The 57,671-nt window shown below is 58.7% G+C and carries 51 protein-coding genes, 1 tRNA gene, 2 rRNA genes and 1 pseudogene (1 of these 55 running past the window's edge); 35 read left to right on the forward strand and 20 right to left on the reverse strand.

Going from position 1 to position 57,671, the window contains the following annotated elements; genetic code table 11:
* Positions 1-81, forward strand: a 23S ribosomal RNA gene (locus tag TU81_RS04330); the annotation flags it as partial.
* 167 nt (positions 82-248) lie between these two features.
* Positions 249-364: ribosomal RNA gene (gene rrf, locus TU81_RS04335) — 5S ribosomal RNA — on the forward strand.
* A gap of 255 nt (positions 365-619) precedes the next feature.
* Here rrf and TU81_RS04340 read toward each other — a convergent pair.
* Complete coding sequence (locus TU81_RS04340) at positions 620-883, reverse strand: hypothetical protein (RefSeq protein ID WP_048393681.1); 264 nt, start codon at positions 881-883, stop codon at positions 620-622.
* On the reverse strand, positions 873-1,664 hold the full coding sequence (locus tag TU81_RS04345) for an MlaA family lipoprotein (RefSeq protein WP_038979073.1): 792 nt from the start codon (positions 1,662-1,664) through the stop codon (positions 873-875). Before TU81_RS04345 ends, TU81_RS04340 begins: the two co-directional genes overlap by 11 nt.
* A 166-nt stretch (positions 1,665-1,830) precedes the next feature.
* On the opposite strand from TU81_RS04345, the gene TU81_RS04350 reads away from it, so the two are divergent.
* Together TU81_RS04350 and TU81_RS04355 are read left to right on the forward strand one after the other, a co-directional pair.
* Positions 1,831-2,541 carry a response regulator gene (locus tag TU81_RS04350; RefSeq protein ID WP_038979074.1) on the forward strand — a complete coding sequence of 237 codons (711 nt, stop codon included), beginning with the start codon at positions 1,831-1,833 and terminating at the stop codon, positions 2,539-2,541.
* Positions 2,538-3,890 carry an ATP-binding protein gene (locus TU81_RS04355; RefSeq protein WP_038979075.1) on the forward strand — a complete coding sequence of 451 codons (1,353 nt, stop codon included), beginning with the start codon at positions 2,538-2,540 and terminating at the stop codon, positions 3,888-3,890. The genes TU81_RS04350 and TU81_RS04355 overlap by 4 nt, the downstream gene beginning before the upstream one ends.
* 175 nt (positions 3,891-4,065) lie before the next feature.
* Here the strand turns inward: TU81_RS04355 and TU81_RS04360 are convergent, their stop codons facing one another.
* The 6 genes from TU81_RS04360 to TU81_RS04385 all read right to left on the reverse strand — a co-directional run bounded on the left by TU81_RS04360 (position 4,066) and on the right by TU81_RS04385 (position 10,620).
* On the reverse strand, positions 4,066-4,287 hold the full coding sequence (locus TU81_RS04360) for a formate dehydrogenase subunit delta (RefSeq protein ID WP_038979076.1): 222 nt from the start codon (positions 4,285-4,287) through the stop codon (positions 4,066-4,068).
* Positions 4,284-7,166, reverse strand: a complete 2,883-nt coding sequence (gene fdhF / locus TU81_RS04365) for a formate dehydrogenase subunit alpha (protein ID WP_038979077.1) — start codon at positions 7,164-7,166, stop codon at positions 4,284-4,286. Before fdhF ends, TU81_RS04360 begins: the two co-directional genes overlap by 4 nt.
* Positions 7,163-8,725, reverse strand: a complete 1,563-nt coding sequence (locus TU81_RS04370) for a formate dehydrogenase beta subunit (RefSeq protein ID WP_390176079.1) — start codon at positions 8,723-8,725, stop codon at positions 7,163-7,165. The genes fdhF and TU81_RS04370 overlap by 4 nt, the downstream gene beginning before the upstream one ends.
* On the reverse strand, positions 8,722-9,198 hold the full coding sequence (locus TU81_RS04375) for a formate dehydrogenase subunit gamma (protein WP_048393683.1): 477 nt from the start codon (positions 9,196-9,198) through the stop codon (positions 8,722-8,724). Before TU81_RS04375 ends, TU81_RS04370 begins: the two co-directional genes overlap by 4 nt.
* Positions 9,199-9,663: 465 nt before the next feature.
* Entirely contained in the window at positions 9,664-10,029 is a 366-nt protein-coding gene (locus TU81_RS04380) for a hypothetical protein (RefSeq protein ID WP_038979079.1), read from the reverse strand.
* Between the two features lie 279 nt (positions 10,030-10,308).
* Positions 10,309-10,620 carry a DUF3077 domain-containing protein gene (locus TU81_RS04385; protein WP_048393684.1) on the reverse strand — a complete coding sequence of 104 codons (312 nt, stop codon included), beginning with the start codon at positions 10,618-10,620 and terminating at the stop codon, positions 10,309-10,311.
* Positions 10,621-11,366: 746 nt separating this feature from the next.
* On the opposite strand from TU81_RS04385, the gene TU81_RS04390 reads away from it, so the two are divergent.
* Positions 11,367-12,284, forward strand: coding sequence for an Abi family protein (locus TU81_RS04390; protein ID WP_038979081.1), 918 nt, complete (start codon positions 11,367-11,369; stop codon positions 12,282-12,284).
* 141 nt (positions 12,285-12,425) lie between these two features.
* Here TU81_RS04390 and TU81_RS04395 read toward each other — a convergent pair whose 3' ends face one another.
* Both TU81_RS04395 and TU81_RS04400 read right to left on the reverse strand, forming a co-directional pair.
* Positions 12,426-12,755 carry a hypothetical protein gene (locus TU81_RS04395; protein WP_048393686.1) on the reverse strand — a complete coding sequence of 110 codons (330 nt, stop codon included), beginning with the start codon at positions 12,753-12,755 and terminating at the stop codon, positions 12,426-12,428.
* A gap of 319 nt (positions 12,756-13,074) precedes the next feature.
* Positions 13,075-13,668 carry a hypothetical protein gene (locus tag TU81_RS04400; protein ID WP_048393688.1) on the reverse strand — a complete coding sequence of 198 codons (594 nt, stop codon included), beginning with the start codon at positions 13,666-13,668 and terminating at the stop codon, positions 13,075-13,077.
* A gap of 1,355 nt (positions 13,669-15,023) precedes the next feature.
* Between TU81_RS04400 and TU81_RS04410 the strand changes: the two genes are divergently transcribed.
* The 4 genes and pseudogenes from TU81_RS04410 to tnpC all read left to right on the forward strand — a co-directional run.
* A complete protein-coding gene (locus TU81_RS04410) occupies positions 15,024-15,212 on the forward strand; it encodes a hypothetical protein (RefSeq protein WP_048393692.1) in 189 nt (62 codons plus the stop codon).
* A gap of 4 nt (positions 15,213-15,216) precedes the next feature.
* Positions 15,217-16,176: a RimK-like protein gene (locus tag TU81_RS04415; RefSeq protein WP_048393694.1), complete on the forward strand. Its 960-nt coding sequence runs from the start codon at positions 15,217-15,219 to the stop codon at positions 16,174-16,176.
* The gene (locus TU81_RS30215; RefSeq protein WP_151152265.1) at positions 16,161-16,991 is read left to right on the forward strand and encodes a hypothetical protein; all 831 of its coding nucleotides are present in this window, start codon (positions 16,161-16,163) and stop codon (positions 16,989-16,991) included. The genes TU81_RS04415 and TU81_RS30215 overlap by 16 nt, the downstream gene beginning before the upstream one ends.
* 55 nt (positions 16,992-17,046) lie before the next feature.
* Positions 17,047-18,152, forward strand: a pseudogene (gene tnpC / locus TU81_RS04420) (IS66 family transposase); the annotation flags it as partial.
* A 60-nt stretch (positions 18,153-18,212) separates the two neighbouring features.
* Here tnpC and TU81_RS04425 read toward each other — a convergent pair.
* Both TU81_RS04425 and TU81_RS04430 read right to left on the reverse strand, forming a co-directional pair.
* Complete coding sequence (locus tag TU81_RS04425; RefSeq protein ID WP_048393696.1) at positions 18,213-18,542, reverse strand: hypothetical protein; 330 nt, start codon at positions 18,540-18,542, stop codon at positions 18,213-18,215.
* A 162-nt stretch (positions 18,543-18,704) separates the two neighbouring features.
* Positions 18,705-18,789: transfer RNA gene (locus TU81_RS04430), tRNA-Leu, on the reverse strand.
* Positions 18,790-18,896: 107 nt separating this feature from the next.
* On the opposite strand from TU81_RS04430, the gene queA reads away from it, so the two are divergent.
* The 12 genes from queA (at position 18,897) to TU81_RS04490 (ending at position 32,084) form a co-directional block, all read left to right on the forward strand.
* Positions 18,897-19,946 (forward strand): tRNA preQ1(34) S-adenosylmethionine ribosyltransferase-isomerase QueA, encoded by a 1,050-nt coding sequence (queA, locus tag TU81_RS04435; RefSeq protein WP_048393697.1) that lies wholly within the window; start codon positions 18,897-18,899, stop codon positions 19,944-19,946.
* 14 nt (positions 19,947-19,960) lie between these two features.
* Entirely contained in the window at positions 19,961-21,076 is a 1,116-nt protein-coding gene (gene tgt / locus TU81_RS04440; protein WP_162130630.1) for a tRNA guanosine(34) transglycosylase Tgt, read from the forward strand.
* Positions 21,077-21,119: 43 nt separating this feature from the next.
* Positions 21,120-21,455, forward strand: a complete 336-nt coding sequence (yajC, locus tag TU81_RS04445) for a preprotein translocase subunit YajC (RefSeq protein ID WP_007903559.1) — start codon at positions 21,120-21,122, stop codon at positions 21,453-21,455.
* A gap of 63 nt (positions 21,456-21,518) precedes the next feature.
* Positions 21,519-23,387, forward strand: coding sequence for a protein translocase subunit SecD (gene secD / locus TU81_RS04450; RefSeq protein WP_038979085.1), 1,869 nt, complete (start codon positions 21,519-21,521; stop codon positions 23,385-23,387).
* Positions 23,388-23,396: 9 nt separating this feature from the next.
* Entirely contained in the window at positions 23,397-24,311 is a 915-nt protein-coding gene (secF, locus tag TU81_RS04455; RefSeq protein ID WP_038979086.1) for a protein translocase subunit SecF, read from the forward strand.
* A gap of 121 nt (positions 24,312-24,432) precedes the next feature.
* Positions 24,433-24,987, forward strand: coding sequence for a glycine zipper 2TM domain-containing protein (locus TU81_RS04460; RefSeq protein WP_038979087.1), 555 nt, complete (start codon positions 24,433-24,435; stop codon positions 24,985-24,987).
* Positions 24,988-25,121: 134 nt separating this feature from the next.
* Positions 25,122-26,018 carry a site-specific tyrosine recombinase XerD gene (xerD, locus tag TU81_RS04465; protein ID WP_038979088.1) on the forward strand — a complete coding sequence of 299 codons (897 nt, stop codon included), beginning with the start codon at positions 25,122-25,124 and terminating at the stop codon, positions 26,016-26,018.
* A 267-nt stretch (positions 26,019-26,285) separates the two neighbouring features.
* Complete coding sequence (dsbC, locus tag TU81_RS04470) at positions 26,286-27,017, forward strand: bifunctional protein-disulfide isomerase/oxidoreductase DsbC (protein WP_038979089.1); 732 nt, start codon at positions 26,286-26,288, stop codon at positions 27,015-27,017.
* Positions 27,018-27,149: 132 nt separating this feature from the next.
* Positions 27,150-28,454: a homoserine dehydrogenase gene (locus TU81_RS04475; protein ID WP_038980216.1), complete on the forward strand. Its 1,305-nt coding sequence runs from the start codon at positions 27,150-27,152 to the stop codon at positions 28,452-28,454.
* A gap of 66 nt (positions 28,455-28,520) precedes the next feature.
* Entirely contained in the window at positions 28,521-29,930 is a 1,410-nt protein-coding gene (thrC, locus tag TU81_RS04480) for a threonine synthase (RefSeq protein WP_038979090.1), read from the forward strand.
* Positions 29,931-30,063: 133 nt separating this feature from the next.
* On the forward strand, positions 30,064-31,419 hold the full coding sequence (locus tag TU81_RS04485; RefSeq protein WP_048393703.1) for a transporter substrate-binding domain-containing protein: 1,356 nt from the start codon (positions 30,064-30,066) through the stop codon (positions 31,417-31,419).
* 377 nt (positions 31,420-31,796) lie between these two features.
* A complete protein-coding gene (locus tag TU81_RS04490; protein ID WP_008014014.1) occupies positions 31,797-32,084 on the forward strand; it encodes a DUF3509 domain-containing protein in 288 nt (95 codons plus the stop codon).
* 170 nt (positions 32,085-32,254) lie between these two features.
* On the opposite strand, the gene TU81_RS04495 is transcribed toward TU81_RS04490, so the two are convergent.
* Complete coding sequence (locus TU81_RS04495; protein WP_048393705.1) at positions 32,255-33,181, reverse strand: TIGR02285 family protein; 927 nt, start codon at positions 33,179-33,181, stop codon at positions 32,255-32,257.
* Positions 33,162-34,361 carry a CaiB/BaiF CoA transferase family protein gene (locus TU81_RS04500; RefSeq protein ID WP_048393708.1) on the reverse strand — a complete coding sequence of 400 codons (1,200 nt, stop codon included), beginning with the start codon at positions 34,359-34,361 and terminating at the stop codon, positions 33,162-33,164. The genes TU81_RS04495 and TU81_RS04500 overlap by 20 nt, the downstream gene beginning before the upstream one ends.
* A 147-nt stretch (positions 34,362-34,508) precedes the next feature.
* On the opposite strand from TU81_RS04500, the gene TU81_RS04505 reads away from it, so the two are divergent.
* The 3 genes from TU81_RS04505 (at position 34,509) to TU81_RS04515 (ending at position 38,202) form a co-directional block, all read left to right on the forward strand.
* A complete protein-coding gene (locus tag TU81_RS04505; protein ID WP_028623872.1) occupies positions 34,509-35,051 on the forward strand; it encodes a YaeQ family protein in 543 nt (180 codons plus the stop codon).
* A 66-nt stretch (positions 35,052-35,117) separates the two neighbouring features.
* Entirely contained in the window at positions 35,118-36,827 is a 1,710-nt protein-coding gene (gene recJ, locus TU81_RS04510; RefSeq protein ID WP_038979095.1) for a single-stranded-DNA-specific exonuclease RecJ, read from the forward strand.
* A gap of 268 nt (positions 36,828-37,095) precedes the next feature.
* Positions 37,096-38,202, forward strand: coding sequence for an NADH:flavin oxidoreductase/NADH oxidase (locus TU81_RS04515; protein ID WP_038979096.1), 1,107 nt, complete (start codon positions 37,096-37,098; stop codon positions 38,200-38,202).
* 202 nt (positions 38,203-38,404) lie between these two features.
* On the opposite strand, the gene TU81_RS04520 is transcribed toward TU81_RS04515, so the two are convergent.
* On the reverse strand, positions 38,405-40,030 hold the full coding sequence (locus TU81_RS04520; RefSeq protein WP_048393710.1) for a glucan biosynthesis protein D: 1,626 nt from the start codon (positions 40,028-40,030) through the stop codon (positions 38,405-38,407).
* A gap of 411 nt (positions 40,031-40,441) precedes the next feature.
* Between TU81_RS04520 and TU81_RS04525 the strand changes: the two genes are divergently transcribed.
* Positions 40,442-40,627, forward strand: a complete 186-nt coding sequence (locus TU81_RS04525; RefSeq protein WP_038979098.1) for a hypothetical protein — start codon at positions 40,442-40,444, stop codon at positions 40,625-40,627.
* A gap of 177 nt (positions 40,628-40,804) precedes the next feature.
* Here the strand turns inward: TU81_RS04525 and TU81_RS04530 are convergent, their stop codons facing one another.
* The 5 genes from TU81_RS04530 to ydcS form a co-directional block, all read right to left on the reverse strand.
* A complete protein-coding gene (locus TU81_RS04530) occupies positions 40,805-42,229 on the reverse strand; it encodes a gamma-aminobutyraldehyde dehydrogenase (protein WP_048393713.1) in 1,425 nt (474 codons plus the stop codon).
* A gap of 175 nt (positions 42,230-42,404) precedes the next feature.
* Positions 42,405-43,229 carry an ABC transporter permease gene (locus TU81_RS04535; RefSeq protein ID WP_048393715.1) on the reverse strand — a complete coding sequence of 275 codons (825 nt, stop codon included), beginning with the start codon at positions 43,227-43,229 and terminating at the stop codon, positions 42,405-42,407.
* On the reverse strand, positions 43,219-44,166 hold the full coding sequence (locus TU81_RS04540; RefSeq protein ID WP_048393718.1) for an ABC transporter permease: 948 nt from the start codon (positions 44,164-44,166) through the stop codon (positions 43,219-43,221). The genes TU81_RS04535 and TU81_RS04540 overlap by 11 nt, the downstream gene beginning before the upstream one ends.
* Before the next feature lies 1 nt (position 44,167).
* Positions 44,168-45,205 (reverse strand): ABC transporter ATP-binding protein, encoded by a 1,038-nt coding sequence (locus TU81_RS04545; RefSeq protein ID WP_048393720.1) that lies wholly within the window; start codon positions 45,203-45,205, stop codon positions 44,168-44,170.
* Positions 45,206-45,387: 182 nt separating this feature from the next.
* Positions 45,388-46,539, reverse strand: a complete 1,152-nt coding sequence (ydcS, locus tag TU81_RS04550) for a putative ABC transporter substrate-binding protein YdcS (RefSeq protein ID WP_038979106.1) — start codon at positions 46,537-46,539, stop codon at positions 45,388-45,390.
* Between the two features lie 326 nt (positions 46,540-46,865).
* On the opposite strand from ydcS, the gene TU81_RS04555 reads away from it, so the two are divergent.
* The 10 genes from TU81_RS04555 to lysS all read left to right on the forward strand — a co-directional run.
* Entirely contained in the window at positions 46,866-47,588 is a 723-nt protein-coding gene (locus tag TU81_RS04555; protein WP_038979107.1) for a tellurite resistance TerB family protein, read from the forward strand.
* A gap of 218 nt (positions 47,589-47,806) precedes the next feature.
* Complete coding sequence (locus tag TU81_RS04560) at positions 47,807-49,429, forward strand: methyl-accepting chemotaxis protein (RefSeq protein ID WP_048393723.1); 1,623 nt, start codon at positions 47,807-47,809, stop codon at positions 49,427-49,429.
* Positions 49,429-49,965, forward strand: a complete 537-nt coding sequence (locus tag TU81_RS04565; RefSeq protein WP_038979109.1) for a chemotaxis protein CheW — start codon at positions 49,429-49,431, stop codon at positions 49,963-49,965. Before TU81_RS04560 ends, TU81_RS04565 begins: the two co-directional genes overlap by 1 nt.
* Positions 49,962-51,245: a CheR family methyltransferase gene (locus tag TU81_RS04570; RefSeq protein ID WP_048393725.1), complete on the forward strand. Its 1,284-nt coding sequence runs from the start codon at positions 49,962-49,964 to the stop codon at positions 51,243-51,245. Before TU81_RS04565 ends, TU81_RS04570 begins: the two co-directional genes overlap by 4 nt.
* Complete coding sequence (locus TU81_RS04575) at positions 51,242-51,925, forward strand: chemotaxis protein CheW (RefSeq protein ID WP_048393726.1); 684 nt, start codon at positions 51,242-51,244, stop codon at positions 51,923-51,925. The genes TU81_RS04570 and TU81_RS04575 overlap by 4 nt, the downstream gene beginning before the upstream one ends.
* Positions 51,922-54,210, forward strand: coding sequence for a hybrid sensor histidine kinase/response regulator (locus TU81_RS04580; protein ID WP_048393728.1), 2,289 nt, complete (start codon positions 51,922-51,924; stop codon positions 54,208-54,210). Before TU81_RS04575 ends, TU81_RS04580 begins: the two co-directional genes overlap by 4 nt.
* Positions 54,207-55,217, forward strand: coding sequence for a chemotaxis response regulator protein-glutamate methylesterase (gene cheB / locus TU81_RS04585; protein ID WP_038979113.1), 1,011 nt, complete (start codon positions 54,207-54,209; stop codon positions 55,215-55,217). The genes TU81_RS04580 and cheB overlap by 4 nt, the downstream gene beginning before the upstream one ends.
* Before the next feature lie 48 nt (positions 55,218-55,265).
* On the forward strand, positions 55,266-56,267 hold the full coding sequence (locus tag TU81_RS04590) for a response regulator (protein WP_038979114.1): 1,002 nt from the start codon (positions 55,266-55,268) through the stop codon (positions 56,265-56,267).
* Between the two features lie 106 nt (positions 56,268-56,373).
* Positions 56,374-57,469 (forward strand): peptide chain release factor 2 gene (gene prfB / locus TU81_RS04595; protein ID WP_095920368.1). Its coding sequence is split into 2 segments (ribosomal slippage): positions 56,374-56,445 and positions 56,447-57,469, totalling 1,095 coding nucleotides; the frame shifts between segments, so codons are not numbered across the junction.
* A gap of 110 nt (positions 57,470-57,579) precedes the next feature.
* Positions 57,580-57,671, forward strand: the 5' end (the start) of a protein-coding gene (gene lysS / locus TU81_RS04600) for a lysine--tRNA ligase (protein WP_048393730.1). 1,411 nt of this gene lie beyond the right edge of the window; only the first 92 of its 1,503 coding nucleotides appear in the window; it begins with the start codon at positions 57,580-57,582; the stop codon falls past the right edge of the window.

Raw genomic sequence — 57,671 nt, forward strand, 5'->3', positions numbered from 1 at the left:
CTACGACGTTGATAGGTTGGGTGTGTAAGCGCTGTGAGGCGTTGAGCTAACCAATACTAATTGCCCGTGAGGCTTGACCATATAACACCCAAGCAATTTGCTGACCCTTCTTTATAAATAAAAAGGGACACCAGATTGCGGTGTGTGAAGACGAAACGAACCGAAAGTTCGAGTAAAAACACACAAACTATCACATACCCATTCGCTGGAGCGTAAGCCGCAAGGCAAACGACCTGGCTACCGAATTTCTTGACGACCATAGAGCATTGGAACCACCTGATCCCATCCCGAACTCAGCAGTGAAACGATGCATCGCCGATGGTAGTGTGGGGTTTCCCCATGTGAGAGTAGGTCATCGTCAAGATTAAATTCCGAAACCCCTATCTGCGTATGCAGGTAGGGGTTTTGTTTTGTCCGCAGGAAAGTTCGTACAGCAATATCGGACCGCTCCGGTCTGATTGCGATGTTGCCCCGTCAGTGTTTATCGATACTGATTGCCAAGGCGCGGCATACCGTGGAACCACCGATTGCGATGGAGGGGTTTGCGTTGCACTTGGCTTGGCATAAGTGGCGGGATGACGACCGGAAGACTTCCATCCTCCGTATCATCACCCTGAAATCAAGGCACCAACTGGCTGTCCGCTCTCAAGACCCCGGTCTCACCATTGGCCACGAGCCAACGAAACAGCTCGGCCACAGACACCGTATGGCTGCGCTCTATCCAGCGCACCAACGCCGGGCCGTAGTGTTCGGTGTAGCGGGTGAGTACCAGTTGGCGACAGTCCGCTGACAAACGCAGGGTAATTTCCCGACAGTGCAGATTGGCCGAGTCGTCCCGGATCACCCGTTGCTGCAAAATCAAGCTATTGCTTTCAGAACCCATCGGCCGGTGCTCCTGTGCATTGAGAGGTGGTGTTCTCTGGCGAGCCTTGTTTGCCATCGGCCACGTAAGCAGCACGATGCTCGGCCACCACATTGCGCAACGCACTGTAGTAGTCCGGCAGTTTTTGCAGGCTATCGGTCAGCGGTAAGGCTTCTGCCCGACCATCGACGATGCCACCGACAGTGCTGATAGTGGACAGCGTCTCCACGGTATCGCTATTGCTGCCGAATGGATCGACCACAAAGCCGAGCACGCGGCCGGCGGCGTCGCGACTGTTGGAGGTCCCGAGCAATGGCAGCTCGATGATCGGACCGTTGCCGATGCCCCACACGCCGAAGGTCTGGCCGAAGTCCGAGTCGTGGCGCGGGATACCGGCCATGCCGGAGACGTCGATCAAGCCCACCACACCTACCGTGGTGTTGAGCGCGAAACGTCCCAGGGTATTGACCGAGCGCATCGGGTTGCCTTGCAGCAGGTCATTAATAAAGACCTTGGGCTCACCGAAGTTCGCCACAAAGTTATGCACACCGGTCTGGAAAAAGTCCGGCGTGTAGCGGTAGCCGCGCGCGACCGGCGCCAATGCGTAATCATCAACCACCCGGTTAAACGCGAAGACTCCGCGATTGAACGGTTCCGCCGGGTCGTACACTGAATAAGTGATATCGGCGCAGGCCACGTCGGTGGTGGACGGCGGCTGGTTGCTGCAACCCGTAAGTCCAGCAGCCAACACAGCAATTGAGGTGTTGCGGGCCAGCCAGGGAGCACACTTGAAAGGCAACATGGACGCAAGTCTCAGGAGGAATTCGCCGTGATGCTGAGCTCCAAGCCTTGCGCAAAGATGTCTGGTTTATTGCGGCGCTGACGCTTTATTGCAGAGTTGAAATATATGACGCGCGGCTGTGAATGGTTTTAGATGGCGGTTCCATTCGCCCCTTAAGTGACCTTCGGTGAACAGCCTTTTAATTGTGGACGACGACCTTGAAGTCCTTGATCTACTGAAAAAATTCTTCGTGCAGCACGGCTACAGCGTCGAGGTCGCCACAGACGGCGCGTCGCTATGGACGGCCATAGAGCGCCAGGCGCCGGACCTGATCATTCTGGACGTGATGTTGCCCGGCGACAGCGGGCTGATCCTGTGTCAGCAACTGCGGATTCGACACGCAATACCGGTGATCATGCTGACCGCCATGGGCGAACTCAGTGATCGGGTGGTCGGCCTGGAACTCGGCGCCGATGATTATCTGACCAAACCCTTCGACGCCCGTGAACTGCTGGCCAGAGTGCGCGCCGTGCTGCGTCGCGTGGACGAGCGCCGTCCGGTATCGCAGGAACGGCCAAGGCCGCTGATCGACTTTGCCGACTGGCACCTGGACGTCACTCGCCGTGAGTTGCGCTCACCGGACAACGTGATGATCCCGCTGTCGGCCGGTGAGTTTGACTTGCTGCTGGTCTTCGTCGAACACCCCCAACGCATCCTCACCCGTGAGCAATTGCTGGACTTGGCGCGCGGGCATCGCCATGAGGCGTTCGACCGCAGCATCGATGTTCAGGTCAGCCGCCTGCGGCGCAAACTCGAGCCCGACACCAAGCGCCCGGAAATGATTCGCACCGTACGCAATGGTGGTTACCTGTTCACCCCCAGCGTGACGCGGCGATGAGCTGGCTGAAGCGGATTCGCGCCCGAGACTGGCCGCAAGATACGGTTGCGCGCTGGATCGCGTTGACGATCATCCTGGCCATGCTCATTTCACTGGCGCTTAACGGGTTGTTTATCCAACTGGCCGGCGTGTGGGCGCGCCCGCCGCTGACCGAGATCGGTCTGCTGGAAAAAGCCGCGGCCATCGCCCGCCTCATCGAGGCCGCCCCGGCGCCACTGCGCAACCCATTGGCGCAAGCAGCCAACGAGAACGGCTTCACTGTCACTTGGCACCCTGATCGGCACGATCTCAACCTGCCGAAAGTGGACGATCCGAAGTCTGACATCGGCTCAACCATCCTGCAGCCGATGCTCAGAGCCCCTGACCGGCGTATCGAAGCCTATGAACCGGCCGACTGGACGGAGCACACGGAAGACGCGCATTACGCGCTGCTGATCGAGCTATCGGATTCATCATGGCTGATGTTCTCCGCGTCCTCGCGCAGTTGGGGGCTCGACGAAGCGCCACGCTACCTGATCGTGATCCTGCTAGTGCTGATCTCCACCGCACTGGTCGCGCTGATCGCCACCCGACGTCTCGCCACCCCTTTGCAGCGCTTCGCCGAAGGTGCCCGCCGCTTTGGCGTGGACTTCCGCGCACCGCCGATCGAACCGCTCGGCCCCCACGAAATCCGCCAGGCCATTCTCGCGTTCAACGCCATGCAGGCTCAGTTACAGCACTTCATCCGCGACCGTACGCAAATGCTCGCCGCCATCTCCCACGACCTGCGCGCTCCTCTGACGCGGATGCGCTTACGTGGCGAATTCATCGAAGACAGCGAGCAACAGCAACGGCTGTTTCGTGACGTGGATGAAATGCAGGCAATGATCAACTCGGCGCTGGAGTTCTTTCGTGATGATGCGCGGCTTGAACCGGCGACCCAGTTTGATCTGGCGGAACTGCTGCAAACGTTGCTTGATGATTACCGGGATCAGGGAGTCGACATTACGTTCAGCGGGCCGCTGCGGTTGGTGTACTTCGGGCGTCCGTTGGGGCTTAAACGGGTGATGACCAACTTGCTCGACAACGCTATCAAGTACGGCAGTGAGCAGGGGATTGAACTGATCCCGAGCGCTGGCCAAGTGCGGATCAAAGTACTGGATCGTGGGCCGGGCATTCCAGATGCCTGCCTTGAGCAAGTGTTTGTGCCGTTCTTCCGGATGGAAGGCTCGCGCAACAAAAGCACTGGGGGTGTGGGTTTGGGGTTATCGGCGGCGCGGGCGATTGTGCTGGAGCACGGAGGCGAGCTGACACTGCGTAATCGGTCGATGGGCGGGTTGGAAGCGTTGGTGGTGTTGCCGGTGCATTAGTCCCGAAAGACTCGCCTCGAAATGATCAAAAAACTGTGGCGATGGAGCTTGCTCCCGCTGGGTCGCGAAGCGGCCCCAAAGAAAGGGCTACTGCGCAGTCCAACGGGAGCAAGCTCCCTCGCCACAGTTTCAGCCAACAGGCCAAGGGGCAATCCTCCCCAAGGATCGTGTAAACCTAAGCCTCCCAGCCCGCCCCACTGACCGCAGCCTGCGCCAGTGGGTGCATATCCGCCCCTTGATGCGCCGTCTGCCAGGCCAGCAACTCCTTGCGCATGCCGGGCGTCCAGTACATCTGCAGGTGATTACGCACGCCGAGCACGGCCTGTTGCTGATCCGGTTCGCTGGCGAAGTACTGGGCGATCTGGTTGGCCATTTTGATCAGATTTTCAGTACTCATCGGCGTACCTCGGCTTTAGAGCCACGCGCCTGGCGGCGTTCGTCGAGCAGACGTTGTTGTTCGTCGCTGAATGCCTGATAGCGTTTTTGCCACTCGGAAGGGTGGTAGACGCGGCTGACTTCCACGGCGGTAACCTTGTACTCCGGACAGTTGGTGGCCCAGTCGGAGTTGTCGGTGGTGATGACGTTGGCCCCCGATTCAGGGAAGTGGAAGGTGGTGTACACCACGCCTGGGGCTACCCGTTCGGTGATCCGCGCACGCAGTACGGTCTGTCCGGCGCGGCTGCCAATGCCGACCCAGTCATCTTCGTTGATGCCACGGCTCTCGGCGTCGGTCGGGTGGATTTCCAGGCGGTCTTCGTGGTGCCAGGCGACGTTGTCTGTCCGCCGAGTCTGGGCGCCGACGTTGTACTGGCTGAGGATGCGCCCGGTGGTCAGCAGAAGGGGATAACGACTGTTGACCTTTTCCTCGGTGGGCACGTAGCCGGTGAGCATGAAGCGCCCCTTGCCGCGCACGAACTCCTCGATGTGCATGGTCGGCGTGCCGTCCGGTGCCGCGGCGTTGCACGGCCATTGCAGGCTGCCGTGGCGATCCAGCTCTGTGTAGCTGACATTGGTGAAGGTCGGCGTCAGGCTGGCGATTTCATCCATGATTTCTGACGGGTGCTGGTAACTCATTGGGTAACCCAAGGCGTTGGCCAAGGCCACTGTACCTTCCCAGTCGGCCTTGCCACCCAGAGGTTCCATGACCTTGCGCACTCGGGAGATGCGCCGTTCGGCGTTGGTGAAGGTGCCGTCTTTTTCCAGGAACGAGGCGCCTGGCAGGAACACGTGGGCGAACTTCGCGGTTTCGTTGAGGAAAATGTCCTGCACCACCACGCATTCCATGGCCGACAGCGCCGCGGTGACGTGCTGGGTATTCGGATCGCTCTGGGCGATGTCTTCGCCCTGGCAATACAGGCCCTTGAAGCTACCGGCCAACGCAGACTCAAACATGTTGGGGATGCGCAGGCCCGGGTCGGGTTGCAGGGTGACGTTCCAGGCCTGTTCGAACTGCGCCCGTACCACTTCGTTGGAGATGTGCCGGTAGCCGGGCAGTTCGTGGGGGAAGGAGCCCATGTCGCAGGAACCCTGAACGTTGTTCTGCCCACGCAGCGGATTCACCCCAACGCCTTCGCGGCCGATGTTGCCAGTGGCCATGGCCAGGTTGGCAATGCCCATGACCGCGGTGCTGCCTTGGCTGTGCTCGGTGACGCCCAGGCCGTAGTAAATCGCTGCATTGCCGCCGGTGGCATACAGACGGGCGGCGGCACGGATGTCGGCAGCGGCGACGCCGCAGATGGGGCCAAGGATTTCCGGCGAGTTTTCCGCGCGGCTGACAAACTCGCTCCAGCGGGCGAAATCGCTGCCCTCGCAACGGGCGTCGATAAAGGCCTGGTTGAGCAAGCCTTCGGTGACGATGACGTGGGCCAAGGCGTTGAGCATGGCGACGTTGGTGCCCGGGCGCAGGGCCAGGTGCAGTTCGGCGCGGGCATGCACCGAGTCCACCAGATCAATGCGCCGTGGATCGATGACGATCAGTCGCGCGCCTTCACGCAAGCGGCGTTTGAGCTGGGAGGCGAACACAGGGTGGGCATCGCTCGGGTTGGCGCCCATCACTAGGATCACGTCGGCCTGCATCACCGAGTCGAAACTCTGGGTGCCGGCGGACTCGCCCAGGGTTTGTTTCAGGCCATAGCCGGTCGGTGAGTGGCAGACCCGCGCACAAGTGTCGACGTTGTTGTTGCCGAAGGCGGCGCGCACCAGTTTTTGCACCAGGTAGGTTTCTTCGTTGGTGCAGCGGCTGGAGGTGATGCCACCAATGGAGTCGCGGCCGTACTTTTGCTGCAGTCGGCGGAATTCGCTGGCGGCGTAGGTCACCGCTTCATCCCAGCTGACTTCCTGCCAAGGGTCGTTGATGTGCTTGCGGATCATCGGCTTGGTGATGCGATCCGGGTGGGTGGCGTAACCCCAGGCAAAGCGCCCTTTGACGCAGGAGTGGCCGTGGTTGGCCTGGCCGTTCTTGTCTGGAACCATGCGCACCAGTTGGTCGCCTTTCATCTCGGCGCGGAACGAGCAGCCCACGCCGCAATAGGCACACGTGGTGATCACGCTGCGTTCGGGCTGACCCAGTTCGACCACGCTTTTTTCCATCAGGGTCGCGGTAGGGCAGGCTTGCACACAGGCGCCGCAGGACACGCATTCGGAGTCGAGGAAGTTATCGCCACCGGCGGCCGCGACCCGGGATTCGAAACCGCGCCCGGTAATGGTCAGGGCGAAGGTGCCTTGGGTTTCTTCGCAGGCGCGCACGCAGCGGTTGCAGACGATGCACTTGCTCGGGTCGTAATCGAAGTAGGGGTTGGAGGTGTCCTTCTGGTCCGCCAGATGATTCTCACCTTCATAGCCATAACGCACTTCCCGCAGGCCAACCTGGCCGGCGACGGTTTGCAGCTCGCAGTTGCCGTTGGCCGAGCAGGTCAGGCAGTCCAGCGGGTGATCGGAGATGTACAGCTCCATGACGTTGCGGCGCAGGGTGGCGAGCTTCGGCGTCTGGGTGTGCACGCTCATGCCTTCGCTGACCGGCGTGGTGCAGGACGCGGGATAGCCGCGCATGCCATCGATCTCCACCAGGCACATGCGGCAGGAGCCGAAGGCTTCCAGGCTGTCGGTGGCACACAGTTTGGGAATAGTGGTGCCCAGCAGCGCGGCGGCGCGCATCACCGAGGTGCCTTCGGGCACGCTGATGCTGCGGCCGTCGATGTTCACGGTGACCTGCACCTGACTTTCGCGGGCCGGCGTGCCTAAATCGATATCTGTATTCGGGTCGAAAAGAGTGATCATTGGTCGGCCTCCGAGGACTGCAGACCGAAGTCGGCGGGGAAGTACTTGAGGGCGCTGACCACCGGATAGGAGGTCATGCCGCCCAAGGCGCACAGCGAACCGTATTGCAGGGTGTCGCACAGGTCCTTGAGGATGATCACCTGCTCATCGCGACTGTTCTGGTCCGGCGCAGCCAGCAGGCGGTCGATCACCTCCACACCCCGGGTCGAGCCGATGCGGCATGGGGTGCATTTTCCACAGGATTCCTCGGCACAGAACTGCATGGCGAAGCGCGCCATGTGGGCCATGTCCAGGGTGTCGTCAGCCACCACCACACCACCGTGACCGAGCATGGCGCCGATGGCGGCGAAGGCTTCGTAATCCAGCGGCGTGTCGAATTGCGACGGCGGAACCCAAGCGCCGAGCGGACCGCCGACTTGCGCAGCTTTCAGCGGTCGGCCACTCGCGGTGCCACCGCCGTAGTCTTCCACCAGTTCGCGCAGGGTCAGGCCAAAGGCCCGCTCCACCAGACCGCCGTGACGAATATTGCCCGCCAGTTGGAAGGGCATGGTTCCCAGGGAGCGGCCCATGCCGTAATCGCGATAGAACTGCGCGCCCTTGGCCAGAATCAGCGGCACCGAGGCTAGGGTCAGCACGTTGTGCACCAGGGTCGGCAAGCCGAACAGACCCTGCAAGGCGGGGATCGGCGGCTTGGCGCGAACGATCCCGCGCTTGCCTTCGAGAGAGTCCAGCAGCGCGGTTTCCTCACCGCAGATATAAGCGCCGGCACCGACTCGCACTTCCATGTCGAAGGCCAGACCGCTGCCGCCGACATCGGCGCCGAGGTAACCGGCGGCCCGGGCGATGTCCAGCGCCGCACGCAGTGTCGCCACGGCCGCCGGGTATTCCGAGCGCACATAGATGTAGCCGTAAGTCGCTCCAACGCACAGACCGGCAATCGCCATGCCTTCGATCAGCAGGAAGGGGTCACCTTCCATCAACATGCGATCGGCAAAAGTGCCGGAGTCGCCTTCGTCGGCGTTGCACACAATGTATTTCTGCGCAGCCTGGGTGGCGCGCACCGTGCGCCATTTGATCCCGGCCGGGAAGGCCGCGCCGCCACGGCCACGCAGGCCTGAATCGAATACTTCCGTTGCGGTCTGTTCGCCACCGATGGTGACGGCTCTTTTCAAACCCTCGAAACCGCCATGATCCAGGTAATCGTCGAGGTACAACGGCCGGGTGATGCCGGCGCGGGCAAACAGCAGGCGTTGTTGCGTCTTCAGATAGGGCAACTCTTCCACCAGGCCCAAGGCCAGTGGATGAGAATACGGGTCGCCTTTCAAGGCTTCGAGCACTGACGGTACATCGGTAGCGGTCAGCGGGCCGAAGCCGATACGGCCTTGCGGGCTGTCCACTTCCAGCAGCGGTTCCAGCCAGTAGAGACCACGCGAGCTGGTGCGGTTTATCTCCAGAGGCACAACGTGTCCGCGGGCATGGGTGATAAGGGCTACCACAACCTCTTCGGCACCCACGGCACGGGCTAGCGAATCACTGGACAGATAGAAAGCCGGCATCATGCGTCCTCCCGGCAAGCGTCAAGCAGGGCATCCAGACGCTCGGCGCTGAGCCGCGCATGCACCTGACCATCCAGTTCCAGAGCAGGCGAGCAGGCACAGGCGCCGAGGCAATACACCGGGCGCAGACTGATATTGCCGTCGGCGCTGCTACCGTGGTCGTCCAGTTGCAGACGTTCGCGCAATTGTGCCGCGAGCTGCTCGGCGCCGCGGCTCTGGCAGGACTCGGCCCGGCACAGACGCAGAATATGCCGGGCCGGGGGCGCGGTGCGGAAGTCATGGTAGAAGCTGATCACCCCGCGAACCTCGGCCTGACTCAGGTTGAGGGCATGGGCAATCTCGGGGATGGCGGCATCGGGGATGTAACCGATGCCCTCCTGAATCTCATGAAGGATGGGCAACAGTGCGCCGGGGGAGCGTTTGTGACGCTCCAGCAGGCTGTTGACCATAGGCAGGTGCAACATCTCATCAGGCATACAGCATTCCTCACGATCACGGACAAACCAGGCGGTTGTCAGTTGTCCGAAAGTGTCGGCTGCGGCAGTCACACCACGTCACGGTATCGTGGCATTTTCAGGCCGTTGGCCAGGGCGCCCTGAGCGGGCATCTTGTTTGGGCCCGGCGCGGTCTTTGCCGCACCTCTTAAAGGGCATTAAGGCAGCTTGCCACGCTGCTTTTGATTCAACTGCACCAAAGCGACGTGTTCGGTTCTTTCTGCGACCTCTTATTGAGTCTAGATGAGAGTGGCGCGGGGCATTTACCCACGGGCCTGTCGATGCCTGATGTATATCAGGCGAAAGGGTAGGAAACAGCATCAGATCGGGGGGTATTACTAAGGTGCAGATGCGTTGACGTAGTGCGCTGTGCTGCCAACGCACAACCCCTGTGGGAGCGAGCCTGCTCGCGAAAGCGCCAGACCAGCCAACACCCACCAAATGTACTTACCCGGAAACCAAATACGACCACGTCATACCAAGCGCAACCGAGCCGGTAAAGAAACTGACACCCCCGGCAAACAGATGACGCAGGAACAGGTTTTCCGGCTGTTCCAGCCTGGCGATAAGCCAGATCCACATACCGACGAACGTGCCCAGCCCAGCCATGATCGAGAACAACATGAATGGAGCATCGGGAGAGCCAGCCCCTTCAGCGGAGCGAGTCAGAATCTCCACAACCATCGCGCCAATAAGGCCGCCCACGAACCCCGCCAGATTCGCCAGCCACAAATTCATGCTGCCACGACTACGCACCACCCAAACCCATATCCCAATCCACGCACCGTAAATAACCAGCGAATCGAAGAGCATTATTTATCCATCCCTGAACTCACATTTCGAAACTAACGGCGCTACCAGCCAACCACCAAACCCGGTAGGAGCAAAGCTTGCTCGCGATAGCGCCAGCCCAACCACTATTAATGCTGAAGGTGCACCGCAATCACAACCCACTCAGGCCAAACAATGCCAGCCAGCCCACCACAACCCCTGTGGGAGCGAGCCTGCTCGCGATAGCGTCAGCCCAACCAACATAAATGCTGAATCAACTACCACCATCACAAGCCACCCACACCCCGCAGGCCTCAACCACTAACCCTCAGCCTTCGCCCCCGCCCCTTTAGAGGCCGGCGCACAAGTCCGATCCCGAGGCAGCACCTTTACCGCATTATCTACCAACGCCTTGCTCATCGAAGTCAGATAATGCGCAGCCCAAGCGTGACGATCAGTGTCTCTGGCATAAGCAGCATCTTCAGTGAGTGCCTTGGCCAGGAACAGAAAATCGGAGGCCATGGACAACGCATCGCCGAGAGGAACACCGCGAGTGACATGAAACAGCGCTTGATCCGCGCAGTAGATGGCGGGTGTCAGGCCAATGGTTTTGAGTTCAGATTGTTCAGTCATTGGCCACCTCCGATGACGGAGAGACGGTGGGAGAGGGTGAACGGTGGGGAGTTACGCGATTGGGAATTGTGTTGAGGGAAAAGCCAAATGTTGTACGGATTTATGCTGCGCATTATCAGACTCCTTGATATGTGGAGCCGCCACGTTCGTTACCACACGAATGGGTGACAGCTGTGCGCAGGGTGGTAAACCGGGAATCAAGGAAACCGGCACGTCCGAAGACGTCCCACGCACAGCTGCCATAACTCACGCTTGCTGGCATAAAAAAAGCGCCGGCAATCGTGATGGGGGCGCTGTAGCGCCTTGAATAACTCGGGTTACCACACCCGGTCGCTGAATTGGCAGCGACAGTGGGAAGGGTATCGTGGAGACCTCATTCCTGCAACTTTCGAAAGCCCTTGCAGCGACGCATCAGAGAATATTCCTACCTCTATCTCGGAGTGGCCTGACTACAATCCGTAGCGCTCTGTTTTAGGCTGATCACAAGCGCACGCCATGCCTGCAGCAGATCGTCACAAACCCGCATAAACCCTGGTGTTTGCCGCGTTTACTGCGACGTACACGTTGACAGGGTCATCAGGCTACGGCAGCATTAATTCCAATTGCGCCCGATCCTCTGGTGCTGGCTTAGTCCGGCATTACGTTCGGGCCTTCTTGTTTCTGGAACATGGAAGTTGTCTAGCCCAGCCCCTCCGAAGCCGTTCCGTACATACCCTGATTTGGTTGCGTTGCTGGCCAGCAGGGGTATGCAGATCCATGACCCGTCTCGTGCAGAACGCAAGCTCGTGCAGTTAGGGTATTACCGCCTCAGCGGTTACTGGTACCCGGCGCGAGAGTTCAAAATGAACGGCCTGCAGCAAGACGTCTGCCCGGTCACGGGCAAGCCTCTGCGTCTGGACACTTTCCAGGCAGCCACCTCTTTCGACTCGGCCGTAGACCTTTACAAGTTCGATAAACAATTGCGAATGCTCATGCTGGACGCCGTCGAGCGCTTGGAGGTTCACCTCAAGACCGTAATGGCTCACGAGGTCGGGTATCACGACCCGATGGCCTACACCAACGCGAAATTCATTCTGAACAAATGGACTCAACCGTACACGGACCGCCGAGGTAATACGCGGAACAAGTGGACAGAGTGGAGCCAGAAGCAGCAGTCGCACATTGCGCGGAGCAAAGAGGACTGCATTCAATGGCATTTCCGAGCCGGCAAGTCCATTCCTGTTTGGGTCGCGGTGGAGGCATGGGATTTAGGGGATCTCTCGGAGTTTTTCGAGCTGCTCAATAGCAAGTATCAGAATCTCATACTCGCGCGCCTCGGCTTGAACAACGCCAAGATGCTCAGCCGATGGATGCAACAGACCAGCCATCTGCGCAACCGCTGTGCACACCATACCCGCATCTGGAATCAGGCTTCGCCTAACCCGTTAGCGGTTCCCGTTGAACCGTATTTTCAGACGTTGGGGCTGGATCAGTACGCGCTCAAGCGGCTGTACGGGTTGGTCGCGGTCATATGGTTTCTGCTGCAGAGAATCGCACCAGCCTCGACCTGGATCAGCGAAGTCGCGGACCTGATCGACAGCAAGCCTGCTATGCCGGGCTGCACCTTAAAAGCGATGGGGTTCCCGGATGAAACCGGATTCCCTCGGGAACTGTTCGGGATCTAGCTGGCTTCGGCGTAAGTCTATGGATGATGCCGCGGAAACGGCCCGCGTTGATGCGCCGATTGGGCGTTAGGGTGAAACAGGTGTAAACCTATTTCAGGACTAGACAAGGGCATTGTTGTCCAGCGTGGGTTTGGGCTCCCCTCACTGAATATCTTTCAAGTACTCCTTGAACGCGATAAGCGGTGCATCAAGTTGTTCCAACGTCTGCACACCGCGCAAATCAGCCGACAATCTATGTAGCTCGCGCCCCAGCGGTGTATCTACGCCGCCTATAGCGTCCAGCGCTAAACCCACGTAATGCGCCACTCTAAACTGGATACCCTCGACATCACCCCTGCGCACCAGCAACCCAAACACCTCCCTCTCATAATCACTCATGATCGGATCATCCCGCAGAATCGGACTTGCACCTTCTGTCTCATAAGCCAGCTTGAAGGCGAAAAGGGCAACGGTTTCCAGTGGCAATTCCATTGTGTGAGTCCTTGATTCGTTAGCCGAGCGGTTTCGGGTTGTGGTGTTGAAAAGCAAGATCAAAAGATCGCAGCCTCTGGCAGCTCCTACGAGGCGGCGGGGCAAGCTCACTTTTCTACAGATGAAAAAAAAGGCCTTGCAAAGCAAGACCTTTCTTAATTTTGGTGTCCGAGGGAGACTCGAGTGCCTCATATAAAACGTGGTCTGCAGACGGTTTATATGACTAGGGATACAGATAGGGATACATATTCGGTGGGGCTGGCTGCATTCGACCCAGGACGTAAATCTTGGGAAAACAAGGTCTCCCCTTCTTTAACCCTTAAGGCTGTCTTGGGTGCGACAGACGGTAGGTCGTGATTACAGTACCCAGCATGGCTATGATGCCCGCTAAGCATACTAGTGTCATCCCGGTGTTGCTGAGCATGAAAGTGAGTATTTCATTCATCCGTGGCGACTTCTGATCAATGCGTTCGAGGGCGGTAGCGCGCAGCTTGACCGCGATCTCAACCTTCATGGTTCCGTAGGCTGAGCGCTTGATGTTCTCTTCAATCTTGCTGTTGGGTAGCCCTTCAAAGGCATCTCTGTAAAACGCCACTGCGTCTTGGCAGTAGTAGTCCTTGTTGGCGTCATTGTTTTTACTAGCGTCAATACATACGTCGATGTAGTCCAGCGCTCGCTGATCACGGCTTTGCTTGTGCAACAGATTGTATTCGGTCAGGTAGTCATCCGTATTCTTGCCATAGTCTCTTACTAGCAGTGTGAGATAGACGAGATAGCTCCCCATTACCAGTATGCCTACGATCGCCATCAGCAAGAGTCTGCTCCATGGTTTCAACGCTGCCTTCCGCGCAAGCGATTTCGCGAGTTCGGCGCCGTCGGTCATGTCGTCGGTAATGTCTTTGATGTTTCCCATGATTCTTTCTTTCCTTGACTGCCGGCATGGCCGGCGAACGGGGGGCACAAGTTGGGCAGGTAGCGGACAGCGCACCGATGGACATTAGAGGGCAGGGCACTACCTACCGCAGGGGAGTTGGCTCAATCAGAAGAGATACACCTTGCAAACTAACCATCAGCTCTGACCACGAAGGCTGCTTTCCTATCGCGAGATCAGCATCCATTGGATGCTGAGTAGTGATAGTAGCGTTTTAATGGCCATGGCTCCAAATGGTTATGACGCTTGGCGGATACTCCAAGCTCACAATTGCCCACCACCTCTTCATGCCGCCATGCATCCTCGATGGGGCACCGGGCTTAACTCTTCTATGAGCGGACCTCTGCTTTCGAGGCTGCATGATGTTGGCCTCCCTAAAACTGCCGGGGCCCCTGAGGTTTTTTGCCAGGTACGGGGTCGGAAACCCGCGAGATCTTGTTAGCGGTAGTTTCCCCAGCTTACTGAAATTTCAACGTTGAAATTGAAAGGATCTTGAAGAAAAAAGGGCATCGTTACCATGTTGGTAAAGATGCCCTTTTGTGTTGCTGATAACGCACGCATGACGCTCGTCAACAGAGTCAACTCCGTCAACCTGTCAACCAACTTCGAAAATCCAGCCGCTAACACGAACGCGCGGGTTCTCTGCCCCGTACCCATTCGAAATGCCCAGGGTCCCCGGCGGGCGACCAAGCGATAGGGCAAATGCACAGGTGAAGACCAGCAGGTTCACCTGTTCACTAAGCTGTGCACTTTTCCGCTAACACGATCACGCGGGTTTCCGACCCCGTAATGAGTAAAAAACATCAGGGTCCCCGACGTGTTTTTTCAGGCTGCCGGAATCTTGCACTTGACAGCTTTTGCCAGACTTCTGGCGCTGAGGGCATCAAGAGAAAGGGGCATTGGGGGTCGCACGTTCATTCAAAAAATCGTGTGACAGGTGTAATTGGTGTAACGGAATCAGCTAATTAACTGATTTTAATGAATATTATCGGTGTTACACGTCGTGTGAGCTAAGCGTACACCTGCGTATCACTGGCAATCGGTGTAACACACGGATCCAGCAAAAAAAGCCCGCGCGTGAGGGTAGTTTGCGAGTGCCTCCGACGGGTAATATCGACAAAATCTTTGGAAATGAAGGCTGTCGTCAATGCTCAGCCATCAATCCAAAAGAATGTAGCGATTCTTCGGGATGCGGTTGATCGACGGCCACATGTGCTTGCATTCCAAATGAAATCAGAACATAAATGTCGCTTGTGAAAAACTAGCTCCGACTCAAAACGAGGCAGTCAGCTAAGTTAGGTAACTCTCTACTGTTAAAACTGAATAAGGATATCCAGATGCATGTACTACAACGTAAAGCCAAAACTACCGAATGCAGCAAGATTGACGCGCCGGAAGATGCTACATACGATTTTGAAGCGGGCGTGTGGCGTAACGAAACCGGCCTGGTTGCGTACGATCCAAGACATGCACAGAGCACAAAGAAAAACGACATAGAAACGGGTGAAGATCAGAAAGGCCAATAGCTCCATGTCAAATAACACGGCGAGTGTCCTCATCTTATCTTCCTTGTTAGATTTTCCTACTGATCGAATTTGCCACCATCTTACCAATCAAAAAGTTCCATTTTTACGTATTAATCGAGACGCACTGAATGATCTATCAATTACTGTTGATCCTATAAAGGGGGCCATGATTTGCCGTCATGGCCGCCAGTCGTGGTTTATTGATGAGTCTCTAAGATCCGTATGGTGGCGACAGCCAACCTTTCTTCGAAATAGTCCCAATGCAGCGTTACTCCTCGAGGAACAGCTGAAGCACTCCCAGTGGGAGGCTTTCATGCGCGGCCTAATGCTCTTCGACGATGCGGTATGGAACAATCATCCGGCAGCAACATATCAAGCTGAATCAAAACCCTATCAGTTGCGCAAGGCGGCAAAGCTCGGCTTTTCTGTCCCATTAACGATCATTACAAATGATAGATATGCCGAAGTGTCGAAGCTTATAAGTGAGGATATCGCGATAAAAAGCATCGATACATTACTGTTGCGTGAAAACTCTAAGCAGCACTTCGGATATACAACATTAACAACGTGGTCAGAGTGTGCTGACGAATTTCTTCATTTAGCCCCGGTAACATGCCAATCGATAATAACGCCAAAAATCGATCTGAGAGTAACTGTCATCGGAAATAAGCTGTGGTGTGACGAAATAAGAATGAGTGGTGATGGGATAGATGGCGACTGGCGTTTAATTAAAAAAGATGAGCTTGTCTTTCGGTCTTTTTCACTACCAACAGATATCGAAAAAAAGTGCTTTCTTTTAGTTAAAAATTTAGGTTTGCGCTATGGGGCTATTGACTTAGCTTTTTCGGAGGGGGTGTTTTGGTTTATTGAAATAAACCCGACTGGGGAATGGGGGTGGCTAGATCGACCAGGACGGGGAATTTCCGAGGCGATAGCTGCGGAGCTCACATGTCCTTCTATTTGACGCTTGAAAATCTACTTTTGCGATTCTCGCCAGATGCGATAAAGTATTTGATCGCGAATTCCAGAATAAAAAAGCAGTTGGATGATTGGGAGCACGCTCCAGAGTTCTCCGATATTAGGCGGCTTGAAGAAAACGTACTAAAAACATATATTGAAAGTGAGTGGGTTCGTGCTAAAGAGTTGGATGAAAAGCTTAATAAGCTGACAGCTTCTCTGTCCATTGCAGTTACTGTTGGCAGTGTTGTTGCGAAAGCTATATTTGACGGGCTGGAAAGCTCTCCGTTGAAAACAATAGCGCTAATACTGTCATCGCTATCAATGGCGCTATTTCTATTTGGTGCGGTTATCGGGTTTAACGGATTACGCCCAAAACCACGGTTTGGATATGGTGCAAGGTATCTGCGAATTCTCGCTGAAGGGGGACATGATGCAGTTAGGGAGATGTGGCGTGCTGCAAGCGGGTTTCAAGTCACAAACACTATCCGATCAAATCAAGCTATAGTTGCGATAACGTTCATTCGTAATGGGGTTGTATTCTTTACGTTGTCAATTTTTTTAAGTCTATTTGCTAAAAGTTCAAGCTCAGATTATTCAGTCGGTCAATTAAAGGAAAGTGTGTCTGTACGTTCGATGGCGGAAAGTGACCCCGTAGGAGACAAGCGCTTTTCTGAGGGGGAAGCAGAGTTTGAGCCTTCAATGACGGAAGGCGTGCGCCCTTTAGTAACCTTTAAATCTGTGGGGATAAGCGATCACGGATCATATTGTAATGTCTTGAGTCCGTTTGGATGTCCAGTATTAACTCTTCAGTTTAGATAATATGTAACCGCTCCATGAACTACACATTCAAAACTGCCAAGTGATCCCGGATGCTGTGCTCGTGATCAAACACGTTCGTAAAGTGTACGGTTGCCGCGACTGCGAGACGGCACCGGTCACAGCGGACAAGCCGGCTCAACTGATTGAAAAAAGCATGGCCAGCCCAAGTGTTCTGGCGATGCTGCTAACCACCAAGTACGTGGACGGTTTGCCGCTTGACCGCTTTGAAAAAGTACTAAGCCGCCATGGCATCGATATTCCACGTCAGACCCTGGCTCGCTGGGTTATCCAGTGCGGTGAGCACTTTCAGCCGCTGCTGAATTTAATGCGCGACAGCCTCTTGGCAGTTAGGTCATCCACTGCGATGAAACACGCGTGCAGGTGTTGAAAGAGCCTGATCGGGAGCCAAGCAGTCAATCCTGGATGTGGGTGCAAACCGGCGGCCCGCCAGACAAACCAGTGATCCTTTTTGACTACTCCACCAGCCGCTCGCAGGAGGTTCCAACGCGTCTGCTCGATGGCTACTGCGGCTATCTCATGACCGATGATTACGCCGGTTACAACGCGCTCGACGCGCAGGACGGAGTCGAGCGTTTAGGATGCTGGGCCCATGCACGCCGTAAGTTTGTTGAAGCGCAAAAAGTGCAACCTAAAGGAAAGACAGGTCGTGCGGATATCGCGTTGAAGCTGATCAGCAAGCTATACGGCATCGAGATCGCCTACAAAGAGAGTAGCGATGAGGGTCGGAAAAAAGGACGTCAGGATTTGAGTCTCCAGGTGATGAGTGAGCTGAAGGCCTGGGTGGAGAAAACGCTCCCATACATGACCACGCAGAATGCACTTGGCAAGGCTGTTACCTACCTGGCAAGCAACTGGAGCAAACTGGAACGGTACGTCGAGCAAGGCTACCTGCCCATCGACAACAACACCGCCGAGCGTGCGATCCGGCCCTTTGTCATCGGAAGGAAGAACTGGTTGTTCAGCGATACGCCCAAAGGCGCGACGGCGAGTGCTTACAGCCTGGTCGAGACCGCCAAAGCCAACGGCCAAGAGCCTTATGCGTGGCTGCGCCATGCACTGAAGCGCCTGCCACAGGCATCCTCGGTCGAAGATTACGAAGCCCTGTTGCCGTGGAACTGCAAGCCTCGCCCCCACAGCTAAACGCGCCGCCCACTTTTGACTAGGTGGGGTTTATGGAGCGCTTACGAAGATTGGGCGCAGTTATAGAATATCTTTCAAGTAATCCTTAAGCGCAATGAGTGGTGCATTAAGCTGCTCCAGCGTCTGCGCATGACTGAAATCAGCTGACAGCCGATGCAGTTCACGCCCTAGCGGCGTATCAACACCGCCTAAAGCTTCCATTGCCAAACCCACACAATGCATCACCCTAAACTGAATCCCCTCAACATCCCCCCGACGCACCAGCAACCCAAACACCTCCCGCTCATAATCACTCATGATCGGATCATCCCGCAAAATCGGACTTTCACCTTCCATCTCGTAAGCCAGCTTGAAGGCGAAAAGGGCAACGGTTTCCAGTGGCAATTCCATTGTGTGAATCCTTGATTCGTTAGCCGAGCGGTTTCGGGTTGTGGCGTTGAAAAGCAAGATCAAAAGATCGCAGCCTTCGGCAGCTCCTACGCGGCGGCGGGGCGAGATCACTTTTCTACAGGCGAAAAAAAAGGCCTTGCAAAGCAAGACCTTTCTTAATTTTGGTGCCCCGAGGGAGACTCGAACTCCCACTTCTTGCGAAAACGGATTTTGAATCCGCCGCGTCTACCAATTCCGCCATCAGGGCTCAATGGCGGCGAAGTATAGAGATGAGATAACCGTCGGTCAATCAGGTACATGGAGAATTTTTGATATTTCCGCTAGACTTCCCGGCCCTGCTAGACGAACCCCATCATGCGCGTTGCTGACTTTACCTTTGAGCTCCCTGATTCGCTGATTGCTCGCCATCCTTTGGCCGAGCGTCGCGGTAGTCGCCTGTTGACCCTGGACGGGGTCAGCGGCGCCCTGGCACACCGTCAATTCACTGATTTGCTTGAGCATTTGCGCCCGGGCGATTTGATGGTGTTCAACAATACCCGGGTGATTCCGGCGCGGCTGTTTGGCCAGAAGGCTTCCGGCGGCAAGCTGGAAATCCTGGTGGAGCGGGTGCTCGACAGTCATCGCGTGCTGGCCCATGTGCGTTCCAGCAAGTCGCCGAAACCGGGTTCGAAGATCCTGATCGACGGCGGTGGCGAAGCCGAGATGCTGGCGCGTCACGATGCGTTGTTCGAGCTGGGGTTTGCCGAAGAGGTGTTGCCGCTGCTTGATCGCGTCGGGCACATGCCGTTGCCTCCTTATATAGATCGCCCGGATGAAGGCTCGGACCGCGAGCGTTATCAGACGGTGTACGCCGAGCGCTTGGGCGCGGTGGCGGCGCCGACGGCGGGGCTGCATTTTGATCAGCCGCTGATGGAAGCGATTGCCGCCAAGGGCATCGAGACCGCGTTCGTGACCTTGCACGTCGGCGCCGGCACCTTTCAACCGGTGCGGGTCGAGAAGATTGAAGACCACCACATGCACAGTGAGTGGCTGGAAGTCGGTCAGGACGTGGTCGATGCCGTCGAAGCCTGCCGCGCTCGCGGTGGTCGCGTGGTGGCCGTGGGGACCACCAGCGTGCGTTCTCTGGAAAGTGCCGCGCGCGATGGCGTGCTCAAGCCGTTCAGTGGCGACACTGACATTTTTATCTACCCGGGTCGGCCGTTTCATGTGGTCGATGCCCTGGTCACCAACTTCCATTTGCCTGAATCCACGTTGTTGATGCTGGTTTCGGCATTCGCCGGTTATCCCGAGACCATGGCCGCCTATAAAGCCGCCGTCGACAACGAATACCGCTTTTTCAGCTACGGTGATGCGATGTTTATCACCCGTAACCCCGCACCACGTGGCCCCGAGGAAACAGAATGAGTCGCCAAAGTCGTATGTCGTTTGAGTTACTTGCTACCGACGGCAAGGCTCGTCGCGGTCGTTTGACCTTCCCGCGCGGTACCGTCGAGACCCCGGCGTTCATGCCGGTGGGCACGTATGGCACGGTCAAGGGCATGTTGCCGCGGGATATCACCGCTACGGGCGCGGAAATCATTCTGGGTAACACCTTCCACTTGTGGCTGCGTCCTGGCACCGAAGTGATCAAGAAGCACGGCGACCTGCACGATTTCATGCAGTGGAAAGGCCCGATTCTTACAGATTCCGGCGGTTTTCAGGTGTTCAGCCTGGGCGCCATGCGCAAGATCAAGGAGGAGGGCGTGACCTTCGCTTCTCCTGTCGACGGCGCCAAAGTGTTCATGGGGCCGGAAGAGTCGATGCAGGTCCAGCGCGATCTGGGCTCGGACATCGTGATGATTTTCGACGAGTGCACCCCGTACCCGGCTGACGAAGACGTCGCTCGCGTATCGATGGAACTGTCGCTGCGCTGGGCCCAGCGTTCGAAAAACGCCCATGGCGATAACACGGCGGCGCTGTTCGGCATCGTGCAGGGTGGCATGCACCAGGATCTGCGCATGCGCTCCCTGGAAGGCCTCGACAAGATCGGCTTCGATGGCCTGGCCATCGGCGGTCTGTCGGTGGGCGAGCCCAAGCACGAGATGATCAAGGTGCTGGATTACCTGCCAGGCCAGATGCCGGCTGACAAACCTCGTTACCTTATGGGCGTTGGCAAACCGGAAGATCTGGTTGAGGGTGTGCGCCGCGGTGTGGACATGTTCGATTGCGTGATGCCAACCCGTAATGCCCGCAATGGGCATCTGTTCATTGATACAGGCGTGCTGAAGATCCGTAACGCGTTCCATCGCCATGATGATTCGCCGCTGGATCCGACCTGCGATTGCTACACCTGCCAGAACTTCTCCCGTGCTTATCTGCATCATCTGGACAAGTGCGGCGAAATGCTGGGTAGCATGTTGAATACCATCCACAATTTGCGCCATTACCAGGTGCTTATGGCTGGTTTGCGCGAGGCTATTCAACAGGGTACATTGGCCGCCTTTGTCGATGCCTTCTACGCCAAACGCGGGTTACCTGTTCCGCCTTTGGACTGAGTTTTCTGACCCCAAGATTCAACATTTGCAACTGGAGTGCTAAATGAGCTTTTTTATCTCTAACGCCATGGCTGACGCCGCTGCACCTGCTGCTGGCCCAATGGGCGGCGGCTTTGAGTGGATTTTCCTGGTCGGTTTCCTGGTCATCTTCTACCTGATGATCTGGCGTCCACAGGCCAAGCGCGCCAAAGAGCAGAAAACCCTGCTGGGCAGCCTGCAAAAAGGTGACGAAGTTGTGACCACCGGTGGTATCGCCGGCAAGATCACCAAAGTGTCCGATGACTTCGTTGTTCTGGAAGTCTCCGACACCGTCGAAATGAAATTCCAGAAAGGCGCCATCGCCGCCACGCTGCCAAAAGGCACGCTCAAAGCGATCTAAGTTTCAACTTCTACTCAATCGACGGGGCGCGCAAGGCGCCCCGCGTCATAAGCGGGCGGCGTGATGCTGAACAAATACCCTCTGTGGAAATACATTCTGATCCTGGCGGTGCTGGCGATCGGTCTGATTTATTCCGCTCCCAATCTATACCCTGATGACCCGGCCATTCAGGTCAGCGGTGCAAGCACTGCACTGCAGGTTACTCAGGCTGATCTGGATCGTGTGAGCACCGCGCTCAAGGAATCCGGGATCAACGTCAAGGCGGCCACTTTGGCTGCGGGCGGCAAGGGCGGTCTGATCCGTCTGACCAAGGCTGAAGATCAGCTGCCAGCCAAAGACGTCGTGCGCAAGGCATTGGGTGATGACTACGTCGTTGCACTGAACCTGGCACAAACCACCCCGCAATGGCTGCGCAGCCTTGGCGCGCACCCGATGAAGCTGGGTCTGGACTTGTCCGGTGGTGTGCACTTCCTGCTGGAAGTGGACATGGACAAAGCCCTCGACGCACGCCTGAAAGTCTACGAAGGCGACGTCAAGAGCCTGTTGCGCAAAGAGAAACTGCGCTATCGCAGCCTGCCGCAAGTGGGCGGTGCCATTCAGCTGGGCTTCACTGATGAAGCGGCCCGCGAACAGGCCCGTGTGCTGATCCGCAAGAACTTCAACGATTTCGACATTGTTCCGGCCGACCTCAATGGCCAACCGGTACTGCGTCTGGCGATGACCCCGGCCAAGCTGGCGGAAATCCGCGAATACTCCATCAAGCAGAACTTGACCACGGTACGTAACCGCGTCAACGAGCTGGGTGTTGCCGAACCTATCGTTCAGCGCCAGGGCGCCAACCGCATCGTGGTTGAGCTGCCGGGCGTGCAAGACACTGCAGAAGCCAAACGTATCCTCGGCAAGACGGCCAACCTTGAGTTCCGTCTGGCGGCTGAGCCAGGCGCTTCGAAAGCCACTTCCGAATCGTTCGAGTTCCGTGAAGGCAATCGTCCTGCGGCGCTGATCGAGCGCGGCTTGATCATCACCGGTGACCAGGTGACTGACGCCAAGGCTGGCTTCGGCGAGCAAGGCACGCCAGAAGTGAACATCCGTCTGGATGGCCATGGTGGCGAGCTGATGAGTCGTGCGACTCGCAACAACGTCGGTCGCAGCATGGCGGTGATCTTCATCGAACAACGTCCTGTCACCACTTACGTCAAGCAAGTGGTCAACGGCGTCGAGAAAGACGTGCCGGTTCAGACGTTTAAAGAAGAGAAGAAGATCATCAGCCTGGCGACCATCCAGTCGCCACTGGGTGCCCAGTTCCGCATCACTGGCCTGAACGGCCAGGGCGAGTCGTCCGAACTGGCGCTGCTGCTGCGTGCCGGTGGTCTGGCGGCCCCGATGTACTTCGCTGAAGAACGTACCATCGGCCCAAGCCTGGGTGCCGACAACATCACCAAAGGTATCGATGCATCGCTGTGGGGCATGCTGTTTGTCTCGCTGTTCATCATGGCCATCTACCGCTTCTTCGGCCTCATCGCCACCGTCGCGCTGACGGTGAACATGGTGATGCTGCTGGCCTTGATGTCGCTGCTGGGTGCAACGCTGACCCTGCCGGGTATCGCCGGTATCGTGTTGACCATGGGTATGGCGGTCGACGCCAACGTACTGATCTTCTCGCGGATACGTGAAGAGATCGCGGCCGGCATGAGCGTGCAGCGGGCAATCAACGAAGGCTTCGGCCGGGCATTCACCGCGATTCTCGACGCCAACCTGACAACCTTGTTGGTCGGCGGGATTCTCTTTGCCATGGGCACCGGCCCGGTCAAAGGCTTCGCAGTGACTATGTCCCTCGGGATCTTTACCTCGATGTTCACGGCCATCATGGTGACCCGCGCGATGGTCAACCTGATCTTCGGCGGTCGTGACTTCAAGAAGTTGTGGATTTAAGGGGCTGCCATGTTACGTACAATCAACTTCATGGGCGTTCGCAACGTTGCGTTCGGCGTCACATTGTTCCTTACGGTTCTGGCTCTGTTCAGTGTCGCCACCAAGGGCATGAACTGGGGCCTGGACTTCACCGGCGGTACGCTCATCGAGCTGACCTACGAGCGTCCAGCCGACGTCACCAAGGTGCGTGAACAGCTGGTTACGTCGGGTTATCACGAGGCAATCGTACAGAGCTTCGGTGCGACTACCGATTTGCTGGTGCGCATGCCGGGTGAAGACCCGCAGCTGGGTCATCAAGTGGCAGAAGCGCTGCTGAAAGTCGGCGGCGACAACCCGGCGACGGTCAAGCGTGTCGAATTCGTCGGCCCTCAGGTCGGTGAAGAGCTGCGCGATCAGGGCGGCCTCGGCATGCTGATGGCGCTGGGCGGCATTCTGATCTACCTGGCTTTCCGCTTTCAGTGGAAGTTTGCGGTCGGTGCGATCGTATCCTTGATCCACGACGTGATCGTGACCATCGGTATCCTGTCGTTCTTCCAGATCACCTTCGACCTGACGGTACTGGCGGCGGTGCTGGCGATCATCGGTTACTCGCTCAACGACACCATCGTGGTATTCGACCGGGTTCGTGAGAACTTCCGGGTACTGCGCAAGGCCAGCCTGATCGAGAACATCAACATCTCGACCACGCAAACCCTGCTGCGGACCATGGCGACGTCGATCTCCACTTTGCTGGCGATCGCGGCCCTGTTGTTCTTCGGTGGCGACAACCTGTTTGGCTTCTCCATTGCCCTGTTCATCGGTGTTCTGGCGGGTACTTACTCGTCGATCTACATCGCGAACGTGGTGCTGATCTGGCTGAACCTGAGCAGCGAAGACCTGATTCCTGCTGCGGTGGCCGAGACGGAAGTCGACGACCGTCCATAACGGTTATCGCTTTTCCAGCTGTAGGCCGAGAAGGCGCGAGTATTGAACTCGCGCCTTTTTTTATGCTCCAAGGCTAGGAGAAGCGCGGGCATGTCCCGCATGTGATGGTCAGGAGGTTCATGTGAACAAGTCGATGCTGGTTGGTGCAGTATTGGGTGCTGTTGGAGTGACGGCCGGGGGTGCAGTTGCCACCTACAGCCTGGTCAAAAAAAGCGGCCCTGAGTATGCGCAAGTGCTGGCCGTTGAACCGGTCAAGACACAAATCAAGACGCCACGTGAAGTATGCAAGGACGTTGCAGTAACCCGGCAAGCGCCGGTGAAAGATCAACACCAGATCGCCGGTACGGTGGTCGGCGCGCTGGCGGGTGGCCTGTTGGGCAACCAGATTGGCGGCGGTACAGGCAAGAAAATCGCCACAGTGGCCGGTGCGGTCGGCGGTGGTTATGCGGGTAACAAGGTGCAGGAAGGCATGCAGGAGCGTGATACCTACACCACCACTCAAACTCGCTGCAACACGGTCAATGACATCAGTGACAAGGTTGTAGGCTACGACGTTCGTTATTCACTGGATGGCAAGGAAGGCAAAGTGCGGATGGATCGCGATCCGGGCAACCAGATTCCGGTCGACAAGGAAGGCAAGTTGATCCTGGGGCAAAACGAACCGGCTCAACAATAAGCTGAGCGCCTCACGCAAAAAAGAAGCATCCCGCAGGGGATGCTTTTTTTGTGCCTGAATTTTATGTTCACTGCCAACGTGCTATGAAAGACTCTTCATTTTTCGCGGCCTTACGCCTGCCTGTCTGAGACTCCATGCCTGCCATCGATCATCCCCTGATAGACCAGTTCCTCGACGCCTTGTGGCTGGAAAAAGGCCTTTCCGATAACACCCGCGATGCCTATCGCAGTGACCTGGCCTTGTTCAACGGCTGGTTGCAGGAAAAGGGCCTGGAGCTGATCAACGCCGGTCGCGAGTTGATCCTCGATCACTTGGCCTGGCGCCTGGAGCAAAACTACAAACCCCGTTCTACGGCGCGATTTCTTTCCGGTGTGCGTGGTTTCTATCGCTATTTGCTGCGGGAAAAGCTGATCGCGGTCGATCCGACCTTGCGCGTCGATATGCCGCAACTGGGTAGGCCATTGCCTAAATCCTTGTCGGAAGCCGATGTGGAAGCGCTACTGGCCGCGCCAGATCTGAGCGAAGCCATCGGTCAGCGTGACCGCGCCATGCTTGAGGTGCTTTATGCCTGTGGTTTGCGGGTCACGGAACTGATCAGCCTGACGCTGGAGCAGGTCAACCTGCGCCAAGGCGTGCTGCGGGTGATGGGCAAGGGCAGCAAGGAGCGGCTGGTGCCGATGGGCGAGGAGGCGATTGTCTGGATCGAGCGCTACATGCGCGATGCCCGTGGCGAGCTGCTGGGCGGGCGTCCCAGCGATGTGCTGTTCCCCAGTCTGCGTGGCGAGCAGATGACCCGCCAGACCTTCTGGCATCGCATCAAGCACCAGGCCAAGGTCGCGGGTATTGGCAAGTCGCTGTCGCCACACACCCTGCGTCATGCCTTCGCCACGCACTTGCTCAACCACGGTGCTGACTTGCGGGTGGTGCAAATGCTGCTCGGCCACAGCGATCTCTCGACCACCCAGATCTATACTCACGTCGCCCGCGCACGGTTGCAGGACCTGCACGCCAAACATCACCCGCGCGGCTAGCGCAGCTCCTGGAATGGAAATGCTGACCTGTGGTGAAGGGGCTTGCCCCCGTTCGGCTGCGCAGCAGTCGTAAACCGGGTTTCGCGGTCGATCTGATGAAATCGGGTGACAGATTTTGGGGCTGCTGCGCAACCCAACGGGGGCAAGCCCCCTCGCCACGGGGGCCTTATGTGGTAGGCTTTGCCGGTTTGTACGATGGGCGGTTATGACCCGGTGTTTCGGCACGGGTGTTCTGATCGTCCCATTTGTCCGCCTTCAGGAGTTCTCATGCGTCTGACCCAGATTTTCGCCGCCGCAGCCATTGCGTTGGTCAGCACCTTTGCCGTCGCCGATGACGCGGCCGACAAAGCCATTCGTAAAAGCCTGGAAAACCTCAATCTCGACGTGCCGGTCGAAACCATCACCGCCAGCCCGCTGCCAGGTCTGTACGAAGTCAAACTCAAGGGCAGTCGCGTGCTCTATGCCAGCGCCGACGGCCAATACGTTGTTCAGGGCTACATGTTCCAGCTCAAGGACGGCAAACCGGTCAACCTGACCGAGAAAACCGAGCGTCTGGGCATTTCAAAACTGATCAACAGCATTCCAGTGGCTGAAACCGTGGTCTACCCGGCCATCGGCGAAACCAAGTCGCACATCACTGTCTTCACCGACACCACCTGCCCGTATTGCCACAAGCTGCACGCCGAAGTGCCGGAGCTGAACAAGCTGGGTATCGAAGTGCGTTATGTTGCGTTCCCGCGCCAGGGCCTGGGCTCGCCGGGTGACGAACAACTGCAGGCCGTGTGGTGCTCCAAGGACAAGAAAGCCGCCATGGACAAAATGGTCGATGGCAAGGAAATCAAGGCCGCCAAGTGCGAGAACCCGGTTTCCAAACAGTTCGCCCTCGGTCAGTCGATTGGCGTGAACGGTACACCGGCCATCGTTTTGGCCGACGGACAGGTCATTCCGGGCTACCAGCCTGCGCCACAAGTCGCCAAACTGGCACTGGGCGCGAAATAGTTTCGCATCGTCACGGTCAGCCTTGACGATCATGGTCTGGCGGCAACATTGTCGGGCCATTAATAGAGAGCCGCGAGTATGCGGTTGTTTTCACGGCCGGCCTTGAGTCGGCCGTTTTATGGGGAGTTCACAGTGAAACCGGTCAAAGTAGGCATCTGTGGGTTAGGGACCGTCGGTGGCGGTACCTTCAACGTACTTCAGCGCAACGCCGAGGAAATTGCTCGTCGTGCCGGGCGTGGAATCGAAGTGGCACAAATTGCCATGCGCACGCCAAAGCCTCAGTTCCAGACGACCGGTATTGCGATTACCAACGATGTGTTCGAAGTGGCCACGAACCCTGAGATCGACATCGTTATAGAGCTGATGGGCGGCTACACCGTTGCCCGCGAGCTGGTACTCAAGGCCATCGAGAATGGCAAGCATGTGGTCACCGCGAACAAGGCGCTTATCGCCGTTCACGGTAATGAAATTTTCGCCAAGGCTCGCGAGAAGGGCGTCATTGTGGCGTTCGAAGCGGCCGTGGCCGGCGGCATCCCGGTGATCAAAGCGATCCGTGAAGGTTTGTCTGCCAACCGCATCAACTGGGTTGCGGGCATCATCAACGGCACCGGCAACTTCATCCTCACCGAAATGCGTGAGAAGGGTCGCACCTTCGAAGACGTACTCGCCGAGGCGCAAGCCCTGGGTTACGCCGAAGCCGATCCGACCTTCGACGTCGAAGGCATCGACGCAGCCCACAAGCTGACGATCCTGGCGTCCATCGCGTTCGGCATTCCGCTGCAATTCGACAAGGCCTACACCGAAGGCATCACCAAGCTGACCACCGCTGACGTGAACTACGCCGAAGCGCTGGGCTATCGCATCAAGCACCTGGGCGTGGCGCGCAGCACCGCGGCCGGTATCGAGCTGCGTGTGCACCCGACGCTGATCCCGGCCGATCGCTTGATCGCCAACGTCAACGGCGTGATGAACGCGGTGATGGTCAACGGTGACGCCGCCGGTTCGACCCTGTTCTACGGCGCCGGCGCCGGCATGGAGCCGACCGCTTCGTCGGTGATCGCCGATCTGGTGGACGTGGTTCGCGCCATGACCTCCGACCCGGAAAACCGCGTGCCGCACCTGGCTTTCCAGCCGGATTCGCTGTCGGCCCATCCGATCCTGCCGATCGAAGCCTGCGAAAGCTCGTACTACCTGCGCATTCAGGCCAAGGACCATCCGGGCGTGTTGGCTCAGGTGGCGAGCATCCTGTCGGAGCGCGGCATCAACATCGAATCGATCATGCAGAAAGAAGTCGAAGAGCATGACGGTCTGGTGCCAATGATCCTGCTGACGCACCGTGTGCTGGAACAGCACATGAACGACGCGATCACCGCCCTGGAAGCCTTGGAAGGCGTGGTCGGCCCGGTCGTACGGATCCGCGTCGAGCACCTGAACTAAGCCGTTATCGTTCACCGGGCTCGCACGCGGGCCCGGCATTGCGAACACTGTCTATTGGAGCCAGTCATGCGTTATATCAGTACCCGCGGCCAGGCACCGGCCCTGAATTTCGAAGATGTCCTGCTGGCCGGTCTCGCCACCGACGGCGGTCTGTATGTCCCGGAAAACCTGCCACGTTTCACCCAGGAAGAGATCGCTTCCTGGGCCGGCCTGCCGTATCACGAGCTGGCCTTCCGGGTGATGCGCCCGTTCGTGACCGGCAGCATCCCCGATGCCGATTTCAAAAAAATTCTTGAAGAAACGTATGGCGTGTTTTCCCACAACGCCGTTGCGCCACTGCGTCAGCTGAATGGCAATGAATGGGTGCTGGAACTGTTCCACGGCCCGACCCTGGCGTTCAAAGACTTCGCCCTGCAATTGCTGGGTCGTCTGCTCGACTACGTGCTGGAAAAGCGCGGCGAGCGCGTGGTGATTGTTGGCGCTACCTCCGGCGACACCGGTTCGGCGGCGATCGAAGGTTGCAAGCACTGCGAAAACGTCGACATCTTCATCCTGCACCCGCACAACCGTGTGTCTGAAGTGCAGCGTCGCCAGATGACCACCATCTTCGGCGAGAACATCCATAACATCGCCATCGAAGGCAACTTCGATGATTGCCAGGAAATGGTCAAGGCCAGCTTCGCCGACCAGAGCTTCCTCAAGGGCACGCGCCTGGTGGCGGTGAACTCGATCAACTGGGCACGGATCATGGCCCAGATCGTTTACTACTTCCACGCAGCCCTGCAATTGGGTGGCCCGGCGCGTTCGGTATCGTTCTCGGTGCCGACCGGCAACTTCGGCGATATCTTCGCCGGTTACCTGGCGCGCAACATGGGCCTGCCGATCAACCAGTTGATCGTCGCCACCAACCGCAACGACATCCTGCACCGCTTCATGAGCGGCAATCAGTACGTCAAGGAAACCCTGCACGCCACGTTGTCGCCGTCCATGGACATCATGGTGTCGTCGAACTTCGAACGCCTGCTGTTCGACCTGCACGGTCGCAACGGCGCGGCGATTGCCGGTTTGATGGACACCTTCAAGCAGGGCGGCGGTTTCAGCGTCGAAGAGGAACGCTGGACCGAGGCACGCAAACTGTTCGATTCGCTGGCCGTGGACGACGCCCAAACGTGCGAAACCATTGCCGAAGTCTTTGAGCAAACCGGCGAGCTGCTGGACCCGCACACTGCCATCGGCGTGAAGGCCGCGCGCGAATGCCGTCGCAGCCTGGATATCCCGATGGTGATCCTCGGCACGGCCCATCCGGTCAAATTCCCGGACGCAGTGGAAAAAGCCGGCGTAGGAAAAGCGCTCGAACTACCTGCACATCTTTCTGATTTGTTTGAACGAGATGAGCGTTGCACCGTATTACCGAACGACCTGAAAGCCGTGCAGGCCTTTGTCAGTCAGCATGGCAACCGCGGCAAGCCGCTGTAACCGGTAAAAGCTGTCACATTTTGAAGCCCGTCTCCTGACGGGCTTTCTCATTTCTGCATGCCACACTTGTCGGGTTTCGTAAAAGAAGAGCCGCCCATGAAGGACGGGCGAGACGATCACCAAGGAAGTGGCAATGCTGTTTTTCAGAGGGTTTAAACCAGCCGTGTGCTGGATGTTTTTATTGGGCGCCCTGGGCTTTGGGCAATGGGTAAAGGCCGTGCAATTGGCGACACATGAATCGCGGGAGTCAGCTGCCGTCGCACGCATTGAGTTGGACGCTCAGGAGCGGCAATGGATTGCTGAACACCCGATGGTTATCGTCGCGTCGGCGCAGTACCCGCTGTATCTGTTCAAGGATGAGCACGGTCACTGGAGCGGTTTGAACAACGATGTGCTCAACCGCATCAGCGCCATGACAGGGCTGCGGTTCGTTCATGAAGAGTCGTTTTCCACCGACCAACTGCTGGAGCGGCTGGAAAGTGGCGCGGCGGACATGAGCACGACGCTGGCAATGAATGACGAGCGCAAGGTGTTTCTGGATTTCAGCCATGCGTTCGGCGGGGCGGGCTGGGTACTCGTGGGGCTGGCCGGCACCCCAGCGTTACAGTCGCTGGAACAGCTTTCGAAAAGAGTTCTGGTACTGCCGGCCCGGCACGCCCTGGAGGGTGTGATTCGTCGTGACTACCCGGCGATCGAACTGCGCTCGGTCAAAACCTACGGCGAAGCCCGGGCACTGGTGGAAAGTGGCGAGGCCTACGCCACCATTGAAAACGAAATCGGAGCGCAGCTCTACCCCTCGGGCCGGCTCAAGGTCGGGCATGCGGTGGAGGGCAAATGGGAGGCTGATCATTTGACAGTCCGCAAAGGACAGCCGCAGTTATTGAGCATCCTCAACAAGGCGCTGGAGGCATTTCCACCCGCCGAATTACGCGCCATGCGGTTGAAATGGCTGAACGGAATCGCGCCGGTACACGCCCCTTCGGCCTGGCAGCGGATAACCCAGTGGGGTTGCTGGAGCCTATTCATCGTTAGTCTGTTCGGCTTGCTCTCATTGCTTTGGAACCGCCGGCTCGCTGCACTGATCAAGCAACGTCGGGACGCCGAGAAAGACCTCAATGACCAGCTCGCATTCCAGCACGCGTTGATAGACGCCATGCCCGATCCGATGTTCGTGCGTGATCTGGAAGGGCGTTTGATCATGTGCAACAAAAGTTATGAGGAGCGCTTGTCGACCCGTTTCGACCAGGTTCAGGGGCGACAATTGATCGAACTCGACGTCTTGCCCAAAGAGACCGCCGAGCAACTGCACGCCGAGTTCATGGCCCAGCTCGGTACTCACAAGACCCGCTTCAGCGAACGTCAGTTGACGTTCAAGGATGGCGTCAGGGACATCTACCAGTGGACGGTGCCGTTCTACAGTGCGGACGGTCAATTGCGAGGACTGCTGGGCGGATGGAGCGATATCGGCAAGCGTACGAGGCAGGCATGAAGGGTAATGCCAGTCAGTTAAGTGAAGGCCAAGACTTGTGGCGAGGGGGCTTGCCCCCGTTCGGCTGCGAAGCAGTCGCAAATCCGGTGCGTGCGGTGTGCTTGGCAGAATGAGGTTGCAGGTTTTAGGACTGCTTCGCAGTCCAACGGGGGCAAGCCCCCTCGCCACAGGTTTTGCACTTGACATCCTTCTTCACTGACTGGCATTTAGCACGGATCAGCTGTTTTTTTACTGTCATCTTTACCGTGCATGCTCTAACTACCAGAGGCGCCGGTGCGCCTGCCGTTGGAATCCAGAACTTTCTTCTCGGGCCTGTGGTCATTTACTGTGGACACGCCCCAGGCACTTTGTTTTCGGACTATTGAGTGGTGATCGAGATGGAAAGTATCAGTCTATTGCTCGGTGAGGCTCTAAGCCCGTATCTGGTCAAGTTGACCCCATCGGGTGCCCATGGCGAATGCCTGGTGACATTGAAGAGTACGAGCGGCGCTATCGTGGTCGAACGGGCGTTCAATCAGGCCCAGTTAACCGATAAACGACTACTGACGGATGTCGTCGACGGGCTGCACCGCGACGTGCTGATCGCTGAAGGACGTCTGGAGCCCTGTGTCATCGCGGCGTTGCGCAATGCTGCTCAGGACAAGATCCTGGCAAGCCGAAATTGAATTGTTTTTTGTGGGAACCTTCCTGCGCCAAGGTCAGTCAGACCATGTAACAGCAGGATCAAGCATTGTGCTCCGGTGCTTGTAGCTTGTTGCCACTGGTCTTTATGTAGGCCACGTTTAACCCCGAGTCGTCTCCCCACTTCTCGGGGTTTCTTTTTGCCTGCGATTTGTCACTGCGCGGCCTGATGCTCGAAAAAGGCCCTGGTTTCTTCCAGGTAGTCCTTGCGTCTTTGCGGATCGAGCCAGTCGGCGTACAGAGGGTCCAGGCGCTCGCGGGGCAGGGCGCGCAATAGCTTATTGATTTCACTGATTGCCTGTCGCCCCTGGGGCGTATTCGAGCAACCGATGTACCCTGACAGGTATTTGCCCGTGCCTTTGACCGGATAAAACTCTAACTGATCGTCGGCAATATGTTCCTGACGAGCCTGGTAGCGGATTTCCGGCCAGTAACCCAAGACCACCTGCAAACGACCCAGGCGCTGCATCTGCAACAGACTGCCGAGGGCGTTGTTGCCGTAGTGAGGCGCCAGCACACCGGGCGGTGCCTGTTGCAGCAGCGTGTCGAGGAACTGACCGTAACGGCGCTCGGCGACTACACCGACTTTCTCTCGACGGCTGGCCAACAGTGCTTTCAAATCGACTTCATCGCCAATGAGAAAGGGCTCCAGCACCGATCGATCTTCACGTCGAATCACCAGCCCATTGCTGACCGCCCGGAAAGCCGGAATGGAAAAGGCTATCCATTGTTCGCGCTCCTCGCTCCAGATCAGCGAAGGGTCGCAGGTAAAGGATTTTTCATGGAGCATTTGCATGCCACGGGCGCGATTGACCCGCATCAGGGTGTGTTCGTATTGCGGCATGCCGGCGATCAACAGCGGCATCAGTTGATCGATAACCCCCTGGCCTTTTTTCGGGCCTTCGAAGATCGTCACGGGCGGCAGATCGCGCAGCAGCCAGAGCAAATGTTCTTTAGGTTGCGCTTGGGCCGGGGACATCAGCCCCGCCAACAGCACGAGCGCCGTCAGCGCGCGACCTATGCCGGCGTAATCGATGACTGATGAAAGCAGGCGCTTCAGCTTAGATGGCCCCGTCTTCACGCAACCGTGCGATCTGTGCCGGGTCATAGCCAAGGTCGTGGAGTACTTGCTCATTGTGTTCACCCAACTGCGGCCCGACCCATTCGGAGCTGCCGGGCGTCTCAGAGAGTTTTGGCACAATGCCGGGCATCTTGAAGTCCTTGCCATCGGGCAGCTTGGCTTGCAAGAACATTTCCCGGGCCAGGTACTGCGGATCACTGAACATGTCTTCGGCACTGAAGATTCGGCTGGCGGGAACGTCGGCCTGGTTCAGTTGCTCGATCACCGCATCCAGCGGCAGTGAGTTGACCCATCGATCGATCACCCCGTAAATCTCGTCGCGACGGCTATCGCGTCCGTCGTTGCTGGCCAGCACAGGGTCGTTGGCCAGGTCTTCGCGACCGATGATCAGCATGAAACGCTTGAAGATCGCATCGCCATTGGCGCCGATCTGTACATGTTTGCCGTCGGCGCTGGTGTGAATGGAGGAGGGCGTGATGCCCGGCATGATGTTGCCGGTGCGTTCGCGGATGAAGCCGAACACGTCGAATTCCGGGACCATGCTTTCCATCATGGCGAAGATTGCTTCGTACAGTGCCACGTCTACCACTTGGCCCAAGCCGCCGTTGACCTCGCGATGACGCAAAGCCATCAGTGCGCCGATCACGCCCCAGAGCGCGGCAATCGAGTCGCCGATGGAAATTCCGGTGCGCACTGGCGGCCGGTCCTCGAACCCGGTGATGTAGCGCAGGCCGCCCATCGATTCACCGACCGCACCGAAGCCCGGCTGATCTTTCATTGGCCCGGTCTGGCCAAAGCCTGAGAGCCGCACCATCACCAGTTTCGGGTTCAGTGCATGCAAGACTTCCCAGCCCAAGCCGAGCTTTTCCAGCACGCCGGGGCGAAAATTCTCGATCAGGATGTCCGCTTCGCTGAGCAGCTGTTTCAGAATTTCCAGGCCGTCCGGGTGTTTCAGATTCAGGGTCAAAGACTTCTTGTTACGCGCCTGAACGAACCACCACAGCGAAGTGCCTTCATACAACTTGCGCCATTTGCGCAACGGATCGCCGCCGTCCGGGGACTCGATCTTGATCACTTCGGCGCCGAACTCGCCGCAAATACGCGAGGCAAACGGCCCGGCAATCAACGTACCCAATTCGATGACTTTCAGACCGGAGAGCGGTTTGTTGGAGAACGGCATGCTGAATCCTGTAGGACAAAGGCTGAGCGAGTGCAGAGTTTTAACATAGCAGACCGTCAGTCGCCCAAGGTTGATCGCCTTCAATTCGTTGATTGCCTGTTGCATCGGTTAGACTTGCCGCCTTTCCTCGTATCAAGAAGCCCGCTCATGGCCCAGCCGTCCACGACCTACAAGTTTGAACTGAACCTCACCGACCTCGACCGCAGCGTCTACGAGAGCGTGAAGCAGACCATCGCCCGTCATCCTTCGGAAACCGAAGAGCGCATGACCGTGCGGCTGCTGGCCTACGCCTTCTGGTACAACGAGCAGTTGTCCTTCGGTCGCGGTCTGTCAGACGTGGATGAGCCGGCACTGTGGGAAAAGAGCCTGGATGATCGTGTCCTGCACTGGATCGAAGTCGGCCAGCCAGACGCCGATCGCCTGACCTGGTGCTCGCGCCGCACCGAGCGCACCAGCCTGCTGGCTTACGGCAGCCTGCGTGTCTGGGAAACCAAAGTGATCCCGGCGATCAAAAACCTGAAAAACGTTCACATCGCCGCTGTGCCCCAGGAAATCCTGGAAACCTTGGCCAAGGACATGCCGCGCGTTATCAAGTGGGATGTGATGATCAGCGAAGGAACGATTTTCGTCACCGACGACCGTGGCCAGCACGAAGTCCAGTTGCAATGGCTGAGCGGTGAACGCGGCTGATTATTCGCCGCTGAACCGCGTTACCCGGTTTTATCCTACGTATTCAAGAGAAGCACCTGTCACCCCATGCGCATCGAACCTCGCCTGTTGCCCGACACCCTGCCATTCCTCGGTGATATTCCACCGCTGCTGACTCGCCTTTACGCAGCGCGGGGCGTGCAGTCCGAGGCTGAACTGGACAAGAGCCTGGCGCGGCTGATTCCCTACCAGCAACTCAAAGGTATCGATGCGGCGGTGGATTTGCTGGTGACGGCTCTGGAGCAACGTCAGCGGATTCTGATCGTCGGCGACTTCGACGCCGATGGTGCGACGGCCAGTACCGTGGGCATGCTGGGGTTGCGCCTATTGGGCGCGGCGCATGTCGATTATCTGGTGCCGAACCGGTTCGAGTACGGCTATGGCCTGACGCCGGAGATCGTCGAAGTGGCGCTGACCCGCGAGCCGCAACTGCTGATCACCGTGGACAACGGCATCTCCAGCGTCGAAGGCGTGGCTGCGGCGAAAAAGGCCGGGCTCAAGGTGCTGGTCACCGATCACCACTTGCCCGGCGATGAACTGCCGTTGGCCGATGCCATCGTCAATCCGAACCAGCCGGGTTGCGAGTTCCCGAGCAAAGCCCTGGCCGGTGTCGGGGTGATCTTCTATGTGCTGATGGCGCTGCGTGCGCGCTTGCGCAGCCTGGGTTGGTACGAGAGCAAGCCGCAGCCGAACATTGGCGAACTGCTGGACCTGGTGGCGCTGGGCAGCGTCGCCGACGTGGTGCCGCTGGATGCCAACAACCGGATTCTGGTGCATCAGGGGCTGGAGCGGATTCGCGCCGGGCGCGCGCGGCCGGGTATCAAGGCGATCCTTGAAGTGGCCAAGCGCGACCATTCGCGCATTACCTCCACCGATCTGGGCTTCATCCTCGGCCCACGTCTGAACGCGGCGGGGCGTCTGGATGACATGAGCCTGGGCATCGAATGCCTGCTCACCGATGACGCCGGCGCTGCCCGTGAAATGGCCGCTCAGCTGGATGGCATGAACCAGGACCGCAAATCCATCGAGCAGGGCATGCAGCGTGAGGCGCTGGCCCAGCTCAAGGATTTGCCGGTGGAATCGATGCCGTTTGGCCTGTGTCTGTTCGATCCCGAGTGGCACCAGGGCGTCATCGGAATCCTCGCGTCGCGTATGAAAGAGCGCTATTTCCGTCCGACCATTGCCTTTGCCGATGCTGGCGATGGCCTGCTCAAGGGCTCGGGGCGTTCGGTTCAGGGCTTTCACATTCGCGATGCCTTGAGCGTGGTCGCGGCGCAGCATCCGAACCTGATCAGCAAATACGGCGGCCACGCCATGGCGGCCGGCCTGACGTTGCCGGAAGCGAATTTTCCGTTGTTTGCCGAGGCCTTCGACGCTGAAGTGCGTAGGCAAATGCGCGAAGAAGACCTGACCGGGCGCCTGTTGTCGGACGGCACATTGGCGGTCGAAGAGTTCCACCTGGAACTGGCCCGCGCCCTGCGCCATGCCGGGCCTTGGGGGCAACACTTCCCGGAGCCGCTGTTTCATGGTGTGTTCCAGTTGGTCGAGCAGCGTGTTGTGGGTGAGCGGCACCTCAAAGTAGTGCTGAGAAGTGAATGCGGTTCGGTGAAGCTGGACGGCATTGCCTTCGGTATCGACCGTGATATCTGGCCGAATCCGACCATCAAGTGGGTTGAATTGGCCTACAAACTCGACCTCAACGAGTTCCGGGGGAACGAGACCGTGCAGTTGATGATTGCCCACATCGAACCGCGTTAAGCCCTTCGCGGGCAAGCCTCGCTCCTACAGACTGTGCATAACTTGTAGGAGCGAGGCTTGCCCGCGAAAGCAATTTCCCCTCACCGAATCCCTCGGAACCCTCCCTCATCCCCCGATGTCGACTAGGCTCTAAGCACTGCTTGATTATCCTTGTGACGTCTTGTCGAATTTTTTGCCCGCGGGGGCGGGTGCTGCACCCTTTTTCCTGTCACTCGTCGACTATTCAAACAGAACCCTGGAGCCTGCCCACTGATACGAGAGGTGCCCCATGAGTCTGCTGCTTGAACCCTATACCCTTCGTCAATTGACCCTGCTTAACCGCATTGCGGTGTCACCGATGTGCCAGTACTCCAGCGTCGATGGGCTGGCCAATGACTGGCATCTGGTCCACCTCGGTAGCCGCGCTATCGGCGGCGCTGGTCTGGTATTCACCGAAGCCACGGCGGTCACCGCCGACGGGCGTATCACCGCCCAGGACCTTGGCCTCTGGAATGATCAACAGATCGAACCCTTGCAGCGTATTACGCGCTTCATCGCCGCCCAAGGCGCCGTTGCCGGCATCCAGTTGGCCCACGCCGGGCGCAAGGCCAGCACGCATCGGCCGTGGCTCGGCAAGCATGGCAGCATCAAGCCGGAAGACGGCGGCTGGATCCCGGTCGGTCCTTCGCCGATCGCTTTCGACCCACAGCACACACCACCGAAGCAGCTCGATGAGGGCGAGATCGCTGACGTTATCCGGGCCTTCGTCGATTCGGCCAAACGGGCACTGACCGCCGGTTTCAAAGTGGTCGAAGTACACGCCGCCCACGGTTACCTGTTGCACCAATTTCTTTCGCCCCTGAGCAATCAGCGGCGCGATCAGTACGGCGGTTCGTTCGAGAATCGGATTCGGCTGGTGCTGCAAGTCACCGAAGCGGTGCGTGCGGTGTGGCCTGAAGAATTACCGGTGTTTGTGCGGGTGTCCGCCACCGATTGGGTGGAGGATGGCTGGAACCCCGATGAAACCGTAGAGCTGGCGCGACGCCTCAAAGATCTGGGCGTGGACCTGATCGATGTCTCATCGGGTGGTACGGCGGTTAACGCCGAGATTCCTACAGGCCCCGGTTATCAGACGCGTTTTGCCGAGCGCGTACGCAAGGAGTCAGGCATTGCCACCGGTACTGTAGGAATGATCACCGAACCGGCCCAGGCCGAGCACATTCTGCGTACCTGTCAGGCCGACATCATCTTCCTCGCCCGGGAGTTGTTGCGTGATCCGTATTGGCCGCTGCATGCCGATGACGATCTGGGCGGGCACAAAGCTATCTGGCCAGCGCAATATCATCGGGCTACCCATCGTGACCAGCCGATTCATGAATCGGATTTGCGTGATTGAATGTTGCTGTAAAAAAAAGCCCCGGTCGTGTTGATCGGGGCTTTTGCATTTTTGTGCCGAGAGGTTTGTCGTCTGTCCTGCCGCCTTCGCGGGCAAGCCCGCTCCCACAAGGATCGGCGGCGTACACAAATTTTGTGAACACCCCCATCACTGTGGGAGCGGGCTTGCCCGCGAAGGGGCCGGTTCAGGCGCCCACTTACCGTCAGGTGTACTTACGCTTCTCCGGCGCTGGCGGGAAATACTGGTACAACCAGGTTTCACTCAACGTCCGGTCATTGGTGCGAATGAACAACCGCAGCTCCACCGGAGCCACGCTGTCATTGGTCGGGTACCAGTCGAAAGTAATGCGGTAGCCCTTGATGTCATCCAGCACCAACACATTGAAGTCCTTCACTTCGCCGTTCGAGCAGGTCACCACCGGCTCGATCCCCGCGCCTGCGGGCAAGCGGTCCAGACCACCACCGGTGAAGTCCACGGCAAAGCGTCGCGCCCAGACTGGTGGGTAATGCTCGCCCGGCGCCCAGCCTTCAATGAAGCCTCCCATGCCCGAACGAGTCGCGTTGACCCGCGCCAGCGGCGTGCTCACCGGCGGCAGAGCGCTCCAGTAGAGCTTGTAGCCGTAGTTGAGGGAGTCCCCGGCTGCGACCGGTTTTTTCGGCGTCCAGAATGCAACGATGTTATCCAGGGTTTCGCCGGTTGTAGGAATTTCCAGTAAATCGATAGAGCCTTCGCCCCACGCGGTTGTAGGTTCTACCCACAAGCTCGGGCGTTTGCTGTACCAGTCGACGGTGTCCTGATAATTGGCGAACTCGTGATCGGTCTGCACCAGACCAAAGCCTTTCGGATCGGTGTCGGCAAAGGCATTGAATTGCAGGGTGGCCGGGTTATTCAGCGGGCGGCAGATCCACTCGCCATTTCCGCGCCACATCGCCAAGCGATCGGAGTCGTGGATTTGCGGGTGGATCGTGTCGCACATGCGCCGCTCATGGGTGCCGCAGCTGAACATGCTGGTCATCGGCGCGATGCCCAACTGCTCGATGGCGGTGCGGGCATTGACGTGGGCGTCGACTTCCATCACCACACGCTCGGCCTGGCAATCGATGTCAAAACGGTAGGCGCCGGTGGCGCTCGGCGAGTCGAGCAAGGCATAAACCACGAAGCGGGTGCTGTCCTTGTCCGGGGTCTCGAACCAGAACTTGGTGAAGTCCGGGAATTCTTCGCGCTTCTTGGCGTACGTATCGATCGCCAGGCCGCGGGCCGACAAACCGTACTGGCCGGTGGCATCTACCGCGCGGAAATAGCTGGCGCCGAGGAAGGACAACACGTCGTGCTGATCCAGCTCCGGGGCCTTGAACAGCTTGAACCCGGAGAAACCCAGATCGCCTTTGAGCTGTTTAGTGTCAACAGTGGTTTTTTCGTAGTTGAACAGCGACGGGCGGAAATGCACCTCGCGCGCCAACCGAGTCTTGGGATCGACGCTGTACATGCGCACTGGCTGCTTGAAACCCATGCCGACGTGGAAAAACTGTACGTCCAGCTGACCTTTCAAGTCCTTCCACAGCGAGTGATTGCCGTCGTAGCGGATCGCGTTGAAGTTCTGCGGCGTCATGGTCGCCAGCGTCGGCGGCAGCACCTGCTTGGTGTCTTGCCAGGGCTTGCCGGCGAGCTGTTTGGCCTGGTTCTTCAGCGCTTCGAAGTCGAACGCCACAGCATCGCCATCAGCAGCGCCGCTACCGGCCCAGGCGTTCGCCGCCAACAGGCCAGTGGCCGAGAGACCGGTGTAAGCCGCGATGGCCATGGAGGCTTTGAGCAAATTCCTGCGGTGCATAAGTACAACCTGTCGTGAACAATCCCGCGCCGTTCCTGGCACGTACTGGATCAGAAATAACGGTTCGGACATGCCTTGGCCAAACGCAACGGACTTTAGAACAGATGCCAAATAGCTTAAACCGTTCGGTTGCAGAGCAAAAATGATTGATGGCACAGCGACAGAGCGGCAATGAAACAAGACATGTCAGGTAACGTTTCTCACAGCACTTTCTGATTTATAGGGCATATCTGCTTTTTTCGACTAATTACTCTAAAAACGCTTTTCAGCGCCGATTTAATTTCTATTCTATGGGGCATGACCGGTTTCGGCCCTTCAGGCCGGTAGGTTCAGCAGGCACAAGGTGGCCGCTGAAAGTGATAGGGCGATGCGGTTTTGAAGTTTTCTCTGACGTATAGAAGGACATCGTCCATGTCGAAAGTACAAGGCATCACTGAAATATTAGGAATATTCCCCTGCCTGGCCACTGGTCGGCGAAGGCGTCGGCTCAGTTCGGAGGAGTTGAAGTTGGTGGAGCGGTATCGCGAGTTGTCGGAGAGTGACCGGATTGCGATGCGGTATCTGGTGGATGCGATGAGGAGTGTTTCGCGGTTTTGAGCGGAGGTGGTTACCGTGAGAGCCATTTGGCTTTTACGGAGTTAAGCCACCGGTGTCTGCCTTGGTTGTGCGGTGAGGCCTTCGCGGGCAAGCCTCGCTCCTACAGGGTTCGTCGTTTGATCGACACAAAACCTGTAGGAGCGAGCGGTGCGGCGATCCGACTTGCCCGCAAAGCTTTTAATGCTTGAACATCACATGCCTTACAACGGTGTAATCCTCCAACCCATACATCGACATGTCTTTCCCATAACCGGACAGTTTCTGACCGCCGTGAGGCATTTCGCTGACTAGCATGAAGTGGGTGTTCACCCAGGTGCAGCCGTACTGCAGGCGAGCAGACAGGCGATGCGCGCGGCCGACGTCCGCGGTCCAGACTGACGACGCAAGGCCATAGTCTGAATCGTTGGCCCAGGCGAGTGCTTGGGCTTCATCGGTGAATTGGGTGACCGACACTACCGGCCCGAACACTTCGCGGCGCACGATCTCGTCGTCCTGTTGCACGTCGGCCAGCACCGTCGGTTCAAAGAAGAAACCGTTGCCTTCCACCGCTTTGCCACCAGTGATCAAACGAATGTGCGGTTGCGCCATGGCACGCTCGACCAATCCGGTCACGCGGTCGCGATGTTGTGCGCTGATCAGAGGGCCCAGCTCCGTCGATGGATCGTCCTGTAAGCCGTACTTGATACTGCTGACGGCCGCACCGAGCTTCTCGACGAACTGGTCGTAGATGCCTGCTTGCGCGTAAATACGGCAGGCGGCGGTGCAGTCCTGGCCGGCGTTGTAGAAACCGAAGGTGCGAATGCCTTCCACGGCGACGTCGATGTCGGCATCGTCGAAGATGATCACCGGCGCCTTGCCGCCCAGTTCCATGTGCATGCGTTTGACGTTGCCGGCGGTGCTGGAAATGATGTTCGAGCCAGTGGCGATAGAGCCGGTCAGCGACACCATGCGCACTTTCGGGTGAGTGACCAATGGGGTGCCGACCGTAGGACCACGACCGACTACCAGGTTAAGCACACCTGCCGGGAAGATTTCCGACGCCAGTTCTGCCAGGCGCAGGGCGGTCAGCGGGGTTTGTTCCGACGGCTTGAGCACCACGGTATTACCGGCAGCCAGGGCCGGGGCGATCTTCCAGGCGACCATCATCAGCGGGTAGTTCCACGGCGCGATGGAGGCAATCACGCCCACCGGATCGCGGCGGATCATCGAGGTATGGCCGGGCAGGTATTCACCCCCCAGCGCACCGCTCATGCAACGGCTGGCGCCGGCGAAAAAACGGAACACGTCGGCAATCGCTGGAATCTCGTCGTTCAGCGCGGCGCTGTAGGGTTTGCCGCAGTTGTCCGACTCCAGTTTGGCCAGCTCTTCGCCACGGGCTTCGATGATGTCGGCGAGTTTGAGCAGCAGCAACGAGCGTTCTTTCGGCGTGGTTTGCGACCAGGTTTCGAAGGCGTTGTCGGCGGCCCGCACGGCGGCGTCGATCTGGGCTTCGCTGGCTTCGTTGATTTCTACCAGCACACGGCCGAGGGCCGGGTTGAACACGGCTTGGGCGGGGCCGTCGCCATTGACGAGTTGGCCGTTGATCAAGAGTTTGGTTTGCATGGCTATGTCCTCTTCGAAGCTGCTTTTGTTTTCCTGCTGAAACCGGCCCCCTGTGGGAGCGGGCTTGCCCGCGATGACTGACTGACATTCAACAGAAATGTCGACTGTAAGACCGCTATCGCGGGCAAGCCCGCTCCCACTGGATTCGGTTTCCACATCGGGAATGAGTTGTCCGTTATTTCCCGCCACTGCCCGCAACGCTTTCGCCACCACGGGTCAGGTAGTAGGCGCCGAGAATCGGTAACATGGTCACCATCATCACCAGCATCGCGACGACGTTGGTCACCGGCACGTCCCGTGGGCGGCTGAGCTGATTGAGCAGCCACAGCGGCAAGGTGCGTTCGTGGCCGGCGGTGAAGGTGGTGACGATGATTTCGTCGAACGACAGGGCGAACGCCAGCATGCCGCCAGCGAGCAACGCCGAGCCGAGGTTCGGCAGGACGATGTAGCGGAAGGTCTGCCAACCGTCGGCGCCGAGATCCATCGAGGCTTCGATCAAACTGTATGAAGTGCGGCGCAAGCGGGCGATGACGTTGTTGTAGACGATCACCACGCAGAAGGTCGCATGGCCGACGATGATGGTGAACATCCCCGGCTCAATCCCCAAGGTCTTGAAGGTCGCCAGCAGCGCGATGCCTGTGATGATCCCGGGCAGGGCAATCGGCAGGATCAGCATTAGCGAGATGCCTTGCTTACCGAAGAAATCCCGTCGGTACAACGCCGCCGATGCAAGGGTGCCGAGGACCATCGCAATCAATGTGGCGACGGCCGCGATTTGCAACGACAGCTTGATCGCTTCCAGCACGTCGGGCCGGGAGAACGCCACGCCGATCCACTTCAGGGTGAAGCCCTTGGGCGGAAAGCTGAACGCGGCGTCTTCGGTGTTGAAGGCGTAGAGGAAGATGATCAGGATCGGGAAGTGCAAGAACATCAACCCGCCCCAGGCGGCGATGCGCAAGCCCAGGGATGCCCGATCTTGAGATGAAGCATCAGAGCGCATCGAAAGCCCCCAGACGTTTGACGATGGACAGGTAAATGGCGATCAGCACGATCGGCACCAAGGTGAAGGCCGCCGCCATCGGCATATTGCCGATCGCTCCTTGCTGGGCGTAGACCATGCTGCCGATGAAGTAGCCCGGCGGGCCCACCAGTTGCGGCACGATGAAGTCGCCCAGGGTCAACGAAAAGGTGAAGATCGAACCGGCGGCGATGCCCGGAATCGACAGCGGCAGAATCACTTGCATGAAGGTCTGACGCGGCTTGGCGCCGAGGTCGGCCGAGGCTTGCAGCAAGGACGGCGGCAGGCGTTCAAGTGAAGCCTGAATCGGCAGGATCATGAACGGCAGCCAGATGTAGACGAATACCATGAACCGCCCCAGATGCGAGGTCGACAAGGTGCTGCCGCCGACGCCCGGAATCCCGAGCACCAACTGCAACACCGGCTCCAGCCCCAAGTGCTGAACGAACCACTGGGCCACGCCGCCCTTGGCCAGCAGCAAGGTCCAGGCGTAGGCCTTGACGATGTAACTGGCCCACATCGGCATCATCACCGCGATGTAGAAAAACGCCTTGGTCTTGCCGCTGGTGTAGCGCGCCATGTAGTAGGCGATCGGGAACGCCACGATTGCACTGGCGATCGACACGACGATGGCCATGCTCAGGGTGCGCAGGATGATGTCGAAGTTCGACGGCTGGAACAGTGCGGTGAAATTCGCCAGGGTCAGGTCGGGCGTGACCGCCATGGTGAAGTCATCGAAGGTGTAGAAGCCTTGCCACAACAACGTCAACAGCGAGCCGAGGTAGATCGCACCGAACCACAGCAGCGGCGGCACCAGCAGCAGCGACAGATACAGGTTCGGTCGGCGGTACAGCAAGTTCGAAAACCGGCGCAACGGCGAGCCGCTGGCCGGGGGTTGAGGAGCGGTCACGCTGTTCATCTCACACCCCGCCCACAACATTGTCGTGCAGCGGGATCATCGCCTCGCGCGCCCAACGAGCGCTGATGCGTTGTCCGGGTTGATGTTGTGTGCTGACGTCCAGCCACTGGACGTTGGCCTGGCTGATATTCAAGGTCTGGCCGTTTTCCAGTTTCAGTTCATAGCGGGTGGCGCTGCCTTGGTACTGGATGTCGTGCAGTAGGCCGCTGACTTCGATTTCATGGCTGGCCAGCGGGCCTTCGGCGAAACGTACATGTTCCGGGCGGATCGAAAAGGGCTGTGGATTGCCGCTCAACTGCTGCGCAAGATCGCCGCGAATCACGTTGGAAGTGCCGACGAATTCAGCGACGAAAGTGGTCGCCGGCTTCATGTACAGGTTGCGCGGTGTGTCGACCTGTTCGATGCGGCCCTTGTTGAACACGGCCACGCGGTCGGACATCGACAGCGCTTCGGTCTGATCGTGAGTGACGAAGATAAAGGTGATGCCGAGCTGGCGTTGCAGCTTCTTCAACTCGCCTTGCATTTGCTCGCGCAGTTTCAGATCGAGTGCGCCCAAGGGCTCGTCGAGCAGCAACACGCGAGGGCGATTGACCAATGCGCGGGCCAGGGCCACACGCTGACGTTGGCCGCCGGAGAGTTGCACCGGTTTGCGCTCGCCGTAGCCGCCGAGAGCGACCATGTCGAGGGCTTCTTCGGCGCGTTTTTGGCGTTCGGACTTGCCGACGCCTTTGACTTTCAATCCGTAGGCGACGTTGTCGAGTACGTTCATGTGCGGGAACAGCGCGTAATCCTGGAACACAGTGTTCACGTCACGCTGATATGGCGGCCGCCCGGCCGCCTCGGCGCCATGAATGCGGATGGAGCCAGTGCTCGGTTGTTCGAAACCGGCGATCAGACGCAGACAGGTGGTTTTGCCCGAACCGGAAGGGCCCAGCAGGGAAAAGAACTCGCCGTCCTGGATATCGATAGAAACCCGGTCAACGGCCTTCACTTCGCCGAACTGACGGGAAACGTTGGTGAACTGGACTGCAAGCGTCATGGTGCGGAGCTCCGAAAAGGCGCGCTTTCTATCAATTGAGTCGGGTGTTCCGTTAAAAGATCGCAGCCTTCGGCAGCTCCTACGGGATGCGCAGAAGACGCCATATTTGCGGTGCATGCCGTCGGCGTAGGAGCTGCCGAAGGCTGCGATCTTTTGATCTTTCTTTTGACCTCAAGGAGGGCTTAACGCCCACCCATAATCGCAATGTAATCCTGGGTCCAGCGGCTATAAGGCACGAACTTGCCACCTTCAGCCTGCGGGGTTTTCCAGAAGGCAATCTTCTCGAACTGGTCGAAACCGTTGGTCTTGCAACCTTCGGCGCCCAGCAGTTCGCTTGCCTTACACGCCTCCGGGACCGCCGGCAGCGAACCGAACCAGGCAGACACATCACCCTGGACTTTCGGCGTGAGCGACCAGTCCATCCACTTGTAGGCGCAGTTCGGGTGCTTGGCCTCGGCGTGCAGCATGGTGGTGTCGGCCCACCCGGTGGCGCCTTCTTTCGGGATGGTCGAGGCGACTGGCTGTTTCTCGTTCATCAGGCCGTTGACCTGATAGGGCCAGGCGCTGGACGCCACCACGCCTTCGTTCTTGAAGTCACTCATTTGCACAGTGGTGTCGTGCCAGTAGCGATGGATCAACTTTTGCTGGGCGCGCAGGAGATCGAGCACGGCCTTGTACTGGGCTTCGGTTAGCTCGTAGGGGTTCTGGATACCCAGTTCCGGCTTGGCGGTCTTGAGATACAGCGCGGCGTCGGCGATGTAGATCGGCCCGTCGTAGGCTTGCACCCGACCTTTGTTGGGTTTGCCGTCGGGCAGGTTTTGCGCGTCGAATATCACGCTCCAGCTGGTTGGCGGTTGCTTGAACACGTTGGTGTTGTACATCAGCACGTTCGGACCCCATTGATAGGGGGTGCCGTAAGTCTGCTTGTTGACCACATACCACGGTGCATCCTTCAAGCGCGGATCGAGATTCTTCCAGTTGGGGATCAGTGCGGTGTTGATCGGCTGCACACGTTTACCGGCGATCAGGCGCAGAGAGGCATCGCCGGACGCCGTCACCAGGTCGTAACCGCCCTTGGCCATCAGGGTGACCATTTCATCGGACGTGCCGGCGGTCTTGACGTTGACCTTGCAGCCGGTTTCTTTCTCGAAAACGCTGACCCAGTCGTAGGCCTTGTCGGTTTCACCCCGTTCGATATAACCAGGCCAAGCAACGATATCCAGCTGACCTTCGCCGGCGCCGACGGCTTTCAGCGGTTCGGCGGCCTGCAGGCTGGTGCTGGCCAGAAACGCCGTGGTGATTGCACTGAGCAGTGCGGTCTTGTGCACAAGCATGGTGAACCCTCTTCTTTAAATTATGGTCGGGGCGGTGTTGAACGGGGTGATGCGCCGTGAGTGGCTTGTTATTAGCTTAGTGCGCTTTGTGAGAGGCAGATTGAGGCCGGGCTGTCTTATGGATTTATCCAGCCTAGTGCGCGGTTTCACGGTCGACAAATCTCAAAGGCTGCATTCGATGAAATAGATTGTGTGGATGCGTTTCCGCCGGTTTACCTGACAGTGAGCAACATCTGGAAGCACTCTCATGGAGAGATGTCGGGCACTTTCGATCTAGGCTGGGGGCCTTAAAGATCCGGTTAACCCGAATTCGTGGAGGCAGCAAAATGAACACTCGTGGATTGCTCGATCAACTACTCAAATCCGGTCAGGACCTGTTGCAGAACAAGGCCGGCGGTATCCAGAACAAAGCGTCCAGCGGTGGTTTGGGCGGTTTGCTCAAAGGCTCCAGTGGTTCGGGCGGCCTCGGCAGTGTGCTATCCGGCGCCGGCGGCGGTGCTCTGGCGGCTGGCGCCATGGGGCTGTTGCTCGGCAACAAGAAGGTGCGCAAGGTCGGCGGCAAAGTGGCGATCTACGGCGGTCTCGCGGCATTGGGCGTGATTGCCTACAAGGCGTACGGCAACTGGCAGGCCCAGCAGGGCACCGCAGCCACAACCGAACCGCAAACTATCGACCGCTTGCCAGCGGCCCAGGTCGAGCAACACAGCCAGGCGATCCTCAAGGCGTTGGTCGCCGCGGCCAAGGCTGACGGTCATGTCGATGAGCGTGAGCGTCAATTGATCGAAGGCGAGTTCAGCAAGCTCGACAATGATCAGGAGCTGCAACACTGGCTGCACGCCGAACTCAACAAGCCGCTGGACCCGACCGACGTCGCCCGTGCCGCCAGCACCCCGGAAATGGCGGCTGAGATGTACATCGCCAGTGTGATGCTGGTGGATGAGGAGAACTTCATGGAGAAGTCCTACCTTGATGAGCTGGCGCGGCAGTTGAAGCTGGAGCCGGGGTTGAAGGCAGAGCTGGAGAAGCAGGTGCGGCAGGCTTCGGTGTAAGTCTTCAGGGCGCCTTCGCGGGCAAGCCTCGCTCCTACAGTGAATTGTCGAACACGACGCTGACCCGTAGGAGCGAGGCTTGCCCGCGAAGGCGGTGTGTCAGGCAACAGATTTTTGGTTCGTCAGGAACACGGCGTTATCGTTCTTCGCGAGCAAGCCCGCTCCCACAGGCCCTCGGCTATACTCCCTCGCAATTTGAACCGCACCGAGGACTGACTGTGAAGAACTGGACGTTGCGCCAACGCATTTTGGCGAGCTTTGCGGTAATTATCGCGATCATGCTGTTGATGGTCGTGGTGTCCTTTTCCCGGCTGATGAAAATCGATGCCAGCGCAGAAAGGGTCCGAACCGATTCGGTTCCCGGGGTGTATTTCAGCTCGATGATGCGCGGTGCCTGGGTCGACAGTTACAATCTGACCCAGCAGATTGTGGGCCTTTCCGGACGTCGCGAAATGACCTCTGCCGACCAGGCCATGTACAAGAGCTTCGAAGAGCGCTTGAGCGAGCAGATGGTCAACTACCGCAAGACCATTTTCAAACCGGACGATCAAGCCATCTTCGACGAGTTCGAAGCGCGTCATCAGACCTTCAATAAAGAAATGGCGAATGTCCTCGATCTCTATCAGCGCAAAGAGTACGAGCAAGCGCGTATTGCCCTGGAGCAAAAGCTCACCCCGGCCTGGGTCAATGGGCGCAAACAGTTGAACAGCCTCATCGAGCGCAATCACGAGATGTCTGAAGTAGACACGCTAGCCATCAGTGACGCAGTGACAGCCGCGAAAATCAGCATGGGCGTCTCGTTGCTGGTGGCGATCATCGTGGCCAGTCTCTGCGGCTTGCTGCTGATGCGCGCGATCATGGCGCCGATGAATCGCATCGTCGATATCCTCGAAATCATGCGCACCGGCGATCTCAGCAGTCGTCTGGATCTTGATCGCAAGGACGAGTTCGGCGCGGTGGAAACCGGCTTCAACGACATGATGACCGAGCTCACCTCGCTGGTGTCCCAGGCCCAGCGCTCCTCGGTGCAGGTCACCACGTCGGTCACGGAAATCGCCGCGACATCCAAGCAGCAGCAGGCCACGGCCACCGAAACCGCTGCCACCACCACCGAAATCGGTGCGACATCGCGGGAAATCGCCGCCACCTCGCGGGATCTGGTGCGCACCATGACCGAAGTCTCCACCGCCGCCGATCAGGCTTCGGTGCTGGCCGGTTCCGGTCAACAAGGCCTGGCGCGCATGGAAGACACCATGCACTCGGTGATGGGCGCGGCAGATCTGGTGAACGCCAAACTGGCGATCCTCAACGAGAAGGCCGGCAACATCAATCAGGTGGTGGTGACCATCGTAAAAGTCGCCGACCAGACCAACCTGTTGTCCCTGAACGCTGCGATCGAAGCCGAGAAGGCCGGTGAATATGGCCGCGGGTTTGCCGTGGTCGCTACCGAAGTGCGGCGCCTGGCGGACCAGACCGCTGTGGCCACCTACGACATCGAGCAGATGGTGCGCGAGATCCAGTCGGCGGTATCGGCCGGGGTCATGGGCATGGACAAGTTTTCCGAAGAAGTGCGTCGTGGCATGTCCGAGGTGCAGTCGGTGGGCGAGCAGTTGTCGCAGATCATCCATCAGGTTCAAGCGCTGGCACCCCGGGTGTTGATGGTCAATGAAGGCATGCAGGCCCAGGCCACCGGCGCCGAGCAGATCAACCACGCGTTGGTGCAGTTGGGCGATGCCAGCAGCCAGACCGTCGAGTCCCTGCGTCAGGCCAGTTTCGCCATCGATGAACTGAGCCAGGTGGCCGTGGGGCTGCGTGGCGGCGTCTCGCGATTCAAAGTCTGATGAGCGAGCTCGCGGTCAAACGCGGCGCGGTGATGCCGGTGAAACAGTCGTTGTTTCTGGTGTTCCGCATCGGCAACGAGCGTTACGCCTTGCAGGCTATCGAGGTGGCCGAAGTGCTGCCGCATTTGCCGTTGAAACCCATTCCCCGGGCGCCGGACTGGGTGGCGGGGGTGTTCGCCTATCGCGGCGCGGTGGTGCCGGTGATCGACCTCTGCGCCCTGACGTTCGGCCAACCGGCTCAGGCCCGCACCAGCACGCGGCTGGTGCTGGTGCACTATCGGCCGGATGAGGCGACGCCTGCGCAATTGCTCGGGCTGATTCTGGAACAGGCTACCGATACGTTGCGCTGCAACCCGGCGGACTTTCAGCCTTATGGCCTGGACAATCGCCAGGCGCCGTACCTCGGGCCGGTGCGCGAAGATGCCCAGGGTTTACTGCAATGGGTGCGGGTTGCCGATTTGCTCGACGAACAGGTCCGCGCCTTGTTGTTTCCCTCGCCGCCGTTGGACCTGGCGCAGTTTGAGGAGCAGGGATGAGCAGCGATCAAAGGTTTTTCGATTTCCTCAAAGAACGTATTGGCCTGGATGTGGGCTCGGTCGGCCCGGCGATCATCGAACGCGCGGTGCGCCAGCGCTGCACGGCAGCTCGGGCGCTAACGACTGATGAGTACTGGCACTCTTTGCTGGGCTCGCGCGACGAACAACAGGCGCTGATCGAAGCGGTGATCGTCCCCGAGACCTGGTTTTTCCGTTACCCGGAATCCTTCGCCACACTGGCGAAACTGGCGGCCAAACGTCTGGCGGCGATCAATAACATGCGCGCCCTGCGGATTCTCAGCCTGCCGTGTTCCACCGGCGAAGAACCGTACTCCATCGCCATGGCATTGCTCGATGCCGGGTTGGCGCCGCACCAGTTCAAGGTCGACGGCATGGATGTCAGCCCGCTGTCGGTGGAAAAGGCCAGGCTCGCGCTGTATGGCAAGAATTCGTTTCGTGGTCAGGACATCGACTTCCGCGAGCGGCATTTCATGGCTGAAAATGACAACTATCGCCTCAGCGGGCGCGTGATTGAGCAAGTGCGTTTGCAGGTCGGCAATCTGCTGGATCCGGCCTTGCTAGCCAGTGAGCCACCTTATGACTTCGTGTTCTGCCGCAATTTGCTGATCTATTTCGACCAGCCGACCCAGCAGCAAGTGTTCGAAGTGCTCAAGCGCCTGACCCACGTCGACGGCGTGCTGTTTATCGGCCCGGCGGAGGGCAGTCTGCTGGGGCGTTTCGGCATGCGCTCGATCGGCATCCCGCAGTCGTTTGCCTTCAGTCGTCAAAGTGCGCCCGAACCGCTCGCGACCTTCGTGCCGACGCCGCTGCCGCTTCCGGTGCAACAACCTGTGCGAAGCGTGACACCACCGCCAGCGCGCAGTCGGCCTTTCGCGACGGTGGTGCCTATGCCTCAGGTCGCCGCCACTCCTTCGGACGCTACCCCTTCAGACGCCGCCACGCTGCTGGCGAACATCGCCGCGCTGGCCAATGAAGGCAAAAGCGCTGAGGCCCGCGCCGCGTGCGACAGTTATTTGCGCAGTCACGAGCCGGTGGCGCAGGTGTTCTATTGGTTGGGCCTGCTCAGCGATGTCGCCGGCAGCGCTCTCGAGGCCCAGGGTTTTTATCGCAAGGCGTTGTACCTCGAACCGCAACACCCCGACGCGTTGATGCACCTGGCCGCCTTGCTGCAGTCCCAGGGCGACACGGCCGGTGCCAGACGATTACAGGCCCGCGCCGCCCGCAGCGAGCGCGCCGCTGACAGTGAGCGTAAACGATGAACGCCGCCGATACCTTGAGCGTCACCCATGAAGATGCCCAGGCCATCGACGACTGCTGGAACCGCATCGGTATTCACGGCGACAAGTCCTGCCCATTGCTGAGCGAGCACATTCATTGCCGCAACTGTGCGGTGTATTCGGCTGCCGCCACACGCTTGCTCGACCGCTATGCCTTGCAGCAGGACGACCGCGAGCAAGTTTCCACAGTGGCCGGGAGCGATGTGAAAACCCGCTCGCTGCTGATGTTTCGCCTCGGCGAAGAATGGCTGGGCCTGGCCACTCGCAGCCTGGTCGAAGTGGCGCCGCTGCAGGCGATTCACTCGTTGCCGCATCAGCGCTCCCGGGCGTTGCTCGGTGTGGCGAATGTGCGCGGTGCCTTGGTGGCGTGCCTGTCGCTGGTGGAACTGCTGGGGCTCGACGCCACCAGTGGCGCGGCATCCGGCGCACGGGTGATGCCGCGGATGCTGATCATTGCCGCTCACGGCGGGCCAGTGGTGGTGCCGGTGGACGAGGTCGACGGGATTCATGCCATCGACGAGCGCATTCTCGATGCGGCGTCTCAGTCCGGTACCCAGGCCAGCGCCAAGTACACCCGTGGCGTCTTGCAATTCAAAGGTCGCAGCCTGCGTTGGCTGGATGAAGAACAGCTGCTGTCCGCCGTGACCCGGAGCCTCACATGACCCCCGAGCAAATGCGTGACGCCTCTTTGCTGGAACTGTTCAGCCTCGAAGCCGAGGCCCAGACCCTGGTACTGAGCGCAGGTCTGCTGGCGCTTGAGCGTGATCCGACCCAGGCCGATTACCTTGAGTCATGCATGCGCGCGGCCCATTCGCTCAAGGGCGCGGCGCGGATTGTCGGTGTCGATGCCGGGGTCAGCGTCGCCCATGTGATGGAAGATTACCTGGTCAGCGCCCAGGAAGGGCGCCTGTACCTGCGGCCCGAACACATTGATGCATTGTTGCAAGGCACCGATCTGCTGATGCGAATTGCGACGCCGAGCAACGCTCCGGCGCCTGCGGATATCGACGCTTACGTCGTCTTGATGGGACGGCTGCTTGATCACATGGCGGCCACAGGTCCCATGACGCCGCCGATGGCAGAACTTCAGCTGGAACCGCCGACGCCCAAGGTTGAGCCGCCCATGTCGGCCACCAACGAAGCTCCCCCGGCAACGCCCGTCGAACCAGCGCTCATGGCTAAACGCTCCACCGAAAGTGGCGAACGCGTATTACGCGTCACGGCCGAGCGCTTGAACAGCCTGCTCGACCTGTCGAGTAAATCCCTGGTGGAAACCCAGCGGCTCAAGCCGCATCTGGCCACCATGCAGCGCCTCAAACGCATGCAGAGCAACGGCCTGCGGGCGCTGGAAAACCTTAACGTCCATCTCAAGGACCATGCCTTGAGCCTCGAAGCCCAGGAAGCCTTGGGCGATGCCCGTCGGTTACTGGCGGAGTCCCAGCAATTGCTGGCGGAAAAGAACGCCGAGCTCGATGAGTTCGCCTGGCATGCCAGCCAGCGTGCGCAGGTGTTGTATGACACGGCGCTGGCCTGTCGCATGCGGCCGTTCGCCGACGTGCTGAGCGGGCAAGTGCGCATGGTCCGCGATCTCGGCCGCGACCTTGGCAAACAGGTGCGGCTGGAGATCGAGGGCGACAAGACTCAAGTCGACCGCGACGTACTGGAAAAACTCGAAGCGCCGCTGACGCACCTGCTGCGTAATGCGGTGGATCACGGCATCGAAACCCGGGAACAACGGCTATTGGCCGGTAAACCGGAGGAAGGCCTGATCCGTTTGCGCGCGTCCCATCAAGCCGGTCTGCTGGTGTTGGAACTCAGCGATGATGGCAATGGCGTCGATCTGGAAAAACTCCGTCGCAACATCGTCGAACGGCAGTTATCCCCAGCCGAAACCGCCGCTCAGTTGAGCGAAGAGGAGCTGCTGACGTTCCTGTTTCTGCCGGGTTTCAGCCTGCGTGACTCCGTCACTGAAGTCTCCGGGCGCGGCGTCGGGCTGGATGCGGTTCAGCACATGGTTCGCCAATTGCGCGGCGCCGTGGTGCTGGAGCAGACGGCGGGTGAGGGCAGTCGCTTTCATCTCCAAGTACCGCTGACGCTGTCGGTGGTGCGCAGCCTGGTGGTGGAAGTCGGTGACGAGGCGTATGCCTTCCCGCTGGCACACATCGAGCGCATGTGCGACCTGGCGCCGGAGGATATCGTGCAGGTCGAAGGCCGGCAGCACTTCTGGCACGAAGGCCGGCATGTCGGGCTGGTCGCCGCCAGTCAACTGTTGCATCGCCCGGCGAGCCAGAACAGCGCGCAGACCCTCAAAGTCGTGGTCATCCGCGAACGCGAGGCGATCTACGGAGTGGCGGTCGAGCGGTTTATCGGCGAGCGGACGTTGGTGGTGCTGCCGCTGGACGAGCGCCTGGGCAAGGTGCAGGACATTTCTGCCGGAGCCTTGCTCGACGACGGCTCGGTGGTGTTGATCGTCGACGTCGAAGACATGCTGCGTTCGGTGGACAAACTACTCAACACCGGGCGTCTGGAGCGCATTGCCCGGCATGCCAATCAGGCCGTCGAAGCAGCGCGTAAACGGATTCTGGTGGTCGACGACTCGCTGACTGTTCGTGAGTTGCAGCGCAAATTGCTGCTCAATCGCGGCTATGACGTCGCCGTGGCGGTGGACGGTATGGATGGCTGGAACGCCCTGCGTTCGGAGGATTTCGATCTGCTGATCACCGACATCGACATGCCGCGCATGGATGGCATCGAGCTGGTGTCTTTATTGCGTCGCGATAACCGCCTGCAATCGCTGCCGGTGATGGTGGTGTCCTACAAGGACCGCGAAGAAGACCGCCGCCGTGGCCTGGACGCCGGAGCCGACTATTATCTAGCCAAAGCGAGTTTTCATGACGACGCTTTGCTGGATGCAGTGGTTGAGCTCATTGGAGGCGCGCGGGCATGAAAATCGCCATCGTCAACGACATGCCCATGGCCGTAGAGGCATTGCGCCGCGCTTTGGCGTTCGAACCGGCGCACGAGGTGGTCTGGGTCGCCGGCAATGGGGCCGAGGCGGTGCAACGTTGCGCCGAATACACTCCGGATCTGATCCTGATGGATTTGATCATGCCGTTGATGGACGGTGTGGAAGCGACCCGGCGAATCATGGCCGAGACCCCGTGCGCGATAGTCATTGTCACTGTCGACCGCGAGCAGAACGTGCACCGGGTGTTCGAAGCCATGGGTTACGGCGCGCTGGACGTGGTCGATACCCCGGCTATCGGGGGCGGCAATCCTCAGGACGCCGCCGCACCGCTGCTGCGCAAGATCATGAACATTGGTTGGCTGATCGGCGATCATAGCAATCGGGTGCGATCGGCACCGAGCTCGCACCGCCACTCGTCCTCGCGCCAGCATTTGGTGGCCATCGGTTCATCCGCTGGCGGGCCGGCGGCGCTGGAAGTGCTGCTCAAGGGCCTGCCACGAGATTTTTCGGCGGCCATCGTGCTGGTCCAGCATGTGGATCAGGTGTTCGCCGCCGGCATGGCCGAATGGCTGGCCAGCGCCAGTGGCCTGAACGTGCGCCTGGCCCAGGAAGGCGAACCGCCACGAAGCGGCACGGTCCTGCTGGCCGGGACCAACCATCATATTCGCTTGCTGAAAAACGGCACGCTGGCCTACACCGCCGAACCGGTCAACGAGATCTATCGGCCTTCGATCGATGTGTTTTTCGAGAGTGTGGCCAGTTACTGGAGCGGCGACGCCGTGGGCGTTCTGCTGACCGGTATGGGGCGCGACGGCGCGCAAGGACTTAGACTCATGCGCCAACAGGGCTACCTGACCATCGCTCAGGACCAACAAAGTAGTGCGGTGTATGGCATGCCGAAGGCGGCCGCGGCCATCGACGCGGCTGTGGAAGTTCGCCCACTGGACAAGATAGCGCCACGATTGCTGGAAATTTTCTCAAAATGACTATCATTAGCAGCAATTGTGGCCAAGGCAGTACTCAGGTGACCGCACATGAATGATTTACAGCTCGACGACTTCAAAACCGACGAAAACGCCGCCATGGTGTTGTTGGTGGACGATCAGGCGATGATCGGCGAGGCGGTGCGGCGTGGTTTGTCGAACGAAGAAAACATCGACTTCCATTTCTGTGCCGACCCGCACCAGGCCATCGCCCAGGCGATCCGCATCAAGCCGACGGTAATCCTTCAGGATCTGGTCATGCCCGGCCTCGACGGCCTGAGCCTGGTGCGCGAATACCGTAACCACCCGGCGACCAAGGACATTCCGATCATTGTCCTGTCGACCAAGGAAGACCCGCTGATCAAGAGCGCGGCGTTTGCCGCCGGCGCCAATGATTACCTGGTCAAACTGCCGGACAACATCGAACTGGTGGCGCGCATCCGCTATCACTCGCGCTCCTACATGACCCTGCTGCAGCGTGACGCGGCGTATCGCGCGCTGCGGGTCAGCCAGCAGCAGTTGCTCGACACCAACCTGGTGCTGCAACGCTTGATGAATTCCGACGGCCTGACCGGGCTGTCGAACCGCCGGCATTTCGACGAATACCTGGAGCTGGAATGGCGGCGTTCGCTGCGGGACCAGACTCAACTGTCGTTGCTGATGATCGACGTCGATTACTTCAAGTCCTACAACGACAGCTTTGGCCACCTCGAAGGCGATGAGGCGCTGCGCAAAGTTGCCACGGCGATTCGCGACGCGAGTTCCAGACCTTCGGACTTGCCGGCCCGTTACGGCGGCGAAGAGTTCGTCCTGGTCTTGCCCAACACCTCGCCGGGCGGTGCACGAATGGTGGCGGAAAAACTACGCCAGACCGTGGCCGGGTTGAAGATCCCGCACATTTTCCCGACCGAAGGTTCGTGCCTGACCATCAGCATCGGCCTGTCGACCATAATCCCGCAGCCGGGCAGCGATTGCCGGCAATTGATCTCGGCGGCGGACAAGGGGCTGTATCTGGCGAAGAACAATGGGCGCAATCAGGTGGGGATTGAATGAACCATCAGGTTCATTCGCCGCTAAAGCCGCCAGGCGGGCTGCCTTGACAGCTTCATTACGTTATACTCGTCGGCTTTCAAAAGTTCGCCAACGAGTGCTGCCCGCCATGGAAATCAACCCGATCCTTAACAGTATCAAGGACCTGTCCGAGCGCTCCGAAACTATTCGGGGGTATCTTTGACTACGATCAAAAGCATGAGCGTCTGACTGAAGTCAATCGCGAGCTTGAAGATCCGTCTGTCTGGAACAACCCGTCGTACGCTCAGGAGCTGGGCCGCGAGCGGTCGCTGCTGGCTCAGATCGTCGAAACCCTCGACGAAATGCACAGTGGCCTGGCCGATGCCAAAGACCTGCTGCTGATGTCCGCCGAAGAAGAAGACCAGGCCGCCGTCGATGACGTCGCCGCCGAAGTCGAGCGCCTGCGCGAGTCCCTGGAAAAACTTGAATTCCGTCGCATGTTCAGCGGTGAGATGGACGCCAACAACGCCTACCTGGACATCCAGGCCGGCTCCGGCGGTACCGAGGCTCAGGACTGGGCCAACATCCTGCTGCGCATGTATCTGCGTTGGGCTGACAAACGCGGTTTCGACGCGACCATCATGGAGCTGTCGGCCGGTGAAGTCGCCGGTATCAAGGGCGCTACCGTGCACATCAAGGGCGAATACGCCTTTGGCTGGCTGCGTACCGAAATCGGCGTGCACCGTCTGGTGCGCAAGAGCCCGTTCGACTCCGGCAACCGTCGTCACACCTCGTTCTCGGCCGTGTTCGTGTCGCCGGAAATCGATGACAACATCGAAATCGACATCAACCCGTCGGACCTGCGCATCGACACCTACCGCTCCTCCGGTGCCGGTGGTCAGCACGTTAACACCACCGACTCGGCCGTACGGATTACTCACGTACCGACCAACACCGTGGTCAGCTGCCAGAACGAACGTTCCCAGCATGCGAACAAAGACACCGCGATGAAAATGTTGCGGGCGCGTTTGTATGAGCAGGAAGTGCAGAAGCGCAACGCCGCTTCCCAGGCGCTGGAAGACACCAAGTCGGATATCGGCTGGGGTCACCAGATCCGTTCGTATGTACTCGATGCCTCGCGGATCAAGGATCTGCGTACCAACATCGAACGCAGCGACTGCGACAAGGTGCTCGACGGCGACATCGACGAATACCTGGTGGCGAGCCTCAAGCAAGGCCTGTAAGCCATGTAATACCGGATCGCCTGACAACGCGCGATCCCTGTGGGAGCGGGCTTGCCCGCGATCCCCAGCCGCAGGCTGGGGACAACGAACCTGATGGAATATTTAAAGACATGAGCGACCTACAACTCGACCCGCAAGCCCTGCAACAGGAAGAAAACTCCCTGATCGCCCTGCGCAAGGAAAAGCTTGCTGCCGAGCGCGC

It is taken from the genome of Pseudomonas lini (assembly GCF_001042905.1).
Taxonomy (GTDB): domain Bacteria; phylum Pseudomonadota; class Gammaproteobacteria; order Pseudomonadales; family Pseudomonadaceae; genus Aquipseudomonas; species Aquipseudomonas lini.

Excerpts from the sequence above, each read along its gene's own strand:
- TU81_RS04340 (WP_048393681.1), bottom strand. The coding sequence starts at position 883 with ATGGGTTCTGAAAGCAATAGCTTGATTTTGCAGCAACGGGTGATCCGG.
- TU81_RS04345 (WP_038979073.1), bottom strand. The coding sequence starts at position 1,664 with ATGTTGCCTTTCAAGTGTGCTCCCTGGCTGGCCCGCAACACCTCAATT.
- TU81_RS04355 (WP_038979075.1), top strand. The coding sequence starts at position 2,538 with ATGAGCTGGCTGAAGCGGATTCGCGCCCGAGACTGGCCGCAAGATACG.
- TU81_RS04360 (WP_038979076.1), bottom strand. The coding sequence starts at position 4,287 with ATGAGTACTGAAAATCTGATCAAAATGGCCAACCAGATCGCCCAGTAC.
- fdhF (WP_038979077.1), bottom strand. The coding sequence starts at position 7,166 with ATGATCACTCTTTTCGACCCGAATACAGATATCGATTTAGGCACGCCG.
- TU81_RS04370 (WP_390176079.1), bottom strand. The coding sequence starts at position 8,725 with ATGATGCCGGCTTTCTATCTGTCCAGTGATTCGCTAGCCCGTGCCGTG.
- TU81_RS04375 (WP_048393683.1), bottom strand. The coding sequence starts at position 9,198 with ATGCCTGATGAGATGTTGCACCTGCCTATGGTCAACAGCCTGCTGGAG.
- TU81_RS04380 (WP_038979079.1), bottom strand. The coding sequence starts at position 10,029 with ATGCTCTTCGATTCGCTGGTTATTTACGGTGCGTGGATTGGGATATGG.
- TU81_RS04385 (WP_048393684.1), bottom strand. The coding sequence starts at position 10,620 with ATGACTGAACAATCTGAACTCAAAACCATTGGCCTGACACCCGCCATC.
- TU81_RS04390 (WP_038979081.1), top strand. The coding sequence starts at position 11,367 with ATGCAGATCCATGACCCGTCTCGTGCAGAACGCAAGCTCGTGCAGTTA.
- TU81_RS04395 (WP_048393686.1), bottom strand. The coding sequence starts at position 12,755 with ATGGAATTGCCACTGGAAACCGTTGCCCTTTTCGCCTTCAAGCTGGCT.
- TU81_RS04400 (WP_048393688.1), bottom strand. The coding sequence starts at position 13,668 with ATGGGAAACATCAAAGACATTACCGACGACATGACCGACGGCGCCGAA.
- TU81_RS04410 (WP_048393692.1), top strand. The coding sequence starts at position 15,024 with ATGCATGTACTACAACGTAAAGCCAAAACTACCGAATGCAGCAAGATT.
- TU81_RS04415 (WP_048393694.1), top strand. The coding sequence starts at position 15,217 with ATGTCAAATAACACGGCGAGTGTCCTCATCTTATCTTCCTTGTTAGAT.
- TU81_RS30215 (WP_151152265.1), top strand. The coding sequence starts at position 16,161 with ATGTCCTTCTATTTGACGCTTGAAAATCTACTTTTGCGATTCTCGCCA.
- TU81_RS04425 (WP_048393696.1), bottom strand. The coding sequence starts at position 18,542 with ATGGAATTGCCACTGGAAACCGTTGCCCTTTTCGCCTTCAAGCTGGCT.
- queA (WP_048393697.1), top strand. The coding sequence starts at position 18,897 with ATGCGCGTTGCTGACTTTACCTTTGAGCTCCCTGATTCGCTGATTGCT.
- tgt (WP_162130630.1), top strand. The coding sequence starts at position 19,961 with ATGTCGTTTGAGTTACTTGCTACCGACGGCAAGGCTCGTCGCGGTCGT.
- yajC (WP_007903559.1), top strand. The coding sequence starts at position 21,120 with ATGAGCTTTTTTATCTCTAACGCCATGGCTGACGCCGCTGCACCTGCT.
- secD (WP_038979085.1), top strand. The coding sequence starts at position 21,519 with ATGCTGAACAAATACCCTCTGTGGAAATACATTCTGATCCTGGCGGTG.
- secF (WP_038979086.1), top strand. The coding sequence starts at position 23,397 with ATGTTACGTACAATCAACTTCATGGGCGTTCGCAACGTTGCGTTCGGC.
- xerD (WP_038979088.1), top strand. The coding sequence starts at position 25,122 with ATGCCTGCCATCGATCATCCCCTGATAGACCAGTTCCTCGACGCCTTG.
- dsbC (WP_038979089.1), top strand. The coding sequence starts at position 26,286 with ATGCGTCTGACCCAGATTTTCGCCGCCGCAGCCATTGCGTTGGTCAGC.
- thrC (WP_038979090.1), top strand. The coding sequence starts at position 28,521 with ATGCGTTATATCAGTACCCGCGGCCAGGCACCGGCCCTGAATTTCGAA.
- TU81_RS04485 (WP_048393703.1), top strand. The coding sequence starts at position 30,064 with ATGCTGTTTTTCAGAGGGTTTAAACCAGCCGTGTGCTGGATGTTTTTA.
- TU81_RS04490 (WP_008014014.1), top strand. The coding sequence starts at position 31,797 with ATGGAAAGTATCAGTCTATTGCTCGGTGAGGCTCTAAGCCCGTATCTG.
- TU81_RS04500 (WP_048393708.1), bottom strand. The coding sequence starts at position 34,361 with ATGCCGTTCTCCAACAAACCGCTCTCCGGTCTGAAAGTCATCGAATTG.
- TU81_RS04505 (WP_028623872.1), top strand. The coding sequence starts at position 34,509 with ATGGCCCAGCCGTCCACGACCTACAAGTTTGAACTGAACCTCACCGAC.
- recJ (WP_038979095.1), top strand. The coding sequence starts at position 35,118 with ATGCGCATCGAACCTCGCCTGTTGCCCGACACCCTGCCATTCCTCGGT.
- TU81_RS04515 (WP_038979096.1), top strand. The coding sequence starts at position 37,096 with ATGAGTCTGCTGCTTGAACCCTATACCCTTCGTCAATTGACCCTGCTT.
- TU81_RS04520 (WP_048393710.1), bottom strand. The coding sequence starts at position 40,030 with ATGCACCGCAGGAATTTGCTCAAAGCCTCCATGGCCATCGCGGCTTAC.
- TU81_RS04525 (WP_038979098.1), top strand. The coding sequence starts at position 40,442 with ATGTCGAAAGTACAAGGCATCACTGAAATATTAGGAATATTCCCCTGC.
- TU81_RS04530 (WP_048393713.1), bottom strand. The coding sequence starts at position 42,229 with ATGCAAACCAAACTCTTGATCAACGGCCAACTCGTCAATGGCGACGGC.
- TU81_RS04535 (WP_048393715.1), bottom strand. The coding sequence starts at position 43,229 with ATGCGCTCTGATGCTTCATCTCAAGATCGGGCATCCCTGGGCTTGCGC.
- TU81_RS04540 (WP_048393718.1), bottom strand. The coding sequence starts at position 44,166 with ATGAACAGCGTGACCGCTCCTCAACCCCCGGCCAGCGGCTCGCCGTTG.
- TU81_RS04545 (WP_048393720.1), bottom strand. The coding sequence starts at position 45,205 with ATGACGCTTGCAGTCCAGTTCACCAACGTTTCCCGTCAGTTCGGCGAA.
- ydcS (WP_038979106.1), bottom strand. The coding sequence starts at position 46,539 with ATGCTTGTGCACAAGACCGCACTGCTCAGTGCAATCACCACGGCGTTT.
- TU81_RS04555 (WP_038979107.1), top strand. The coding sequence starts at position 46,866 with ATGAACACTCGTGGATTGCTCGATCAACTACTCAAATCCGGTCAGGAC.
- TU81_RS04565 (WP_038979109.1), top strand. The coding sequence starts at position 49,429 with ATGAGCGAGCTCGCGGTCAAACGCGGCGCGGTGATGCCGGTGAAACAG.
- TU81_RS04570 (WP_048393725.1), top strand. The coding sequence starts at position 49,962 with ATGAGCAGCGATCAAAGGTTTTTCGATTTCCTCAAAGAACGTATTGGC.
- TU81_RS04575 (WP_048393726.1), top strand. The coding sequence starts at position 51,242 with ATGAACGCCGCCGATACCTTGAGCGTCACCCATGAAGATGCCCAGGCC.
- TU81_RS04580 (WP_048393728.1), top strand. The coding sequence starts at position 51,922 with ATGACCCCCGAGCAAATGCGTGACGCCTCTTTGCTGGAACTGTTCAGC.
- cheB (WP_038979113.1), top strand. The coding sequence starts at position 54,207 with ATGAAAATCGCCATCGTCAACGACATGCCCATGGCCGTAGAGGCATTG.
- TU81_RS04590 (WP_038979114.1), top strand. The coding sequence starts at position 55,266 with ATGAATGATTTACAGCTCGACGACTTCAAAACCGACGAAAACGCCGCC.